This window comes from Allobosea sp., assembly GCF_051860145.1.
Taxonomy (GTDB): domain Bacteria; phylum Pseudomonadota; class Alphaproteobacteria; order Rhizobiales; family Beijerinckiaceae; genus Allobosea.
In genome coordinates this window covers 1-56,293 of sequence record NZ_JBHYEM010000013.1, presented here as the reverse complement: position 1 = coordinate 56,293, position 56,293 = coordinate 1, and the positions used below count along the sequence as shown (strand labels likewise).

Annotated in this window: 50 protein-coding genes and 1 pseudogene (1 of these 51 cut by a window edge); 37 read left to right on the top strand and 14 right to left on the bottom strand. The window is 67.4% G+C overall.

Annotation, left to right across the window (positions count from 1 at the left end):
• On the bottom strand, positions 1–804 hold the 5' portion of the coding sequence (locus tag ACTIF2_RS19465) for a 4-hydroxythreonine-4-phosphate dehydrogenase PdxA (protein WP_439498765.1). The gene continues 234 nt to the left of window position 1, outside the view; only the first 804 of its 1,038 coding nucleotides appear in the window; the start codon lies at positions 802–804; the stop codon falls past the left edge of the window.
• Between the two features lie 157 nt (positions 805–961).
• Between ACTIF2_RS19465 and ACTIF2_RS19460 the strand changes: the two genes are divergently transcribed.
• From ACTIF2_RS19460 to ACTIF2_RS19450, 3 genes are all read left to right on the top strand, one after another.
• Complete coding sequence (locus tag ACTIF2_RS19460; protein ID WP_439498764.1) at positions 962–2,380, top strand: SAF domain-containing protein; 1,419 nt, start codon at positions 962–964, stop codon at positions 2,378–2,380.
• 46 nt (positions 2,381–2,426) lie between these two features.
• On the top strand, positions 2,427–3,113 hold the full coding sequence (locus ACTIF2_RS19455) for a GntR family transcriptional regulator (protein WP_439498763.1): 687 nt from the start codon (positions 2,427–2,429) through the stop codon (positions 3,111–3,113).
• A gap of 194 nt (positions 3,114–3,307) precedes the next feature.
• On the top strand, positions 3,308–3,802 hold the full coding sequence (locus tag ACTIF2_RS19450) for a DUF4142 domain-containing protein (RefSeq protein ID WP_439498762.1): 495 nt from the start codon (positions 3,308–3,310) through the stop codon (positions 3,800–3,802).
• 119 nt (positions 3,803–3,921) lie between these two features.
• Here ACTIF2_RS19450 and ACTIF2_RS19445 read toward each other — a convergent pair whose 3' ends face one another.
• Positions 3,922–4,341: a GNAT family N-acetyltransferase gene (locus ACTIF2_RS19445; RefSeq protein ID WP_439498761.1), complete on the bottom strand. Its 420-nt coding sequence runs from the start codon at positions 4,339–4,341 to the stop codon at positions 3,922–3,924.
• A gap of 91 nt (positions 4,342–4,432) precedes the next feature.
• Here ACTIF2_RS19445 and ACTIF2_RS19440 point away from each other — a divergent pair, with 91 nt between their 5' ends.
• The 11 genes from ACTIF2_RS19440 (at position 4,433) to ACTIF2_RS19390 (ending at position 16,737) form a co-directional block, all read left to right on the top strand.
• Positions 4,433–5,374, top strand: coding sequence for a LysR family transcriptional regulator (locus ACTIF2_RS19440; protein ID WP_439498760.1), 942 nt, complete (start codon positions 4,433–4,435; stop codon positions 5,372–5,374).
• Positions 5,375–5,472: 98 nt separating this feature from the next.
• Positions 5,473–6,357 carry a shikimate dehydrogenase gene (locus ACTIF2_RS19435; RefSeq protein WP_439498759.1) on the top strand — a complete coding sequence of 295 codons (885 nt, stop codon included), beginning with the start codon at positions 5,473–5,475 and terminating at the stop codon, positions 6,355–6,357.
• A gap of 57 nt (positions 6,358–6,414) precedes the next feature.
• The gene (locus ACTIF2_RS19430; protein WP_439498758.1) at positions 6,415–7,551 is read left to right on the top strand and encodes an ABC transporter substrate-binding protein; all 1,137 of its coding nucleotides are present in this window, start codon (positions 6,415–6,417) and stop codon (positions 7,549–7,551) included.
• Positions 7,552–7,662: 111 nt separating this feature from the next.
• Positions 7,663–8,541 (top strand): branched-chain amino acid ABC transporter permease, encoded by an 879-nt coding sequence (locus ACTIF2_RS19425; RefSeq protein WP_439498757.1) that lies wholly within the window; start codon positions 7,663–7,665, stop codon positions 8,539–8,541.
• Entirely contained in the window at positions 8,538–9,557 is a 1,020-nt protein-coding gene (locus tag ACTIF2_RS19420) for a branched-chain amino acid ABC transporter permease (protein ID WP_439498756.1), read from the top strand. Before ACTIF2_RS19425 ends, ACTIF2_RS19420 begins: the two co-directional genes overlap by 4 nt.
• Positions 9,554–10,297 carry an ABC transporter ATP-binding protein gene (locus ACTIF2_RS19415; protein ID WP_439498755.1) on the top strand — a complete coding sequence of 248 codons (744 nt, stop codon included), beginning with the start codon at positions 9,554–9,556 and terminating at the stop codon, positions 10,295–10,297. Before ACTIF2_RS19420 ends, ACTIF2_RS19415 begins: the two co-directional genes overlap by 4 nt.
• A 102-nt stretch (positions 10,298–10,399) precedes the next feature.
• On the top strand, positions 10,400–11,137 hold the full coding sequence (locus ACTIF2_RS19410; RefSeq protein ID WP_439498754.1) for an ABC transporter ATP-binding protein: 738 nt from the start codon (positions 10,400–10,402) through the stop codon (positions 11,135–11,137).
• Positions 11,134–12,204, top strand: a complete 1,071-nt coding sequence (locus tag ACTIF2_RS19405) for a Gfo/Idh/MocA family protein (RefSeq protein ID WP_439498753.1) — start codon at positions 11,134–11,136, stop codon at positions 12,202–12,204. The genes ACTIF2_RS19410 and ACTIF2_RS19405 overlap by 4 nt, the downstream gene beginning before the upstream one ends.
• On the top strand, positions 12,201–14,078 hold the full coding sequence (locus tag ACTIF2_RS19400; protein ID WP_439498752.1) for a bifunctional sugar phosphate isomerase/epimerase/4-hydroxyphenylpyruvate dioxygenase family protein: 1,878 nt from the start codon (positions 12,201–12,203) through the stop codon (positions 14,076–14,078). The genes ACTIF2_RS19405 and ACTIF2_RS19400 overlap by 4 nt, the downstream gene beginning before the upstream one ends.
• A gap of 359 nt (positions 14,079–14,437) precedes the next feature.
• Positions 14,438–15,400, top strand: a complete 963-nt coding sequence (locus ACTIF2_RS19395) for a LysR family transcriptional regulator (RefSeq protein ID WP_439498751.1) — start codon at positions 14,438–14,440, stop codon at positions 15,398–15,400.
• A 212-nt stretch (positions 15,401–15,612) separates the two neighbouring features.
• Positions 15,613–16,737 carry a zinc-dependent alcohol dehydrogenase family protein gene (locus tag ACTIF2_RS19390; RefSeq protein ID WP_439498750.1) on the top strand — a complete coding sequence of 375 codons (1,125 nt, stop codon included), beginning with the start codon at positions 15,613–15,615 and terminating at the stop codon, positions 16,735–16,737.
• 83 nt (positions 16,738–16,820) lie between these two features.
• Here ACTIF2_RS19390 and ACTIF2_RS19385 read toward each other — a convergent pair whose 3' ends face one another.
• Positions 16,821–18,008 carry an MFS transporter gene (locus tag ACTIF2_RS19385; protein ID WP_439498749.1) on the bottom strand — a complete coding sequence of 396 codons (1,188 nt, stop codon included), beginning with the start codon at positions 18,006–18,008 and terminating at the stop codon, positions 16,821–16,823.
• A gap of 48 nt (positions 18,009–18,056) precedes the next feature.
• Here ACTIF2_RS19385 and ACTIF2_RS19380 point away from each other — a divergent pair, with 48 nt between their 5' ends.
• The gene (locus ACTIF2_RS19380; RefSeq protein ID WP_439498748.1) at positions 18,057–18,584 is read left to right on the top strand and encodes an Lrp/AsnC family transcriptional regulator; all 528 of its coding nucleotides are present in this window, start codon (positions 18,057–18,059) and stop codon (positions 18,582–18,584) included.
• Positions 18,585–18,758: 174 nt separating this feature from the next.
• On the opposite strand, the gene ACTIF2_RS19375 is transcribed toward ACTIF2_RS19380, so the two are convergent.
• The gene (locus ACTIF2_RS19375) at positions 18,759–20,192 is read right to left on the bottom strand and encodes an aldehyde dehydrogenase family protein (protein ID WP_439498747.1); all 1,434 of its coding nucleotides are present in this window, start codon (positions 20,190–20,192) and stop codon (positions 18,759–18,761) included.
• A 423-nt stretch (positions 20,193–20,615) separates the two neighbouring features.
• On the opposite strand from ACTIF2_RS19375, the gene ACTIF2_RS19370 reads away from it, so the two are divergent.
• The 4 genes from ACTIF2_RS19370 (at position 20,616) to ACTIF2_RS19355 (ending at position 25,931) form a co-directional block, all read left to right on the top strand.
• Complete coding sequence (locus ACTIF2_RS19370; RefSeq protein ID WP_439498746.1) at positions 20,616–21,764, top strand: CaiB/BaiF CoA transferase family protein; 1,149 nt, start codon at positions 20,616–20,618, stop codon at positions 21,762–21,764.
• 19 nt (positions 21,765–21,783) lie between these two features.
• Entirely contained in the window at positions 21,784–22,950 is a 1,167-nt protein-coding gene (locus tag ACTIF2_RS19365) for an acyl-CoA dehydrogenase family protein (RefSeq protein ID WP_439498745.1), read from the top strand.
• Position 22,951: 1 nt separating this feature from the next.
• Positions 22,952–23,803, top strand: a complete 852-nt coding sequence (locus ACTIF2_RS19360; RefSeq protein ID WP_439498744.1) for an HTD2 family dehydratase — start codon at positions 22,952–22,954, stop codon at positions 23,801–23,803.
• Between the two features lie 172 nt (positions 23,804–23,975).
• Complete coding sequence (locus ACTIF2_RS19355) at positions 23,976–25,931, top strand: bifunctional 2',3'-cyclic-nucleotide 2'-phosphodiesterase/3'-nucleotidase (protein WP_439498743.1); 1,956 nt, start codon at positions 23,976–23,978, stop codon at positions 25,929–25,931.
• 3 nt (positions 25,932–25,934) lie between these two features.
• On the opposite strand, the gene ACTIF2_RS19350 is transcribed toward ACTIF2_RS19355, so the two are convergent.
• The gene (locus tag ACTIF2_RS19350) at positions 25,935–26,918 is read right to left on the bottom strand and encodes a hypothetical protein (RefSeq protein ID WP_439498742.1); all 984 of its coding nucleotides are present in this window, start codon (positions 26,916–26,918) and stop codon (positions 25,935–25,937) included.
• Positions 26,919–27,021: 103 nt separating this feature from the next.
• Between ACTIF2_RS19350 and ACTIF2_RS19345 the strand changes: the two genes are divergently transcribed.
• On the top strand, positions 27,022–27,651 hold the full coding sequence (locus ACTIF2_RS19345; protein WP_439498741.1) for a hypothetical protein: 630 nt from the start codon (positions 27,022–27,024) through the stop codon (positions 27,649–27,651).
• Positions 27,627–27,962, top strand: coding sequence for a DUF6968 family protein (locus tag ACTIF2_RS19340; RefSeq protein ID WP_439498740.1), 336 nt, complete (start codon positions 27,627–27,629; stop codon positions 27,960–27,962). Before ACTIF2_RS19345 ends, ACTIF2_RS19340 begins: the two co-directional genes overlap by 25 nt.
• A 1-nt stretch (position 27,963) precedes the next feature.
• Here ACTIF2_RS19340 and ACTIF2_RS19335 read toward each other — a convergent pair.
• Positions 27,964–28,086, bottom strand: a pseudogene (locus tag ACTIF2_RS19335) (acyl-CoA dehydrogenase family protein); the annotation flags it as partial.
• A gap of 149 nt (positions 28,087–28,235) precedes the next feature.
• Here ACTIF2_RS19335 and ACTIF2_RS19330 point away from each other — a divergent pair.
• Complete coding sequence (locus ACTIF2_RS19330) at positions 28,236–29,090, top strand: tetratricopeptide repeat protein (protein ID WP_439498739.1); 855 nt, start codon at positions 28,236–28,238, stop codon at positions 29,088–29,090.
• A 28-nt stretch (positions 29,091–29,118) separates the two neighbouring features.
• Here ACTIF2_RS19330 and ACTIF2_RS19325 read toward each other — a convergent pair whose 3' ends face one another.
• Positions 29,119–30,795 (bottom strand): acyl-CoA dehydrogenase family protein, encoded by a 1,677-nt coding sequence (locus tag ACTIF2_RS19325; RefSeq protein ID WP_439498738.1) that lies wholly within the window; start codon positions 30,793–30,795, stop codon positions 29,119–29,121.
• A 167-nt stretch (positions 30,796–30,962) separates the two neighbouring features.
• Positions 30,963–31,847, bottom strand: a complete 885-nt coding sequence (locus tag ACTIF2_RS19320; protein ID WP_439498737.1) for a DMT family transporter — start codon at positions 31,845–31,847, stop codon at positions 30,963–30,965.
• Between the two features lie 331 nt (positions 31,848–32,178).
• Here ACTIF2_RS19320 and ACTIF2_RS19315 point away from each other — a divergent pair, with 331 nt between their 5' ends.
• Positions 32,179–33,036, top strand: a complete 858-nt coding sequence (locus tag ACTIF2_RS19315) for a YihY/virulence factor BrkB family protein (RefSeq protein ID WP_439498736.1) — start codon at positions 32,179–32,181, stop codon at positions 33,034–33,036.
• Between the two features lie 3 nt (positions 33,037–33,039).
• On the opposite strand, the gene ACTIF2_RS19310 is transcribed toward ACTIF2_RS19315, so the two are convergent.
• Complete coding sequence (locus ACTIF2_RS19310) at positions 33,040–33,717, bottom strand: HPP family protein (RefSeq protein WP_439498735.1); 678 nt, start codon at positions 33,715–33,717, stop codon at positions 33,040–33,042.
• A gap of 190 nt (positions 33,718–33,907) precedes the next feature.
• Positions 33,908–35,182, bottom strand: coding sequence for a crotonyl-CoA carboxylase/reductase (gene ccrA / locus ACTIF2_RS19305; protein WP_439498734.1), 1,275 nt, complete (start codon positions 35,180–35,182; stop codon positions 33,908–33,910).
• A gap of 223 nt (positions 35,183–35,405) precedes the next feature.
• Here ccrA and ACTIF2_RS19300 point away from each other — a divergent pair, with 223 nt between their 5' ends.
• Together ACTIF2_RS19300 and ACTIF2_RS19295 are read left to right on the top strand one after the other, a co-directional pair.
• Positions 35,406–35,714, top strand: a complete 309-nt coding sequence (locus tag ACTIF2_RS19300) for a hypothetical protein (RefSeq protein WP_439498733.1) — start codon at positions 35,406–35,408, stop codon at positions 35,712–35,714.
• Between the two features lie 41 nt (positions 35,715–35,755).
• Complete coding sequence (locus ACTIF2_RS19295) at positions 35,756–36,139, top strand: DUF4180 domain-containing protein (protein WP_439498732.1); 384 nt, start codon at positions 35,756–35,758, stop codon at positions 36,137–36,139.
• Here ACTIF2_RS19295 and ubiG read toward each other — a convergent pair.
• Positions 36,131–36,886: a bifunctional 2-polyprenyl-6-hydroxyphenol methylase/3-demethylubiquinol 3-O-methyltransferase UbiG gene (gene ubiG / locus ACTIF2_RS19290; protein WP_439498731.1), complete on the bottom strand. Its 756-nt coding sequence runs from the start codon at positions 36,884–36,886 to the stop codon at positions 36,131–36,133. The two genes, ACTIF2_RS19295 and ubiG, sit on opposite strands and share 9 nt — an antisense overlap.
• Before the next feature lie 148 nt (positions 36,887–37,034).
• Between ubiG and ACTIF2_RS19285 the strand changes: the two genes are divergently transcribed.
• The 4 genes from ACTIF2_RS19285 (at position 37,035) to ACTIF2_RS19270 (ending at position 42,545) form a co-directional block, all read left to right on the top strand.
• Positions 37,035–38,273 (top strand): aspartate kinase, encoded by a 1,239-nt coding sequence (locus ACTIF2_RS19285; protein ID WP_439498730.1) that lies wholly within the window; start codon positions 37,035–37,037, stop codon positions 38,271–38,273.
• A 317-nt stretch (positions 38,274–38,590) separates the two neighbouring features.
• Complete coding sequence (locus ACTIF2_RS19280) at positions 38,591–40,156, top strand: GMC family oxidoreductase (protein ID WP_439498849.1); 1,566 nt, start codon at positions 38,591–38,593, stop codon at positions 40,154–40,156.
• Between the two features lie 70 nt (positions 40,157–40,226).
• On the top strand, positions 40,227–41,261 hold the full coding sequence (locus ACTIF2_RS19275; protein WP_439498729.1) for a phosphotransferase family protein: 1,035 nt from the start codon (positions 40,227–40,229) through the stop codon (positions 41,259–41,261).
• Positions 41,262–41,273: 12 nt separating this feature from the next.
• On the top strand, positions 41,274–42,545 hold the full coding sequence (locus ACTIF2_RS19270; RefSeq protein WP_439498728.1) for an acyl-CoA dehydrogenase family protein: 1,272 nt from the start codon (positions 41,274–41,276) through the stop codon (positions 42,543–42,545).
• 100 nt (positions 42,546–42,645) lie between these two features.
• On the opposite strand, the gene ACTIF2_RS19265 is transcribed toward ACTIF2_RS19270, so the two are convergent.
• From ACTIF2_RS19265 to ACTIF2_RS19255, 3 genes are all read right to left on the bottom strand, one after another.
• Positions 42,646–43,308, bottom strand: a complete 663-nt coding sequence (locus ACTIF2_RS19265) for a transglutaminase-like domain-containing protein (RefSeq protein WP_439498727.1) — start codon at positions 43,306–43,308, stop codon at positions 42,646–42,648.
• Between the two features lie 11 nt (positions 43,309–43,319).
• Positions 43,320–44,105 (bottom strand): enoyl-CoA hydratase/isomerase family protein, encoded by a 786-nt coding sequence (locus ACTIF2_RS19260; RefSeq protein WP_439498726.1) that lies wholly within the window; start codon positions 44,103–44,105, stop codon positions 43,320–43,322.
• 157 nt (positions 44,106–44,262) lie between these two features.
• The gene (locus ACTIF2_RS19255) at positions 44,263–45,462 is read right to left on the bottom strand and encodes a pyridoxal-phosphate-dependent aminotransferase family protein (protein ID WP_439498725.1); all 1,200 of its coding nucleotides are present in this window, start codon (positions 45,460–45,462) and stop codon (positions 44,263–44,265) included.
• Positions 45,463–45,618: 156 nt separating this feature from the next.
• Between ACTIF2_RS19255 and ACTIF2_RS19250 the strand changes: the two genes are divergently transcribed.
• The 8 genes from ACTIF2_RS19250 to ACTIF2_RS19215 form a co-directional block, all read left to right on the top strand.
• Positions 45,619–46,353, top strand: coding sequence for a GntR family transcriptional regulator (locus ACTIF2_RS19250; protein WP_439498724.1), 735 nt, complete (start codon positions 45,619–45,621; stop codon positions 46,351–46,353).
• A gap of 307 nt (positions 46,354–46,660) precedes the next feature.
• Entirely contained in the window at positions 46,661–47,644 is a 984-nt protein-coding gene (locus tag ACTIF2_RS19245; protein WP_439498723.1) for a Bug family tripartite tricarboxylate transporter substrate binding protein, read from the top strand.
• Between the two features lie 162 nt (positions 47,645–47,806).
• Positions 47,807–48,304: a tripartite tricarboxylate transporter TctB family protein gene (locus ACTIF2_RS19240; RefSeq protein ID WP_439498722.1), complete on the top strand. Its 498-nt coding sequence runs from the start codon at positions 47,807–47,809 to the stop codon at positions 48,302–48,304.
• Between the two features lie 10 nt (positions 48,305–48,314).
• Positions 48,315–49,835 (top strand): tripartite tricarboxylate transporter permease, encoded by a 1,521-nt coding sequence (locus ACTIF2_RS19235; RefSeq protein ID WP_439498721.1) that lies wholly within the window; start codon positions 48,315–48,317, stop codon positions 49,833–49,835.
• 156 nt (positions 49,836–49,991) lie between these two features.
• Positions 49,992–52,913 carry an FAD-binding and (Fe-S)-binding domain-containing protein gene (locus ACTIF2_RS19230; protein WP_439498720.1) on the top strand — a complete coding sequence of 974 codons (2,922 nt, stop codon included), beginning with the start codon at positions 49,992–49,994 and terminating at the stop codon, positions 52,911–52,913.
• 66 nt (positions 52,914–52,979) lie between these two features.
• Complete coding sequence (locus tag ACTIF2_RS19225; protein ID WP_439498719.1) at positions 52,980–54,311, top strand: beta-propeller fold lactonase family protein; 1,332 nt, start codon at positions 52,980–52,982, stop codon at positions 54,309–54,311.
• Positions 54,312–54,527: 216 nt separating this feature from the next.
• On the top strand, positions 54,528–55,469 hold the full coding sequence (locus tag ACTIF2_RS19220) for an AEC family transporter (RefSeq protein ID WP_439498718.1): 942 nt from the start codon (positions 54,528–54,530) through the stop codon (positions 55,467–55,469).
• Positions 55,470–55,596: 127 nt separating this feature from the next.
• Positions 55,597–56,293 (top strand): oxidoreductase (locus tag ACTIF2_RS19215; protein ID WP_465248473.1); only part of this gene is annotated, 697 nt, incomplete at its 3' end.

The following is a 56,293-nucleotide window of genomic DNA, read 5'->3' as shown; positions in this document are numbered from 1 at the left end:
GTCGAAATCGCCGTTCCTGGCGCGCAGGAACACCGTGTCGGACGGGAACGGCCCCTCGACCGTGAAGCCCTTGGCCTTGGCGGTCTTCACCGCCGGCTCGATCGTATCGATCTCGTCGCGGCCGAAATTCCCGCCGTCGCCGGCATGGGGATTGATGCCCGCGACCGCGATGCGCGGCGGGTTGAAGCCGGCGGCGCGCAGATTGGCGTCGGCCAGCGTCAGCGCCCTGAGGATGCGCTCCTGCGTGATCGCGGCAGCGACCTCCGAGAGCGGGATATGCGAGGTGACGCGGGCGTTCCACAGGCCGTCGAGGATGTTGAACTCGCTCGCCGCCCCCTCGAAGCCGATCGCGTCGCGGACGAAGCGGATCTCGTCGTCATAGCCGGGATAGGCGAAGCGCATCGCCGCCTTGTTGAAGGGCGTGAAGAAGACCGCATCCGCCTTGCCTTCGGACGCAAAGCGCAGCGCGTGCCGGAAGTTGTCGGTCGCGGCCTTGCCGCCGGCCAGCGTCGCCTTGCCGCGCTCGAGCGCCGCCGGATCGTGGTTCGCCAGGTCGACGAAGACGGGCTTGGCCGAATCGGCGGGGATCTCGTCGCCTTCGCCAATGACGAGGACATCGGGATCGACCTTGCCGTCGGCGGCTCCGAGATCGAGCAGGCGCTTGTCGCCGAAGACGACATAGCGCGCCGCCGAACGGAGATCCGGCTCGACCAGGATGCGGGCCATCAATTCGGGGCTGATCCCCGAGGGATCACCCATGGCGGCCGCGATCGTTGGCAGCGATCCGTTCACGCGCGTATCCATGGCTTTGCTTCTCTCCCGCATCACAAGACTTGCCCTCCGACCTAGCACAGGCCCCATGACCTCACAAGTATGCTGTATGCAGCATAATCATCGTGCTATAGGCTAAGCCAAAGTGGCGGCCGGTGAGAGTCGCAACGCGGCACCGGGAGGAGCGGACATGAATTTCCACGCGCATTATGCCGGCATCGGCAAAGCTGTCGAAACCTGCCTGGTCGGCAGCGGCGGCTTCGGCCAGAGCTTTCTGGGCCAGGCCCGCCGCATCAGGCTGGTCAATGCGCGGATCGCCGTCGACATGAGCGCCGAAGGCGCCGCGCGCGCCATGGCCGCCGCCGGGATCGAGCCACGCGAGATCGCGCCTTGCGAGACTCCGGCCGAGGCCAAAGCCGCCTGGGCCGCCGGCCGGCATATCGCCGCCGGCAAGCTGGAGACCGTCATCGACCTGCCCTTCGACCTGCTGATCGAGGCGACGGGCAGCCCGGAAGCGGCGACGCGCCACAGCCTGGCGGCGATCGAGGCGGGACGACATGTCGCGCTGGTCTCGAAGGAGGCCGACAGCGTCGTCGGGCCCGGCCTCGCGCGCATGGCCAGGGACAAGGGGCTCGTGGTCACGCCCGTCGACGGCGACCAGCCGAGCCTGCTGGTCGCGCTCGCGACCTGGGCCGAGGTGCTCGGTCTCGAGATCATCGCCGCCGGCAAGTCGAGCGAGTACGATTTCGTGCTCGACGCCGCAACCGGCTCCGTCACCTGCAACGGCGTGACACATTCCCTCCCGGAGCTGCGCCAGCACTGGCTGCCCGGCGACCGCTCGGCCGTGGCGACCGCCGCCGAGCGCGCCCGCATCCTGGGCAGCGCCTTCCCGCTGCGCGCCGTGCCCGATCTCTGCGAGATGACGCTGGTCGCCAATGCCATCGGCCTCGGCCCGGACACGCCCGGCTTCCACGCGCCGCCGGCGCGCATCCCGGAGCTCGCCGAGCTGTTCGCGCCGCGCGAGCGAGGCGGCCTGATTTCCGGCACGCGCCGGGTCGACGTCTTCCATCATCTGCGGCTGGCCGAGGAGGCGAGCTTCGGCGGCGGCGTCTTCATCGTCGTGCGCTGCGAGGACGACACCACCTGGGACATGCTGGCCGGCAAGGGCCATGTCGTCAGCCGCGCGGCCGGCACCGCGACGCTCTACTTGCCGCGCCATCTGCTCGGCGTCGAGGCTGCGACCAGCATCCTCGACGCGGCCGGCCTCGGCCGCTCCGGCTATGGCGACGATTACCGCCCACGCTGGGACCTGGTCGCGGTGGCGCAGCGCGACCTGCCGGCCGGCACGGTGCTGACCATGGGCGGGCACCATCACAGCATCGAGGATGTCGGCGCCGAGATGCGGCCCGCAGCGGCGCTCGCCGACGACAGGCCGGCGCCGTTCTACCTGGTCGCCGACCGCAAGCTCACCCGCCCGGTCGCGGCCGGAGCGGCGATCCGCTTTGGCGACGTCGCGATCGACGAGGGCTCGACGCTGCTGCAGACGCGGCTGAAGCAGGACGCGATCTTCGCGGAAACCGTGGTGGAACGCTACGCGGCGGCGCGTTGACAGGCGATAGCCCCCATGCCGTAACGATGCAGAGCGAGGGACGGCGATGACGAACGAAGCTGACATGACCAGCGATGCGCCGGACAGCTACCCGCGCATCATGCGGCGCACCTTGCACGAGGAGGTGCTGGAGCGCCTGCGCGACATGATCATCGAGGGCCGGCTCGCGCCCGGCCAGCGCATCAACGAGGGCCAGATCGGCGCCCAGCTCGGCGTCTCGCGCACGCCCTTGCGCGAAGCGATCAAGACGCTGGCGAGCGAGGGCCTGGTCGAGATCCAGCCGGCCAAGGGCGCGGTGGTGCGCCGCTTCTCCGAGAACGACCTCGCCGAGATCCTGCAGGTGCTGAAATCGCTCGAGCAGCTCGGCGGCCGCATGGCCTGCGAGCAAGCGAGCGACGCGACGATCGAGGCGATCCATGGCCTCCACAAGGAGATGATCGCGCTCTACGAGGCCAAGAACCGGCTCGAATATTTCAAGTTCAACCAGGCGATCCACAGCGCCATCGTCGCAGCCTCCGGCAACAAGGTGCTGATGGAGATGCACGAGACCCTGCAGGCGCGGATCAAGCGGCTGCGCTTCATCGGCAACGAGGGACCGGTGAAATGGGCCGGCGCGGTGGCCGAGCACGAAGAAATGATCGTGGCGCTGCTGAAGCGCGACGCCGACGCGCTCTCGGATGTGATCGGACGCCACATCGAATCGACGCGCCTGCGGGTGCATGACGTCTTCTGACGGTCCGGAAGCACGCGCCGATCGGAACGCAAAGCAATCCGAGCGGTTCGCGCGTTCTCGATCGATAGTCTAAAAGCAGATTCACCGATCGGGTTGGTTCAACCTGATCGGGCCGGGCTCTAAAGGCGGGGGAACATCGCGAGAGGTCGCCGGTTACCGCCTGGGGGGCGATAACGCATGTCTGCGAGGTATCGATGAAATCATTCCTGTTCGCCCTGATGACGCTGGCGCTCCTCGCCTCGCCCGGTCAGGCACAGGCGCCCATGCCTCCCCACGAATTCGTCGCCAAGGCCGCGGTCTCGAACATGTTCGGCGTCGAGGCGGGGACCATGGCACTGCAGAAGAGCGCCTCGGCCGAGATCAAGAAATTCGCCCATCTCGCCGTCAACGACCGCACTACGGCCGGCACCGGGCTGCGGCAGATCCTGGCCAAGCGCACCGGCATCAGCGCGCCCGAGATCCCCGACGGCAAGCACCAGGACATCCTGCGCGAGCTCGGCACGCTGCAGGGCGCCGATTTCGACCGCGCCTATATCAAGTCGCAGCAGCAGGCCTCCGAGGAGGCGGTGGCGCTGTTCTCGGCCTATGCCGAGGCCGGCACCGACCAGGAGCTCAAGGCCTTCGCCGCCAAGACGCTGCCGGTCATGCAGGCGCAGCGCGACCTGCTGAAGGCTCTTCCCGGCAACTAGGATCTCTCTCCGTACTGCCCAGGATCGTCATTGCGAGCGCAGCGAAGCAATCCAGGAGCCTCACGCAAGCCCCTTGGATCGCTTCGCTGCGCTCGCGATGACGTCGAAGGCGGACACGCTCAGAGCTCGCAGACATACATGACGAAGCTTTCGGCCGGGCCGCAGCGGCGCTCATAGAGCGCGCGCGCCGGCAGGTTGTCAGGCTCGGTCCCGACCCAGGCCTCCTCGCAGCCGAGTTCCCGACCCCAGTCGAACATCTCGTCCAGCATGCGCCGCGCGATGCCGCGGCGCTGCAGGGCGGGCGTGACGCCGACCTCGTCGATATAGAGCTCGGTCTTCTTGTCGGGATGCCGGTGGACCACCGCCGCGACCTGGGCGACGACCTGCCCGCCGTGAAGCGCGACCAGCATCAGATGCCCGGGCGCTGCGAGATAGGCGGCGAGCCGCGCGGCATCGACCGGCTCGTCGAAGACATCCGCCGCCACCTGCGCGAAAAGCGCTTCGTCCGCCGCCCCTGCGCGCCTGATCTCGATCTCCACTCCCCCTCCGCTCCCGTTCGGCGCGGCTTGACAGCCCGGCCGGCCTCGCCTCCGCTTGTGGCAAAACAAGACCGGGAGGAAAATGCCGACCATGCTGACGCTCCGCCAGATCGAGGTGATCCGCGCCATCATGATCACCGGCACGATCGCCGGCGCGGCCAAGCTGCTCAACGTCTCGGCGCCCGGCATCAGCCGGCTGATGAAACATACCGAGCGCACCTTGCGGCTGAAGTTGTTCGAGCGCCGCCATGGCCGCTATGTCCCGACGCCGGAAGCCAACGACATTTTCGAGCAGATCAACGGCGTCTACAAGAAGGTCGACGACCTGCACTACACGCTCGCCCGCATCGAGCGCGGCGGCGATGTCGAGCTCCGGCTCGGCTCGGTGCCGAGCATCTGCCATGTCATGGTGCCGCGCGCGATCGAGCGGCTGCGGCGCAAGCATCCCGACCTGCGCATCGACATCAACATCCTGAAGATCGAGGAAGCGCTCGACTATCTGCTGCTCGGCAAGGGAGAGATCGCGGCGATGAGCTACAAGCTCGACCATCCCGGCATCGATTTCGTGCCGCTGGCGATGGGCGAGCTGCTCTGCATCGTGCCCGACGGCCACGAGCTCGCCGGCCGCCCTGCCCTGTCGGCGCGCGAGATCGTGCGGCACGAGCTGATCGGCATCGACCCGAACGATCCCTACGGGCGCGTGATGAGCGAGATCTTCGCGCGGCAGGGCCTGGCCTATGACATGCGGATCAAGGCGCGCTTCGGCACGACCGTCTGCTCGCTGGTGCGGGCCGGGCTCGGCATCGCGGTGATCGACCAGTTCACCGTCGCGCATGGCTCGATGCAGGGCATCACCGCGATCCCGATCGAAGAGCCGACCCAGTTCCAGACCTATGTCGCGATCAAGAACGACAAGGCCCCGTCGCTCTATGCCGAGACCTTTGTCGCGCTGCTGCGCGAGGAGATGAACGCCGTCGTGACGGTGCGACAGTCAACGGCGCAGCCGAGCGCCGAGATCGTAACATCAGGTTAGGTAATCACGACGAATTGGTTATCGCGTTACTGCGGTAAATCGGTTTAAGTGGCGCTTGGCAACGCTTGCACATGACAAGCGAGCCGAAAGGGACGGATATGCCGGCAATCGCCATCGCCAACAAGACGAAGCGCGTCCTGCTCGGGCTGATCGGCTCGCCGATCGCGCATTCGGCCACGCCGGCCATGCAGGAGGCGGCAGCGAGGGCGGCCGGATTCGAGGCGCATTATCACCTCGTCGAGGTCGCCGGCGCCAGTCGTTTCGATCTCATCGCCATGCTGGAGGGCGTCCGGCGGCTGGGCTTCGCCGGCGTCAACGTCACCTTCCCCTACAAGGAAGCGGTGGTCGACCTGCTCGACGAGCTTTCCCCCGAGGCCGCGGCGATGGGCGCGGTCAACACCGTCGTCGTCGACGGCGCGCAGCTGGTCGGCCACAATACCGACGCCAGCGGTTTCGCGGCGGCCTATCGCGGCCTGAACCGACCGGTGGGCGAAGGGCCGGTGGCAATCATCGGCGCCGGCGGCGTCGGCAAGGCGATCGCCTTCGCGCTCGCCTCCTGCGGCGTCACGCGGCTGAACCTCTTCGATCTCGACCGGGCGAAATGCGAGACGCTCGCAGGCCTGCTCGAAACCCGCGCCGAGGCCATGATCGCCGACAGCGTCGAACAGGCCGTGGCCGGGGCCGCCGGCATCGTCAACGGCACCCCGCTGGGCATGCTGCCGAACCGCGACATGCCGGTGCCTGCCGGCCTCATCCGCGAAGAACAATGGATCGCCGACGCGGTCTATTATCCGCTCTGGACGCCGTTCCTCAAGGCGGCGCAGGCGGCCGGCGCGACCGTGATGACCGGGCGCGAACTCGCCATCCATCAGGCGCTCGACGCGTTCCGGCTGTTCACCGGCCTCGAGCCCTCGCAGGAGGCGATGGCGGAGAGCTTCGACAGGACCATGGCGGCGCGCGCCTCGATCGTTCGCGCTGCCTGAGAGATGGCCCGGCGGGAACCGGGCAGAGACAAGAAACCAACGAGTGGAGGAAATAGCATGAAAGCCAAATGGATCATCGCCGCCGCGCTCAGCGCGGGGCTCGCCGCGCCGGCCATGGCGCAGGACAAGGTCAAGCTCGTCGATGTCGTCGAGCTCTCGGGCGCCGGCGCGACCGCCGGCACCAACTGGAAGAACGGCATCGACCTCGCCGTCGCCGACATCAACGCCAAGGGCGGCATTCTCGGCAAGCAGATCGAGATCACCCATTACGACACGCAGACCAATCCGGGGAACACGCGTGCCGCCGTGCAGCGCGCCATCGACGAGGGCACCTATGCCGTGCTCGGCCCGGTCTTCTCCGGCCCGATCGGCGCCTCGATGCAGATCGCCCAGCGTGCCGAGATCGCCCAGATCATGGGCGGCGAGGCGGCCGGCCTGACCAAGCAGGGCAACGAGTACCTGTTCCGGACCTCGCTGAGCCAGAGCGCGGCGATGCCGAAGATCGCGAAATATCTCAAGGACACGGTCAAGGCCGGCTCGGTCGCCGTGGTTTGGGTCAATAACGATTTCGGCAAGGGCGGGCGCGACGCCATCATCCCCGAGCTGGAGAAGGCCGGCATCAAGGTCGCGGCCGATGTCGCGACCGAGCAGGGCCAGGCCGATTTCGCCGCCGACGCGATCAAGATCAAGAACTCGAACGCCGATGCCGTCTTCGTCTATCTGAACGAGGAGGAGAGCGCACGCTTCCTGCGCGCCGCCAAGCAACAGGGCATCACCAAGCCGATGGTCGGCGAGACCACCCTGCTCGGCGCCAAGGTGATCGAGCTCGCGGGCGATGCCGCCAACGGCGTCAAGGGCCATGTCGGGCTCTCGATCGACGCCCCGATCCCGGCCTTCCAGGAGTTCGGCAAGAAGTTCCAGGCGAAGTACAACTATGCCTCCGACCATAACGGCCTGAAGGGCTACATGGCCGTCTATATGGTGAAGTGGGCGACCGAGAAGCAGAAGAAATTCGACAAGAAGGGCGTCGCCGACACCTTGCGCGGTGCGACGATCAAGCCTTCCGAAGAGCCGGGCATCCTGATCGAGACCACGATCGAGAAGAACGGCGACCTCGACCGCGAGAGCTTCCTCGCCGAGGTCAAGGACGGCAAGCAGGTGATCACGGCAACGCTGCCGAAGATCAACCCGTAACGCGCACGTCATTCTCGGGCGGCGCAGCGCGCCGACCCGAGAATCTCGTCGTCCAGAGATGGTCGGGTCAAGCCCGACCATGACGCTCAACGAACCGAGCGAGAAAACGCCATGGCCGAACTCATCGCCTATCTCATTGCCGGGGTCGCCACGGGCGCGATCTACGCGCTCGCCGCGATCGGCTTCACGCTGGTCTGGCAGACCTCGCAGACGATCAATTTCGCCCAGGGCGAGTTCGTCATGCTGCCGGCCGTCATGGTGCTGCTGGCGATCAAGCTGTTCGGCGCGCCGATCTGGCTCGGCGCGCTGATCGGCATCGCCGCCTTCATCCTGATCTTCGGCGCCGGCTTCAAGCTCATGGTGGTCGATCCGATGATCCGGCACGGAGTGCTGCCGCTCGCCATCGCCACGATGGCGCTGTCGATCATCATGAAGGAAGGCGCCAAGGACGGCTTCTCGGCCGAGGCGCAGAACTTCCCCTCCTTTGTGCCGACGCAGACGATCTCGGTCTTCGGCGCCTCGATCTCGATGCAGCATCTGGCGATCATCGTCGTCGCCTTCGCGGTGATCGGCCTGCTGCAATGGTTCGTCGGCGGCACCCGCCTCGGCCGCCAGATGCAGGCGACGGCGCAGAACCCGACGGTGGCGCGCATCCTCGGCATCCCGGTCGAGCGTATGGTGCTGCTGACCTTCGTGATCAACGCGGCGCTCGCCGTCGTCGCCTCGGTGCTGATCTCGCCGATCTATCTGGCGAAGTTCTCGAATGGCGAGGTGATCGGCCTCTTCGCCTTCATCGCGGCCATCGTCGGCGGCTTCAACCAGGTGCGCGGCGCACTGGTCGGCGGCCTCGTCGTCGGCATCGTCGACAGCCTGGCTGCGGCCTATGTCTCGACCTCCTATCGCCTCGCCGTGCCGCTGATCCTGCTCGTCGTCATCATCCTGCTCAAGCCGGAAGGGTTGATGGGCCGCAAAGAGGAGCGCCGCGTATGACCGCGCCAGCCAGCCATAGCGCAGCGAGCGAGCGCCAGCATCGCCTCGCCCTGCCCGCCTCCGCCGACGGCACGCTGATCACGCTCATCCTCGGCGCCGTCATCCTCTGGTTCGCGCCCTCCGGCATGGGGCGCTACGGCACCTATGTGCTCTCGCTCTGGCTGGTGATGAGCATCGCCGTGATGGGGCTCAACCTCACGCTCGGCTATGCCGGGCTGAAATCGCTGGCCCAGGCCGCCTTCATGGGCATCGGCGCCTATGCGACGGCGTTGCTGACCAGCAAGGTCGGGCTCAACTGGTACGCCTCCTTCGCGATCTCCGGCCTGCTGACCTTCGCCGTCGGCCTCGTGCTCGGATTCCCGGCGCTGCGGGTCAAGGCGCATTACCTCGCCTTCGTGACGCTGGCCTTCTCGACGCTGATCTGGCTGGTCCTGCGCAACGAGCAATGGCTGACCGGCGGCGTCTTCGGCCTGTCCAACATCCCGCGGCCGAGCTTTTTCGGGCTGAAGCTCGACCGGGCGCTGGCCTTCCATCGCTTCGTCGTCGTCGTCACCTTCATCCTGGCCGTCGCGCTCTGGTGGATGATCCGCTCGCCCTGGGGCCGGGCCTTCATGGCGCTGCGCGAGAACCCGATCCGGGCCGCGAGCCTCGGCGTCGACACGCGGATGTACACGCTGCTCGCCTTCGCCATCGGCTCGGCCTATGCGGGCTTTGCCGGCGCGCTCTATGCCCCGCTGGTCGAGTTCATCGACCCCTCGCCCTTCTCGCTGTCGCAGAGCTTCTTCCTGCTCTTGATGGTGGTGGCGGGCGGGGCCGGCTATCTGCTCGGCCCCTTCATCGGCGCGCTGCTCGGCGTCGTGCTCCCGGAATGGCTGCGCGTCGTCGGCTCGCTCTACCTGATCATCTTCGCCGCGATCGTCATGCTGCTGCTGATCGCCTGCCCGCAGGGCGTCAGCGGGCTGATCGAGCGGGCTTACGCGAAGCTCACCGGCAAGCAGGTGGGAGGCAACCAATGAGCCAGGTCCTGGAAGTCAGCAACATCCATAAGGCTTTCGGCGGCATCAAGGCGGTGAACGGCGTCTCGTTCTCGGTCAAGGAAGGCGAGATCCTCGGCATCATCGGGCCGAATGGCTGCGGCAAGTCGACCCTGTTCAACTGCATCCTGGGCCAGCTCGAACCGAGCGAGGGCTCGGTCAAGCTCGACGGCCGCGAGGTCACCGGCATGCGCCCTTCCGACCTCAACCGGCTCGGCGTCAGCCGCACTTTCCAGCTCCTCCAGGTCTTCCCCGAGCTCTCGGTGCGCGAGAACCTGATCCTCGCCGGCCAGGAGCACGAGGGCAGCATGCTGACCCGCTTCTTCGGGCGGCGCGACGCGGGGCTGACCGAGAAGGCCGACAGGATGATCGGCTTCTTCAAGCTCGGCCATCTCGTCGACGCCAAGGCCGGCGGGCTCTCCTACGGCCAGCAGAAGCTGCTCGATGCGGCGATGGCCTTCATGGCCGGGCCGCGCCTCGTCCTGCTCGACGAGCCGGCCGGCGGCGTCAACCTGACCATGCTCGGCGACCTCAAGGAACGCCTGCGCGCCATCAATGCCGAGCAGGGCGCGACCTTCGTGGTGATCGAGCACAACATGGATTTCGTGATGTCGCTCTGTTCGCGCGTCATCGTTCTGGCGGAAGGCAAGGTTCTTGCTGAGGGAACTCCGGCCGAGGTCCGGGCGAACCCGCAGGTGATCGAAGCTTATCTGGGGCATTGAAACACGCGTCATGCTCGGGCCCGACCCGAGCATCTCTTTCAGGAGATTCTCGGGTCTGCGCTACGCTCCGCCCGAGAATGACGTTCAGGGAGACACGATGCGATGACGCCTCATATCCTCGAACTCGACGGCGTGGTCGGCGGCTATGGCGCCATGACCATCCTGAACGGCACCACGTTCAAGGTCCGGCGGGCCGCGATCACCACCGTGATCGGCCCGAACGGCGCCGGGAAATCCACGGTGTTCAAGGCGATCTTCGGCCTGCTCAAGGTGCGCGAGGGCCATATCCGGCTGGAGGGCCGGGAGATCACCAACTGGAACCAGCGCAAGCTGCTGGAAGCCGGCATCTGCTATGTGCCGCAGGGCCGCAACATCTTCCCGGAGCTCTCGGTGCGCCACAATATCGAGCTCGGCGCGGTCGCCGCGGGCAGCAACATCACCGACATGCCGAAGCGGCTGGAGGCGGCGCTCGACCGCTTCCCGGCGCTGCGCCGCAAGGCCGACAGCCAAGCCTCGACCCTGTCCGGCGGCGAGCAGAAGCAGCTCGAAATCGTGCGCGGGCTTTTGCTCGACCCCAAGCTGGTGCTGATCGACGAGCCCTCGATCGGCCTCTCGCCGATGCTGGTGCAGGAGACCTTCGGCATCCTGCAGGACCTGCGCTCGCGCGGCGTCACCATCCTGATGGTCGAGCAGAACGCCCGCTCGGCGCTGGAGATCTCCGACGAGGGGCTGGTCCTCGAACTCGGCCAGACGCGGATGCAGGGCCCGGCGGCGGAAATCCTAGCCGACCCGCGCGTCGGCCAGCTCTTCCTCGGCGGCGCCATGACGGAGGCGGCATGAGCCCTCCCCTCCAGATCGCCCTCATCGGCGCCGGGCTGATCGGCCGCGCCCATCTTTCGCGCATCGAGGCCTCGCCGGACTGCGCCTGCGCGGCGATCTGCGACCCGGCCGAGTCGGCGCAGGCGCTCGCCGCCGAGCGCGGCCTGCGCTGGTTCCCTTCGCAGCGCGAGATGCTGGCGGCGATGCGGCCCGACGGTGCCATCATCGCGACGCCGAACGCCCTGCATGTGCAAGGCGCCGTCGATTGCCTGGAATCCGGCGTGCCGGTGCTGGTCGAGAAGCCGCTGGCCGAGAGCCTGGCGGCGGCGCAAAAGCTGGTCGATGTCGAGGCGCGCACGGGAGTGCCGGTCCTCGTCGGCCATCACCGCCGCCACAACCCGATCGTCAAGACGGCACGCGAGATCGTCGCCAGCGGCGAGATCGGCCGGCTGGTCGCGGTCAACGCGCTCTTCCTGATCCGCAAGCCCGACGATTATTTCGACGTGGCCTGGCGGCGCGAGCCCGGCGGCGGCCCGGTGCTGATCAACCTGATCCACGACATCGACAATCTCCGCTTCATCTGCGGCGAGATCGAGAGCGTGCAGGCGATGACCTCGAATGCGACGCGCGGCCTCCCCGTCGAGGACAGCGCGGTGCTGATCTTCCGCTTCGCCAATGGCGCGCTCGGCACTGCGACCGTCTCGGACGCGACGCCCGCACCCTGGAACTGGGAACTCAGCTCCGGGGAGAACAAGGCCTTTCCGCAACGCGACGCGCCTTGCTGCCTGATCGCCGGCAGCGAGGGCTCGCTGGCACTGCCGGAGCTCGGGCTCTGGCGCTACGAGGGCAAGGCGGGCTGGCGCGAGCCGCTCGTGCTTGAAAGCCGCGCCGTCGAGCCGGTCGAGCCGCTGGCCGAACAGCTCCGCCATTTCTGTGCGGTCATTCGCGGGACCGAAACGCCGCTGACGAGCGCAGCCGATGCCGCGCGCACACTCGCCGTCGTCGAGGCGGTGGCGGAAGCCGCCAGGACGGGCGCGGCCGTTGCGCTCACAGCCGATTCCATCCCATCCGGGGCGCGCGCCGCATGAATCCGACCTCGATCGCCACCGTCTGCCTGAGCGGCGACCTCGCCGAGAAGCTGCAGGCGATCGCCGCCGCCGGCTTCGACGCGGTCGAGGTTTTCGAGAACGATTTCGTCACCTTCGACGGCAGCCCGCGCGATGTCGGGCGAATGATCGCCGATCTCGGCCTGAGCATCGCCGCCTTCCAGCCCTTCCGCGATTTCGAGGGGCTGCCGGAGCCGCTGCGCGCCCGCGCCTTCGCCCGGGCCGAGCGCAAATTCGCGATCATGAACGAGCTCGGCGCCGAGCTGATGCTGATCTGCTCGAATGTCTCGCCGCAGGCGCTCGGCGGCATCGACCGCGCCGCCGCCGACCTGCGCGAGCTGGGCGGACTGGCCGAGAAGCACGGCGTCAGGGTTGGGTTCGAGGCGCTGGCCTGGGGCCGCCATGTCAACGACTACCGCGACGCCTGGGAGATCGTGCGCCGCGCCGACCATCCCCGCATCGGCCTGATCCTCGATTCCTTCCACACATTGGCGCGGCGCTCGCCGCTGGAGCCGATCGCGGCGATCCCGGGCGACCGCATCTTCCTCGTGCAGCTCGCCGATGCGCCGAGGCTCGACATGGATGTGCTGAGCTGGAGCCGGCATTTCCGCTGCTTTCCGGGCCAGGGCGACCTGCCCGTCGCCGATTTCGTCAAGGCGATCGAGGCGACGGGCTATGCCGGACCGCTCTCACTCGAGGTCTTCAACGACCAGTTCCGCGCCGGCTCGGCGAGGCGGCTGGCGAGCGACGGCGTGCGCTCGCTGATCCAGCTCGCCGACCAGGCCGAGCCGAACCTGCCGCCGCGCGCCGAGTGCATCGGCGTCGAGTTCATCGAGTTCGCGCTGGACGAGGATACGGCGCATGATCTGGCGCAGCTCTTCGCGGCGCTCGGCTTCCGCCAGACCGGCACGCATCTCAGCAAATCGGTGACGCGCTGGAGCCAGGGCGCGATCAATCTCGTGCTCAACACCGAGAAGGACGGCTTCGCGCAGTCGCACGCGATCATGCATGGTCCCGGCGTCTGCGCGATCGGGCTCAGGGTGGGAGATGTCGCCCAGACCATGGCGCGGGCCAAGGCGCTGAAGATCGCGGCGTTCGAGCAGCCGATCGCACCGGGCGAGATGCATATCCCGGCCATTCGCGGCGTCGGCGGCTCGCTGATCTATTTCACGCAAGCCGAGGGCGAGCTCGGCCATGTCTGGGAAAAGGAATTCGTCGCGGCCTCGGGGGACGGAACGGCGCCCGCCGCCCTCCTCCAGAGCGTCGACCATATCTCGCAGTCGATGGACTATGAGGAGATGCTGTCCTGGCTGCTGTTCTACACCTCGCTCTTCGCCCTGGAGCGGATCCCGCAGCTCGCCATCGCCGACCCGGCCGGGCTCGTCGAGAGCCGGCCGATCGTCAGCCAGGACGGGGCGGTGCGCTTCGTGCTCAACGGCTCGCAGGCGACCCGCACCCTGTCCTCGCGCTTCGTCTCCGAGCATTTCGGCTCGGGCGTGCAGCATATCGCCTTCTCGGCGCCCGACATCTTCGCAGCGGTGACGGCGATGCGGCAGGCCGGCCTGTCTTTCCTCGACATCCCCGAGAACTACTATGACGATCTCGAGGCCCGGCACGGGCTGGAGCCCGATTTCGTCGACCGGCTGCGCGAGCACCACATCCTCTATGACCGCGACGGCGAGGCCGAGTTCCTGCAGGTCTACAGCCATGTCTTCGCCCAGCGCTTCTTCTTCGAGATCGTCGAGCGGCGCGGCGGCTATTCCGGGTTCGGAGCGGTCAATGCGCCGATGCGCCTCGCCGCGCAGGCGCGCGAGGCACGGCCAGTGACCGTGCCGCGGCCACTGCGGGAGGACTAGGATCTACCGCCAATTCGCAGGAACGCGTGTCATCCCGGACAAGCGGCGAAGCCGCGCTGATCCGGGATCCATGCCGGAGCCTCGAACGGCAAAGCACCGCACGAGGATGCACCTGCCCCTGCGGGAGAGCCAATAAGGCTTCGCTCTGGCGCGCGTAGGCGGAAGCTGGAGGGCGTGGCGCGTCGCCGCCCGCAGGATCTGATTCAAGCTCGGCCGCCAAGCTGCTGACGCCATTGCGATTCCGGCCAGCGAGCGGACATGCTTCCCCGAGCCCCTCGCACTCGGCGCGTCTGGCCTTGGGCGCGCGCGGAGGCTACCAAGGTCGACGGCCTTTGGCCGGAGGGGGAAACGAAACACCGATGGATTTGCGCCAGCTCCGCTATTTCACGGCGATCGTCGAACAGGGCTCCTTCTCGAAGGCGGCGACCAAGCTGCGCGTGGCCCAGCCGGCGCTGAGCCAGCACCTGCGCCATATGGAGGACGAGCTCGGCGTGGCGCTGCTGCATCGCGGCACGCGCGGCGTGATCCCGACCGAGGCCGGCGAACGCCTGCTCGAGCGGGCCCGCGCCATCCTGGCCGAGTTCGCCGAGCTCAGGGACACCGTGCGCGGCGATGCGGCAGCGCCCGGCGGCGAGGTCCGCATCGGCCTGCCGGGCACGGTGAGCGAGCAGTTCAGCGTGCCGCTGATCGAGGCGGCGCGCGAGCGCTACCCGGCCGTGCGCATCCGCATCGCCGAGGCGATGAGCGGCTTCGTGCTCGACTGGCTGCGCCGGGGCGAGGTCGATCTCGCGGTGATCTACTCGACCTCCGACCCCAAGGGCCTCGGCATCCACCATGTCCTGACCGAGGAGCTCTGCCTGTTCGGGCTGCCCTCGCTGACTGCGGTGACGATCCCCGATGGCGGCGTGATCAGCCTGGCCGAGGCGGCGACGCTCGACCTGATCCTGCCGGGACAGGGCCACGGGCTGCGCGACCAGATCGACGAGGCGGCCGCGGGAGTGCGCGCTCCGATCAGCCCGGCGATCGAGATCGAATCCTACACGCAGATCAAGCGGCTGGCCGAGCGCGGCCTCGGCTACGGCATCCTGCCGCGCATGGCGGTCAGCGCGCAGGCGAAGGCCGGCGTCTTCGCGACCTGGCGGATCGAGGAGCCGACGCTGCATCGCAAGGTTTATCTCGCCTATTCGACCGAGCGGCCGATGCCGGCGGCCGTGCGCGCCATCGGCCAGCTCTCCTGGGACATCCTGCGCGGCCTCGTCATCGACGAGACCTGGACCGCGACACTCGGCGAGGACGGCCATCGCCCGGACTTATACGGCTGATCGCGTTTTCGCCTTTGACAGGAATCCCATGGCAGCCGACCTTCGCATCGGGCATCAGCTTTAGCCCTCATCCTGAGGAGCGCTCGTAGAGCGCGTCTCGAAGGATGCTCCAGTGCTCTCTGGACCATCCTTCGAGACGCCGCTGACGCGGCTCCTCAGGATGAGGGCTTAGGTAGACATCAGCGAAGAACAATCGTGACCGAGGAAACGCCGTGAAGATCCGCGCCGCCGTCCTGAATGCCAGCCCCGTCGCCGCACCCTATGCGCAGACGAAGCCGCTCGCCATCGAGGAGGTCGAGCTCGCCCCGCCCGGCCCGGGCGAGGTGCTGGTCAGGGTCCGCGCCGCGGGCCTGTGCCACTCCGACCTGTCCGTGATCGACGGCAACCGGCCGCGCCCGGTGCCGATGGTGCTCGGCCATGAGGCCGCGGGCGAGGTGGTCGAGCCCGGCCCCGGCGTGCAGGACCTCAAGAAGGGCGATCGCGTCATCATGGTCTTCGTGCCCTCCTGCGGGCATTGCGCACCGTGCAGCGAGGGGCGCCCTGCCCTCTGCGAGCCCGGCAACGCCGCCAATGGCGTCGGTGAGTTGCTCGGCGGCGGGCGGCGGCTCTCGGCGAACGGCAAGGCCGTGAACCACCATGTCGGCGTCTCGGCCTTTGCCGAGCATGCGGTGATCTCGCGCCACTCGCTGGTCAAGATCGAGGCCGACATCCCGCACGAGATCGCGGCGCTGTTCGGCTGCGCGGTGCTGACCGGCGTCGGCGCGGCGGTGAACACGGCCAAGGTGCGGGCCGGCGAGACCGTGGCTGTGGTCGGACTCGGCGGCGTGGGCTTGAGCGCCCTGCTCGGCGCGGCCGCCTGCGGCGCCTCGCGGGTCATCGCGGTCGATCTGTCGGAGGACAAGCTCAGGATCGCCCGCGATCTCGGCGCGACCGATACGTTCAATGCCGGCGACGCGAATGTCGTCGAGGCGATCCGCGCCGCGACCAAGGGCGGCGTCGACCACGGGCTGGAGATGGCGGGCTCGGTCAAGGCGCTCGACCTCGCCTACCAGATCACCCGGCGCGGCGGCACGACCACCACCGCCGGCCTCGCCAACCCTGCCCATACGCTGTCGCTGGCCCCGGTCCGGCTCGTCGGCGAGGAGCGGACGCTGAAGGGCTCCTATGTCGGAAGTTGCATTCCCGTCCGCGACATTCCGCGCTTCATCGATCTCTACCTTCGCGGCAAGCTGCCGGTCGACAAGCTACTGACCAGCACCAGCGGCCTCGACGAGATCAACGAAGGGTTCGATGCGCTGGCCGAAGGGCGGACGATCCGGCACGTGATCATGATGTGAGTATGGGATGCTCCTCCGTCATTGCGAGAAGCGATAGCGACGAAGCAATCCAGGAGCTTGCGTGAGCCCCTGGATTGCTTCGCTTACGCTCGCAATGACGCCGTCGCCGGCCGAGGCGCCAGCGCGGCGGCGAGAGCCGCCGCCAGCGTCAGGGCGGCCGCCAGCAAGGCCAGCGTCGCGAAATCCGAGCGGGCATAGAGCGGTCCGAAGCCGGTCGTTCCAATGAAGAGCGCCAGATAGGTCACGCCGCTATTGAGACCCATGATCGCGCCGCGGCGAGCCGGATCGAGCGCCGCGAGCCGGACGATCAGCGCGTTCAGCGCCGCATGGTTGGCCATGCCCCAGCCGAAGACGACGGCCAGCAGCGCGGCATAGGAGGCAGCGGCCGCAGCCATCAGCAGGTAGACGCCGCAGACCGCCATGAAGAAGGCCGGCAGCAGCCGGGCCGGGCCGAGCCGGTCGATCCAGCGGTCGAGGACAACCGTCGCGCCGAAGCCGAGACCGTAGCACAGCGCCAGCAGGCCGCCGGCGCTTACCGGCAGGCCGAGCGCGCGGTGCAGGTGATCGCCGACATAGGCGTAGACGCCATAGAACGCAGCCATGAAGGCGGCGCAGGCGCAAAGCAGCAGCGCGATCCCCGGCACGCGCAGCGCCGAAAGCGGCGATTGCGCCCTCCCCGCCGATGCTGCGCCGCCCGCCGTCAGCGCCGTGGTGCCGGCAACGGCGGCAAGGCCGGCGAAGACAACGATGGCATAGACCATACGCCAGCCGAGCAGGTCGGCGATCACGGCCGAGAGGGAGACGCCCGCGACCATGCTGAGCGTCCAGCCGAAGAGCACGACGCCCAAAGTATCGCTCTCGCGGCCGGCCGGCGATGCGAGGGCGGCGAGCGTGTAGATCGCGGGCAGCGCAAGGCCGGCCGCGAGGCCCGCCAGGAGCTGCGCGGCGATGAAGGCCGACAGGACCGGCGCCATGGCGCTCGCCCCGAGTGCGGCGATGAAGACGAGCAGAGCCAGGCGCAGGACGCGGCCCGGCCCGAACCGGTCGATCAGCCCGGCGAGCAACAGGGCGCTCGCCGCCGTCCCGATGCCGAAGGCCGCCGAGGCCGACATCACCGCCGGCACGTCGCAGCCGAAGCTCTCCGCCACGCGCGGCGCGATCGGCCCCAGCGCCAGCGAGTTGGCGCCGATCAGGCCGACGCACAGGCACAGAGCATAGGCAGCCGCGGGGATCCGGCTCGGGGCGGAGGCGATTTGATCTATATTCGTCATTATCCCATAATGAGCGAATGACATTCAGGTTCAATCGAGGATCATCGAATGCTTGAAAAAACAGATGGGGTTCGGCGCGGACGCGGCCCGGAGCGGGAGCTCGATGCCATGGACCGAAAGCTGTTAGGCGTTCTCGTCGAGGATGCGACCACGAGCTATGCGGAGCTCGGGGAGCGCGTCGGCCTTTCGCCGCCGGCGGCGCATGAGCGGGTGAAGCGGCTGCGGCGCTCCGGCGCGATCCGGCGGATCGCCGCGCTGATCGAGCCGGAGGCCACCGGCAAGACGCTGCTCGCCTTCGTCCATGTCGACACCACCGGCTGGGGCAAGACCGCGGCTCTGATGGCGATCGAAGCCCATCCCGAGGTCGAGGAGATCCATTCCGTCGCGGGCGACACCTGCATGCTGCTGAAGGTCAGGACGCAGAGCACGCATGCGCTCGAAGGCCTGCTCGCCCGGCTCTACGACACGCCCGGGGTGAAGGCGACGCGCAGCTATGTCGTGCTGTCGACCTATCTCGAGCGCCCGGTCCAGCCAGGCGTCACCGCAGAGTGGCCGGCGCGCGTGAAGGACGGCTGAGGGCGAAGGCTGCCCACGCGTCATTCTCGGGCGGAGCCCTCGGGTCCGGCCTTTGGCCGGCCCAAGAATAAACTTCGCGCAGGCCCGAGAATCTCAGGCCGGACGAGGCTCTCTTTCTGAGGAGCCCCTCCTTCACGAGATGCTCGGGTCAAGCCCGAGCATGACGCGTCGCGCTCACCCGTGCTTGTGCACGATGGTCTTGGTGACGGCGAATTCCTCCAGCGCGACAAAGCCCTTCTCGCGGCCATGGCCGCTCTTGCCGGTGCCGCCAAAGGGCAGTTCGATGCCGCCGCCGGCGCCGTAGCCGTTGATGAAGACCTGTCCCGAGCGCACGCCCTTGGCGACGCGCTGCTGGCGCCCGCCATTGCCGGTCCAGATTCCGGCGACGAGGCCGTAAGGCGTGGAATTGGCGAGGCTGATGGCATCGCTCTCATCCTCGAAGGGGAAGGCCGAGAGCACTGGCCCGAACACCTCCTCCTGCTCCAGCCGGTTGCCGCGCGGCACCGGGCCGAACAGCGTCGGCGTCACGTAGAACCCGCCATTGGGCACGCCCTGCGCGATCTGGCCCTCGGCGAGGACCGGGATGCCCTGCTCGCGCGCCTGGTCGACGAAGCTCTGCACCCGGCCGCGCTGCTTGGCGTTGATCACCGGGCCGCAATCGAGGTCCATCTCCGGCGTGCCGGCGCGCAGCTTCGAGAACTGTTTGGCGACCGCGCCGACGAACTCGTCATAGACATTCTTCTGGACGAGCACGCGGCTGCCGGCCGAGCAGGTCTGCCCGGTATTCTGCACGATCGCCTTGCAGACGATCGGCACAGCCGCGTCGAAATCGGCGTCGTCAAAGACGATCTGGGGCGACTTGCCGCCGAGCTCCAACGTGCAGGCGATCAAGTTCTCAGCGCAGGCCTTCTGCACCATCTTGCCGACCTCGGGCGAGCCGGTGAAGGACATGAAGCCGATGCCGGGATGGGCCGAGAGTGCGGCGCCCGCCTCATGGCCGCGGCCGGTGACGATGTTGATCGCGCCATCGGGGAAGCCGACCTCGGCCGCGAGCACGGCGAGGCGGAGCGCGGTCTGGCAGGCCTCCTCGGCCGGCTTCAGCACCACCGCGTTGCCCATGGCGAGTGCGGCCGTCAGCGAGCGGCCGAACATCTGCGCCGGATAGTTCCAGGGCAGGATATGGCCGGTGACGCCGTGCGGTTCGTGGACGACGCTGACGCTGTAGCCGTTCATGAAGGGAATGACATGGCCGTGGACCTTGTCGGCGGCCCCGCCATAGAACTCGAAATAGCGCGCCGTCGCGTCGATGTCGGCCTTCGCCTGCGCCATGGGCTTGCCGGTGTCCTGCGCCTCGATCTGCGCCAACTCGTCGAAATGGTCCTGCACCTTGAGCGCGAGCTTCGAGATCAGCCGGCCACGCTCGGCCGCCGTCAGCCTGCCCCAGGCGCCCTCATAGGCGGCGCGCGCAGTCTTGACCGCGTCGTCGACATCCTCGGCCGTGCCGCAGGCGATGCGGGTGAACTCCTCGCCGGTCGCCGGCGCGAGCACCGCCATGGTTTCGCCCGTGCGGCCAGCGACATGGCGGCCATTGATGAAGTGTTGAGTCATGCTGGTCTCCGATTGGATAGCTTACCGTCTGGCGAAAAGCGCGCGTCATCCCGGCCGTACCAAAGCGGAGCGCCGGGATGACGCCTTTGCTCCCTGTATCAATGCAGACCCGCAGCTTCCAGCGAACTCGCCGTCAGGCCGCCGGCATATCGAATTTCTATAGTCCGCCGATGCAGCCAGCCGGCAAGGCTGCGCTATGGCGGCCATCGCAAAAGACTATTTGACTTGGCGGCGCAGGAGTTGCCCGTCTGTCGCGAATGGGGCCAATCCGAGCCCTCATCCTGAGAAGCGATCGCAGATCGCGTCTCGAAGGATGTTCCAGTGCGTGCTGGAGCATCCTTCGAGACACCGCTCAAGCGGCTCCTCGGGATGAGGGCTGAGTTTGGGCCAGTCTGTCAGCAACGAAGATCCCGGCCACATTTGATGACGAATGCTCTCGAAGGAATCCTGGTCGTGGCGCTGGAACAGGCCGTGGCCGTGCCGGTCGCGACCTGCCGGCTGGCTGATGCCGGGGCGCGCGTCATCAAGCTGGAGCGCGCCGAGGGCGATTTCTCGCGCGGCTATGACGACTACGCCAACGGCCTGTCCTCCTATTTCGTCTGGATCAACCGCGGCAAGGAATCCTGCCGGGTCGACCTGAAGCAGCCCGGCGACCTCGCCATGGTCGAGGCGATGCTGGCCAGGGCCGATGTCTTCATCCAGAACCTCGCGCCGGGCGCGACCGGGCGCCTCGGCATCGGCAGCGCTACGCTGCGCGAGCGCCATCCGCGCCTGATCACCTGCGACGTCTCCGGCTATGCGCCGGGCACGCCGCATTACACCCGCAAGGCCTATGACCTGCTGATCCAGGCCGAGGCCGGCCTCTCCTCGATCACCGGCAACGAGAGCTCCGGCCCGACGCGGATCGGCGTATCGATCGCCGACATCGCCACCGGCAACGCCGCCTATGCCGCGATCCTGGAGGCCCTGCTCCGGCGCGCCAGCACCGGCAAGGGCTCGGCGATCGCGCTCTCGCTGTTCGACACCATCGCCGACCTGATGAACGTGCCGTATCTGACGCGGCGCTATGGCGGCATCGAGCCGCCGCGGCTCGGCCTCGCCCATCCCTCGATCGCGCCCTATGGCGTGTTCGAGCTCGCCGACGGCAATCTGCTGCTCGCCGTCCAGAGCGAGCGCGAATGGCAGGTCTTGGCGCGCGAGGTGTTGCAGGACGAGGCGCTCGCCGATGATCCGCGCTTCGCCAGCAACGTGCTGCGCGTGCGCGAGCGTTCGGCGCTCGACGCCGCGATCCAGACCATCCTGATCGCGCGCCATTTCGCCGACGTCACCGCCGCGCTCGACAAGGCAGCCATCGCTTATGGCACCGTCTCCAGCGTGGGCGACCTGATCACCCACCAGGCCGCGACGACGCTCTCAGTCGAGACGCCCGCCGGCCCGATCGAGGTGCTGGCGCCGCCGGCGATCGTCGACGGCGAACGGGCGTTGATGCGGCGCGTGCCGACACTGGGCGAGCATGAAGCGGCGCTGCGGGCCGAGTTCGCGCCGAAGGCCGCCTCCGCGCGCTCGGCCTGAGCGAGACGAGCGCAGCGACATGGCGAACCCGATGCACGACACTCCCCACACCGAGATCCGCGACGCCGTCGCAAGGCTGTGCGCGGATTTCCCAGGCGAATACTGGCGCAAGCTCGACCGCGAGATGGCCTATCCGGCCGAGTTCGTCTCGGCCCTGACCGAGAGCGGCTTCCTCTCGGCGCTGATCCCGGAAGAGTTCGGCGGGGCCGGCCTGCCGCTCTCGGCCGCCGCCGCGATCATGGAGGAGATCCAGCGCCAGGGCTGCAATGGCGGCGCCTGCCACGCGCAGATGTATGTGATGGGCACGGTGCTGCGGCACGGCTCGCAGGAGCAGAAGCAACGCTACCTGCCGAAGATCGCCTCGGGCGAGCTCAGGCTGCAGGCCTTCGGCGTCACCGAGCCGACCAGCGGCACCGACACCACGGCGCTGCGCACGACCGCCCGGCGCGAGGGCGAGCATTACGTCGTCAACGGCCAGAAGATCTGGACGAGCCGGGCCGCGCAATCCGACCTGATGCTCCTGCTGGCGCGGACCACGCCGCGCGAGCAGGTCGCCAAGCGCACGGACGGACTCTCGGTCTTCATCCTCGACATGCGCGAGGCGCTCGATGCCGGGCTCAGCATCCGGCCGATCCGGACGATGATGAACCACGCCACCACCGAGGTCTTCTTCGACAATGTCAGGGTGCCTGCGCAGAACCTGGTCGGCGAGGAGGGCAAGGGCTTTCGCTACATCCTCTCGGGCATGAATGCCGAGCGCATCCTGATCGCGGCCGAATGCGTCGGCGATGCGAAATGGTTCATCGAGAAGGCGTCGAGCTATGCCAAGGAGCGGAAGGTCTTCGGCCGGCCGATCGGCCAGAACCAGGGCATCCAGTTCCCGATCGCGCGGGCCTACGCCAATATGCGCGCCGCCGAGTTGATGGTGCGCGAGGCGATCCGACTCTACGAGGCGGGCGAGAACCCGGGTGCGGAAGCCAACATGGCGAAGCTGCTGGCAGCCGACGCCTCCTTCGAGGCGGCCAATGCCTGCATCCAGACGCATGGCGGCTTCGGCTTCGCCGAGGAATACGACATCGAGCGAAAATTCCGCGAGACGCGGCTCTACCAGGTCGCGCCGATCTCGACCAACCTGATCCTGTCCTATCTCGCCGAGCATGTGCTCGGCATGCCGAGATCGTATTGAAATGAGCACGGATATCGAGCGCCTCAAATCCTGGATCGGCCGCTCGCAGGAAGCCTCCGACCTGATCACGCCGCGCCTGGTGCAATCCTTCGAGGCGACCTTCGCGCCGCATCTGGCGCCCCATGCCGAGGGCGAGGCGCCGCTCGCTCTGCACTGGTGCCTCGCGCCGCCGATCGCGCCGATGGCCGCGATCGGGGCGGACGGGCATGCCGCCAAGGGCGAATTCCTGCCGCCGGTCGCGCTGCCGCGCCGGATGTGGGCGGGCGGGCGGATCGAGACCGTCGCGCCGCTGCGCACCGGAGACCATGTCACGCGCCGCTCGAAAATCGGCGACATCGCCTGGAAGCAGGGCCGTAGCGGCCCGCTCTGCTTCGTCGCGGTCGAGCACGAGCTGGTCACGGAGCGTGGCGTCGCACTGCGCGAGCGCCATGACATCGTCTATCGCGAGGCGGCGACGCCGGGCACAGCCCCACCCGCTGCCCCGCCGGCGGAAGCGCCGCGCCCCGCCGACCTGACCTGGGAGGTCGGCAGCTCGCCGGTCTTCCTGTTCCGCTATTCGGCGATCACCTTCAACAGCCACCGCATCCATTACGACGAGCCCTATGTCACGGCCGAGGAAGGCTATGCCGGTCTCGTCGTACATGGGCCGATCCAGGCGACGCTGATGCTCAACATCATCGCGACGCTCTCGGGCGGCGGGCCGATCCGGCTGGATTATCGCGGCATCGCGCCGCTGATCGCCGGCGCCCCCTTCCTGGTGAAGGCGAAGCGGCTGCCGGACGGCGCCATCGCCACCTGGACGGAAGGGGCGGACGGGCGCGTGCGGATGGAGGGCGTGAGCCGCTCCGCCTGAGCCGTCATTGCGAGGAGCAAAGCGACGAAGCAATCCAGGGGCCGGCCAGCGAGCCCTCCTGGATTGCTTCGCTTACGCTCGCAATGACGGAAGGCGCCGTCATCTTCCCCCGTGTCACGGTCGTGCCGCAGTGCTAGCCTTCTGTCGCGGCTGACGAGAGCAGGAGCAGGCCATGGCACGCGAAACCCGTTTCAACCGCCGTGAGACCCTGAAGGCCGGCGCCGTCATCGCGGCAAGCACGGCCCTGCCCGCGGGGCTCGCTGCGCAGGCCCCCGCCAAGCTGAAGCTACGCGTGCTGGAGACGACGGATCTCCACGTCAATGTCGTGCCCTATGACTATTTCCGCGATGCCGCCGACGACACGGTCGGTCTCGCCAAGACCGCGAGCCTGATCAGGGCGGCGCAGGCCGAAGCGAAGAACAGCCTGCTCTTCGACAATGGCGACTTCCTGCAGGGCTCGTCGCTCGGCGATTTCATCGCCTACAAGAAGGGGCTGAAGCCCGGCGAGACGCACCCGATGCTCGCCGCCATGAACGCCCTGCCCTATGCCTGCGGCACGCTCGGCAATCACGAGTTCAATTACGGGCTGGAATTCCTCGAGAACGGACTGGCCAGGGCCGAGTTCCCGCTGGTCTGCGCCAATGTCGCGAAGGTCGAGGGCACGCCGCTGATCGACCCCTGGATCGTGCTCGACCAGAGTTTCGAGGACGAGGCCGGGCAAAAGCATGTCCTCAAGATCGGCGTGATCGGCTTCGTGCCGCCGCAGATCATGCAATGGGACAAAGCCAATCTCGACGGCAGGCTCGCGGCGACCGACATCGTCGAGGCCGCCCGCAAGCATCTGCCGGACCTGCTGAAGGCCGCGCCCGACCTCATCGTCGCGCTCTGCCATTCCGGCATCGCGGGCGGGGCGCGCAAGGGCATGGAGGAGAACGCCGCCCTGCATCTGGCGAAGCTCGACGGCATCGACGTCATCCTGACCGGCCATCAGCATCTCGTCTTCCCCGGCGGCAAGGCTTTTGACGGCATCGAGGGCGTCGACAACAAGGCGGGCTCGCTCCACGGCAAGCCGGCCTGCCAGCCCGGTTTCTGGGGCTCGCATCTCGGCATCGTCGATCTCGACCTCGAGCGGCGCGACGGGCGCTGGCGGATCGCGGAATTCAAGGTCGAGCCGCGGCCGATCTACGAGCGCGGCGCCGACCGCAAGATCGTGCCCAAGGCCAGTGCCGAGCCCGCCGTACTCGCCACGGTGAAGGCCGACCACGAGGCGACGCTGGTCTATATGCGCGAGCCGGTCGGCGCCACCGCCTCGCCGATCAACAGCTATTTCGCGCTGGTGGCCGACGACCCGTCCGTGCAGATCGTGGCCGAAGCGCAGACCGCCTATGTGAAGGGGCTGATGGCGCAGACGCAGTGGAAGGCGCTGCCGGTGCTCTCGGCCGCCGCGCCGTTCAAGTCTGGCGGGCGCGCCGGCCCGGGCTTCTATACCGACATCCCGGCCGGGCCGATCGCGATCAAGAACGTCGCCGACATCTATCTCTATCCCAACACCGTGCAGGTTGTGAAAGTCAGCGGCGCGCAGCTGCGCGAATGGCTCGAGCGTTCGGCCGGCATCTTCAACCGCATCGATCCGGCCAGGACCGAGGAGCAGCCGCTGATCGATCCCGGTTTCCCGGCCTTCAATTTCGACGTGATCGACGGCGTGACCTACAGGATCGATGTCACGCAAGCCTCGCGCTATGACGGCAATGGCGCGCTCAAGGCGCCCGACGCGCATCGCATCGTCGACCTCGCCTTCGGCGGCAGGCCGATCGACGAGCAGGCCGAGTTCATCGTCGCCACCAACAATTACCGTGCCTCGGGCGGCGGCAATTTCCCCGGCACCAAGACGACCGTGGTGCTGGAGGCGCCAGACCTCAACCGCGACGTGATCGTGCGCTACATCATCGCGAAGAAGACGATCGAGCCCAAGGCCGACGGCAATTGGGCGCTGGCGCCGCTGCCCGACAGCGTGAACGTCACCTTTACGACCTCGCCGGCGGCAGCCGGCAAGCTGCCGGAAGGGCTGAAGGCCGAGGCCGCCGGCGATGCCGGCGAGGGGTTTGCGAAGTATCGGTTGAGGGGGTAGTCGCTATCGTGCCTCGGCAGGATTCGCGCTCTGCTCCGAATCCATTTTCAAAAATCCAGACAAAGATGACACGGGCTGCGCGGGTCCGACATCGATGACGACGCCAGTCTGCACCGGCTGCATCTGGATGTTCAGCGCCATGCTCAGGGAAAGGGGTTCAAAAGTCACGGCGGGTCGGGCTGTACCCTCCTTCTCCAACTGCTCGCTCTTCTCGTGAGCATCGGCGCATTCACGGTCGAGCGCTCGGAGCCGGGCGATTTCACTCTTAAAGCGAGCGAGTTGGCGCATAGCTTTTTTGAATGTGCCGCGCAGCTCAGGCCGCAAATATGTCAGCGCCGTCACACGATCATCAAAGCCGTCTTTCAGCGCGACAAAAAGAGCCGTCGCCATGACGCGGTCGTTCACAGGCAGATAGCCGCCACCGCGCCACCAGCTCCATGCGCCATCACTAATACGTTCGGCGCTGGTGTTGGATAGAAACACGCCGAAACCGAGGAACGCAGTGCAGAGGTCGATCAAGAACTCATATTCGTCCTCGCCCACTGGCAATTCGGAGCTAGGCGGAACGAGCACATGCGCCAACTCGTGCACGAGAGTCGAAATCAGGTTCTCATGGTCTTTGAGTAGATCGGCATCATAGGAGATTTCGAATACGCCCGTCGGGAGCATGCGACATGTGCCGAGCGGCTCGGGCTTATCATGGAGCAATGCGACGCGATCGTTGACGATCGATCCGCGCCGCGGCGGCTGCTGGACTAGATCAATCGCGCAATCTACTCGGGCATAGCTCCTGATCTGGTCAAACATGCGCTGCGCCAGCGCATGACCACGCTCCCCATCAGCTACGAAATGCCCGCGACCAGGAACCACCAGGGTCGAATCGGGCATCGTATGGCCATCGACCAGATTGCGGATGAACCACTCGAAAACACCGAGTTGCCAGGCAACGGTTTCATCATCGACAATTCGAGCCGGGAAAGGCCACATCGGATGGTCTCTCTAGCGATTCCATGAAAAAAATCACGCGCAGCGCATGACTAATTGATCATGATCGGCCCCAATACCAAAACGGAATTCTGCTGAGGGAAACATGCAAGTTTGCGATTCTACATACCGTGATGAAGTGGTGGAGGGCTGCCGAGATGCGCTTGTTGCCAATGGCTTTACTCGGTATCGCAAGCGAGACGTGGACTACCCTTTTCTCGATGGTTTTCATTGCTGGGTCGGACTTGCTTCGGAAATGCAGCCAGACTGCATCAAGATCTACCCTCAGGTCGGCGTTCACGCTGTCAATATCGAGAAACTGTGGAGTCGACTAACTACAGGCAAGTACGCGATCAATTACAATCGAGCGCAATGCACCTATGGCGGCCCTTTGAGCGGTCTGACCGATGGAACTGCGGTTACCACCTTCTCGCGCGGTTGCTCGATATCGCAGCAGGCCGAGCGACTTGCGACGCTCTACCTGGAGTTTGGCGTTCCCTACGCGCGATCTCTAGCGGGATACGAAGCGCTATTGCCAGAACTCAAAACCCGAATCCCCATACTCGGAGGCTATCCACAACGCGTCGCCGCCTGCCTCTATTTGATGGGACGTAAAGAAGAATCGTTAGAGTTCGCTGATCATCTTCGTAGCCTACAGATACCTCAGCTTGACGATTTTGCTCTTTCGTTCGTGAATATGGTCAAAGAAGAATGGCCGTGCTCGAAAGGCTGCTGACCTACGCTTCCTCAGAGGGAGATGCCCAGGTCCGCATCGTGGTCGAATCTCCGCAAAAGGGCGAGGTCGATTGGAGTTGCGCCTACAAGATCGACTGGCCCGGCGAGGCTCGGCTGGGATTTGGCTATGGCATCGACTCGACCCAGGCGATGCTCCTGGCTCTCCGGGCCATCGGTACCGATCTTTACACGAGCGATTATCACCGCTCAGGTCGTCTCCGCTGGGAGAAACCCGGCCGCGGCTACGGCTTTCCCGTCCCCAGGACGATCCGCGACCTGCTGATCGGCGAGGACGCAGTCGAGTTCGGCTGACTCACCCCTCCACCAGCCGCCGCGCGATCACCTGCGCTTGGATCTCCGCCGCGCCCTCGAAGATGTTCAGGATGCGGGCGTCGCAAAGCACGGGGCTGATCGGGTATTCGAGCGCAAAACCGTTGACGGCACCGAAGGGGCCAGTTGGACCATGCGAGGAGGGGCGCTAGCGTACGCCAAAGAGGAGCGACAATGCGTCTGCCCCGAGCAGCGCTGAAGGGTGGACTCGACTTTCGAGCGGAATGGGCCGGCGACCATGAAACGAGAGATGTTATGCCGCAATCGCTGTCATTGCTGATCCTTCTCGCGCTCACGCTTGTCCTGAACGCCAAACGGTGGGCCCAGGCAGCCAGCGACGGCAACTGGGGCACTGCGGTTGGCGAGCTCCTGGGGGCCGTCCTGATTTTCTATCTCATCGGCGCCGCGATCTTCGGCGTCCTGCGGGCGCTGCGACGCCAGCCCGGCGCCCGTTTTTCCGAAAGCCGCGCCAATTTCGCGGCTCTGCTCATCGTCGGAATCATGCTTGTCGGCCAGTCCGGCCTCGGCGCGCAGACAGTGGCGCCTTCCAGCGATGACGCGCTCTGCCACAAATCCACCGGGCAAGCTGCGATCGACGCCTGCACGCGGCTGATCGATTCGAAGCGCTTCAGCGGTCATGATCTCGCGGTGCTGTTGAACGATCGCGGCCTGCTCTTCTACCGAAGCGACAATCCGCAACGCGCGGTCGCCGACTATGATGCGGCCCTGGCCGCCAATCCCGGACTCGGCACGGCCTGGTACAATCGCGGCCTGGCCCAGTCCGAACTCGGCGAGCTCGACGACGCGATCGAGAATTTCGGGCGCGCGGGCAAGCTTGTTCCTGATCGCGCCGCCATTTGGCAAAGTCGGGGCTTCGTCTACTTCATGAAGGACGAATACGCGCGGGCCATCGAAGATCTCGACCGCGCGATCTCGCTCGATCCGAAAATGGCCACGGCCTGGGCCTATCGGGGCGCGGCCCATGCGCAGAACGGCAACCTGAAGCAAGGCGCTGCCGACGTCGCTCAGGCCATTCGGCTCGAGCCCGGCAACGCGCTCTATGCGAGCCTCGCCAAGGAAATCGGGGGCAAATTACGACAGCAGCCGTGATGGCGCGGGCAGAAGGCCGAAGCCGCCTTCATCCCTCCACCAGCCTTCGCGCGATCACCTGCGCCTGGATCTCCGCCGCGCCCTCGAAGATGTTCAGGATGCGGGCGTCGCAGAGCACGCGGCTGATCGGGTATTCGAGCGCAAAACCGTTGCCGCCGTGGATCTGCAGCGCGTTGTCGGCCGCCGCCCAGGCGACGCGGGCACCCAGGAGCTTGGCCATGCCGGCCTCGAGGTCGCAGCGGCGCTCGGCGTCTTTTTCGCGCGCGGCGAAATAGGTGAGCTGGCGGGCGATCAGGATCTCGGCCGCCATCATCGCGAGCTTGTCGGCGACACGCGGGAAGGCGATCAGCTTCTTGCCGAACTGGGTTCTTTCCTGCGCGTAACGCAATCCCAGATCGAAGGCCGATTGCGCCACGCCGATGGCGCGCGCCGCGGTCTGGATGCGGGCCGCCTCGAAAGTCTGCATGAGCTGCTTGAAGCCCTGGCCCTCGACGCCGCCGAGCAGGTTTTCCGCCTTGACCTCGAAACCGTCGAAGGCGAGCTCGTATTCCTTCATGCCGCGATAGCCGAGCACCTCGATCTCGCCGCCGGTCAGCCCCTCGACCGGGAACGGCTCTTCGTCCGTGCCGCGCGGCTTCTCGGCGATCAGCATGGATAGGCCGCGATAGCCCGGCGCCTCGGGATCGGTGCGCACGAGCAGCGTCATGATGTCGGCGCGGACGGGATGGGTGATCCAGGTCTTGTTGCCATGGACCTTGAAGACGTCTCCCTCGCGCACGGCCTTGGTGCGCAGCGAGGCGAGGTCGGAGCCGGTATTGGGCTCGGTGAAGACCGCCGTCGGCAGCGTCTCGCCCGAGGCGATCTTCGGCAGCCAATGCGCCTTCTGCTCGGGCGTGCCGCCACAGAGGATCAGCTCGGCCGCGATCTCGGAGCGGGTGCCGAGAGAGCCGACGCCGATATAGCCGCGCGAGAGCTCCTCGGAGACGACGCACATCGAGACCTTCGACAGGCCCATGCCGCCGAACTCCTCGGGGATGGTCAGGCCGAAGACGCCGAGCTCGGCCATCTTCTCGACGACGGGCATCGGGATGTAGTCGTTGGCAAGGTGCCATTCATGCGCGTGCGGCGTCACCTCCGCGGCGCAGAAGCGGCGCATCTCGGTGCGGATCGCTTCGAGGGTCTCGTCGAGGCCGGGATCACCGACGCTGCCCTGCCCATCGCTCTGGCTGAAGAGCGCGACGAGGCGGGCGCGGTTCTCCGGCGTGTTGCCCTCAGTGATCAGCGCCTGGGCCGCCTCGCCCTGCGCGGCAGCGACCGCCTTGGCCGAAAGGCCGAGCGCGGGCAGCCGGACGATCTCGCCCTGGCTCATCGGGATGCCGCCGAAGATCTGGGCGGCGTATTCGCCGGCGCCGACGCGCAGCGCGCCATCCTCGATCGCGCCGTAACGATCCTCGGCCTGGAGGCGCTCGCCATAGGCCTTCATCTCGCGCAGCGCCATGACATAGGTCGCGAGCCAGGACAGGCCATGGGCGGCGTGCTGCTCGGCCTCGAGCTTCGCGGTGGAGATCTTGCCGTCGACCAGCACCTTCTGGCGCACCGCGGCGACGGCCTGCTCCAGCAGCGTCTCGAAACCCGGCAGGGCGGCGCCGATCAGCGCGACGGCGGTCTGGGGCATCTGCGGGCTGCGGGCGGCGTTGGCGCTCATGGCTTCTCTCCCTTTTGTTGCGACGCAGCATAAGGGAGAATGCGCGGATTACGAAAGCCGTCTTTCGGAGGAGAAGCGTCATTGCGAGGAGGCGCAGCCGACGAAGCAATCCAGGAGGGCTCGCGCTGCCGCCCCTGGATTGCGTCGCTACGCTCGCAATGACGATCTCATTTGCGACTGGCGAGCACGACGCCGAGGACCGCGACCGCCATGCCGACCAGCTGAAGCGGGCTCAGCGTCTCGCCGAACAGGATCCAGGCCTCGACCGCCACCGCCGGCGGCACCAAGAACAGGAAGGTCGCGGTGCGCGAGACCTCGCCGCGGCGGATCAGCCAGAGATAGAGCCCGATGCCGCCGAGCGAGAGCGCCAGCACCGACCAGGCCAGAACCAGGACCATGGTCAGGTTCCACTCGATCCGCATCGGCTCGAGCGCATAGGCGAAGGGCAGCGTCACGGTGAAGGCGGCGAGATATTGCCAGGTCGTGACGGTGCGCAGGTCGCCCGAGACGATGCGCGCCTTCTGGTAGAAGGAGCCGAGCGTCACCGCGAGCATGGCGATGATGTTGATCGCGATCGGCAGGAGGATGCCGGCGAGCGCGACGGGGTCGACGCCGACGAGCTTCGGCTCGAGCACCAGTGCGATGCCGACGAAGCCGCACAGGATGCCGGCCCAGCGCACCGGCGAGATGCGCTCCCCGACCAGAACGGGCGAGAACAGCGCGGTCAGCACCGGCTGCAGGCCGGCGATCAGGCCCGAGATGCCGGCCGGAAGGCCATGGCGCACGGCCCACCAGACGCCGCCGAGATAGATCGCGTGCAGCAGGATGCCGGTGACGATGGCATCGGCGATGGCGCGCCGGCCCTTGGGCCAGGGCGCACCGACGGCGAAGGCGAGCGCGGCGAGAAGCAGCCCGGCGCAGGCATAGCGCATGACGAGGAAGGTCAGCGGATCGGCATAGCGCGCCGAATAGCCGGCCACGACCCAGCCGCTCGACCAGAGCAGGGTGAAGAGCAGCGGCATGAGCCGCAGGAACAGGGCTGAATCGAGCATGGAACCGGCTTTCTATCCGCCTGATAGGCCGGTTGATGGCAGTTGTCGCCGCCCGCCGACGCCGTGAGGGCATGTGCGGGGGAAGGTGGCTCGGCGAAGCCGAGACGGATGAGGGGTTGCGCCGACCTTTCCGCGTCATGGTCGGGCTTGTCCCGACCATCCACGTCTTTGCCCCGCATCAGCGTTCAAGGCGTGGATGCTCGCCACAGGGGCGAGCATGACGGAGATGTCGCGCGACCCCTCATCCGGCGCTGCGCGCCACCTTCTCCCACAAGGGGAGAAGGGACGGCCGGGCTTGCCCTCGCTCGGGCCGGCACCGCACAATCGGTCCATGTCGCTGCTTCGCATCCCCGCCCTCGCCTTCGAGCGCTTCGTCGCCCATGATTCCTGGGCTATCGCCAGCCACATCGCGCTCTCGGTGCTGATGTCGCTGTTTCCGTTCCTGATCGTGGTGACGGCGCTCGGCGGCGTGTTCGGCACGCAGCAGGCCGCCGACGAGGCGACGGCGCTGCTGCTGGAGGCCTGGCCCCGCGAGATCGCCGTGCCGATCGCGCGCGAGGTGCGCTCGGTGCTGACCGCGGTGCGCGGCGACGTGCTGACCTTCGGCGCGATCCTGGCGCTGTATTTCGCCTCCTCCGGCGTCGAGGCGCTGCGGATCGGGCTAAACCGCGCCTATGAGGCCTATGAATGGCGGGCCTGGTGGCATACGCGGCTGGAATCGATTCTCTACGTCGTCGGCGGCGCGGTCTTCATGCTCGCCTTCGCCTTCCTTGTCGTCCTCGGTCCGCTGATCCTGCGCTGGCTGATCGGTTTCGCGCCGGCGCTGGCGCCGCTGGCGATCCTGCTCGGCTTCCTGCGGGTGGTGGGCGCGACCGTGCTGATCGTGCTGGCGCTCATCGTCGCGCACCGGCTGCTGCCGGCGCGCGCGCCGCATGTCGAGGCGCTCTGGCCGGGCATCCTGGTCACCCTCGCCTTCTGGCTCATCGGCGGGCTCGGTTTCGGCTGGTATCTCGACTCCTTCGCCGGCGCCTATGTCACGACCTATGCCGGGCTCGCGACCGCGATGATCGCGCTGGTCTTCCTCTACTGGCTGGCCGCAATCTTCCTCTATGGCGCCGAACTCAACGCCGCCTTCGCCATCGCGCGAGCGCCGAAAGCCGAGCCGGGCGAGGCGATCGCGTCGCTTTGAGCCCTAAGACGCACGCGCCTGGCGGCGCGCGGCATTGGCCTCCGCATATTGCAGCAACCGGTCGAGGTCGTCGCGAGCGATATCGAAGGTCTCTCCCATCTGCGCCAGCGCCTCGTCGACATCCGCCGGACTGAATGCCGCCACCGGGGCCTTGGTGACCTCGTTCGGCGCGCTCGACGCGATCCGATGCGGATAGGATCGGCGCGACAGGCCATGGAACGCGATCCCGAGCGCGACCAGCGCCAGCGAATCCAGACCGACCGGCACCAGGGGAAACAGATAGCCCCATTTGACGACAGCGGAGCCGCCGAGCGCAGCGGTCAGGGCGACGGCGCCGCCAGGTGGATGGAGCGAGCGGGTCAGCGACATGACGGCGATGGCGAGCGCGACCGCGAGCGCCGCGGCAAGGGCGGGATTCGGGATCGCCCAGGCGACGGCAAGCCCGATGCAGGCCGAGATGACATTGCCGCCGATGACGGGCCAGGGCTGCGCCAGCGGGCTCGCCGGAACCGCGAAGATCAGCACCGCGGACGCGCCGATCGGCGCGATCACCAGCGGCGAGGAGGTCGGGAAGGCGAAGCCGCTCGCCGCGGTCAGCGCGATCGCGATGAAGGCGCCGGCACAGGCGATCAGGCGCTCCGAAATCGTCGCGCCGGCCAGGATGGGTCTGAACAGTTTCACAGCACCCGTGCCTGCGGGATCGATCGGAGCGCTGCTTATAATATCGGCATTCCGCACAATTCAACGGCAAATAATATAATTCACAAAATCAGCCGTTAAATGAAAATTCCTCCCCAAAACCGAGCGCCGGCCGAGAAGCTTTCACCCTTTGCGCAGCGGCCGATCTCTCGCGAGAGCGGCCCACGCAGACTCAGCCGCCCAGCGCTTCCGCCACGTCCTCGAAATTCCGCAGGCCGGTGCGCGGGGCGTAGACCAGCACCGCCATGTTGCCGGGCGCATGCTCGTTCTTCCACATCTTGTGGTGGGCGAGCGGGATCTTGTCCCAGGGAAAGACCTCGGACATGCAGGGGTCGATGCGGCGGTCGAGCACGAACTGGTTGGCGGCGCTCGCCTGCTTGAGATGGGCGAAATGCGAGCCCTGCACGCGCTTCTGCCGCATCCAGACATAGCGGGCATCGAAGGTGATGTTGAAGCCCGAGGTGCCGGCGCAGAACACGATCATGCCGCCGCGCTTGGCGACCAGGCAGGAGACCGGGAAGGTCGCCTCGCCCGGATGCTCGAAGACGATGTCGACATCCTTCTTGCCGGTGATGTCCCAGATCGCCTTGCCGAACTTGCGGGCTTCCTTGGTCCATTCGGCATATTCCGGCGAATTGACCGTCGGCATCTGGCCCCAGCAGCTGAAATCCTTGCGGTTGATCACGCCCTTGGCGCCGAGCCCCAGCACGTAATCGCGCTTGCTCTCGTCGGAGATCACGCCGATCGCGTTGGCGCCGGAGGCGGCGCAAAGCTGCACGCCGAAGACGCCGAGGCCGCCGGAGGCGCCCCAGATCAGCACGTTGTCGCCTGGCTTGATCGCATGCGGGGCGTGGCCGAAGAGCATGCGGTAGGCGGTCGCCAGCGTCAGCGTATAGCAGGCCGATTCCTCCCAGGAGAGATGCTTCGGCTTCAGCATCAATTGCCGCGACTGCACCCGGCAGAACTGGGCGAAGGAACCGTCCGGCGTCTCGTAGCCCCAGATGCGCTGGGAGGAGGAGAACATCGGGTCGCCGCCATTGCATTCCTCGTCGTCGCCATCGTCCTGGTTGCAATGGACGATGACCTCGTCGCCGACCTTCCAGCGCTTCACCTTGGAGCCGACGGCCCAGACGATGCCGGAGCAATCCGAGCCGGCGATGTGGAGCGAGCCCTTGTGGACGTCGAAGGGCGAGATCGGCTGGCCGAGGCCGGCCCAGATGCCGTTATAGTTGACGCCGCCGGCCATCACGAGGAGCAGCACCTCCTCCTCGCCGATCGCCCAGGTCGGCACCACCTCGACCTGAAAGCTCTCCTGCGGCGGGCCGTGCCGCTCGCGCCGGATCGTCCAGGCATACATGGTGGCCGGGACATGACCGAGCGGGGGAAGCTCATTCAGTTCGTAGAGGTCCTTGAGCGGACTTTGCCGGGCGGGCTGCGGCTTGGTCATGGTCGTCTCCCTATAATCCGTCATGAGCGTCCGACGGCTTTGAGGTGATCATGCAGCGCAATGCTGCGGTGCGCCATCCCCCTAAGGAATTATACCGCACCGCAAAAAACAACCCCGCCGCGCATTGGTTCCTACCTGCCACAGCGATCGATCGGCCTTCGCGTCGATCGGAGGACGCCGCGAGCCGTGCTATTGTCGCGACCGATTCTGGAGCGAACGCCCGATGCGCAACCTGATGATCATGCTCGGCCTTCCGGACATGCCGACGGCGGAATTCATCGTTTTTATCGGCCTGGTCGCGGGCAGCGCGCTCCTGCTCGGCTGGATCGCCGACGCGATCCTGCGCGATGCCGGCTTCGGCGTGATCCCGAACGCCTTCATCCTGCTCGGCGGCGCCATTCTCGGCGCGCTGGCCTGGCAGCGGCTGGGCTATGTCCTGCGCGCCGACCGCAACATGGTGATGGCGATCGTCGGGGCGGCATCCGGCATCGCCGCGCTGCTCGCCGGCGGCGTGATGAAGCGCTTCGTCTGAAGCGGCTTGCCTCCGCGCCGCCGAGTTCGGACATTGCGCGCATGGACATGATCAGGACGATTCACGGCACGACGGTGCTGATCTGCAGCGAAGACGGCCCGCGGCTCGAGAGCGAGCGCGATATCGGCACCTTCCTCGGCGCGGCCTGGGACGGGGACGCCGCGCTGGTCGCTATCCCGGTCGCGCGGCTCAGCCCCGATTTCTTCCAGCTGAGCACGCGGCTCGCCGGCGAGGTCGCGCAGAAATTCGTCAACTACCGGATGCAGCTCGCGATCATCGGCGACATCTCGGCCCGCTGCACCGAGAGCAAGGCGCTGCGCGACTTCGTCTACGAGGCCAATCGCGGCCGGGCGCTGTGGTTCGTCGACGATCTCGATGTGTTGCAGCGGCGGCTGGAATCGGCAGCGCCCGCGCCTTCAGGCTGAGCGGCACGCGGCCAGCATGTAGTTCACGTCCATGTCGCGCGACGGCGACCAGCGGTCCGCGAGCGGGTTATAGGCGACGCCGGTGCTTTCGCCGAGCACGAGACCGTTGCGCTCGATCGCCGCGCCGAGCTCGTCGGGCGTGACGAATTTCTCCCAGTCATGCGTGCCGCGCGGCAGCCAGCGCAGGATGTACTCGGCGCCGACGATGGCGAGCGCATAGGATTTCAGCGTGCGGTTGAGCGTCGCCGTCACCAGGAGCCCGCCGGGCTTCACCGCCGCGCAGCAGGCCGCAACGAAGGCCTCGACATCGGCGACATGCTCGACCACCTCCATGGCGAGGACGATATCGAAGCTGCGCCCCTCCGCGACCAGCGCCTCGATGGTCTCCTCGCGATAATCGATGGCGAGCCCTGTCTTCTCGGCATGGGCGCGCGCGACCGCGATATTGCCCGCCGCCGGGTCGAGCCCGGTCACCCCGGCGCCCAGCCGCGCCAAAGGCTCCGAGAGCACGCCGCCGCCGCAGCCGATATCGACCAGGCTCAGCCCCTCCAGCGAGCGCAGGGATTTCGGGTCGCGCCCGAAGCGCTCGCAGGCGAGGTCGCGAATGAAGCCGAGCCGGACGGGATTGAACTTGTGCAGCACCGCCATGGGCCCTTTCGGGTCCCACCAGGTCCGCGCCATGGCGTCGAAGCGCGCGACCTCGGCGGGATCGACGGTCGAACCCTGGCGTGCCGCTGCTGCTGACATGGCTTGATTCCCCGTTTGCGCCGGCCGGCCCGCGGCCGCATTGACACGGGCCGCACCGCCCGTCATCTACACCCGCCCCGCGCCCGGCGCGAGGGTGACGTTTCGTCCCGGCATTCGACGGGGCGCCCGCAGAGAGCCTTTGGACGCTATGGCCCGTCTGGTGATGAAATTCGGCGGCACTTCCGTCGCCACTGTCGAGCGGATCAAGAACGCGGCCCGCCACGTCAAACGCGAGTTCGACGCCGGCAACGAGGTCGCGGTCGTGGTATCGGCCATGTCGGGCAAAACCAACGAGCTCGTCGCCTGGGCCAAGGAAGCGGCGCCGCTGCACGATCCGGCGGAATACGACGTCGTCGTCGCCTCGGGCGAGCAGGTCACCTCCGGGCTGATGGCGATCGTGCTGCAGGAGATGGGGCTGCCGGCGCGTTCCTGGCAGGGCTGGCAGATCCCGCTCTACGGCTCGGACGCGCATGGCGCGGCCCGGATCGAGGGCGTCGACGGCGCCGGCATCGTCGCCGGCTTCGACCGCAATCGCGAGATCGCGGTCTGCTCCGGCTTCCAGGGCATCAACCCGCGCAGCCACCGCATCGTCACGCTCGGCCGCGGCGGCTCGGACACCAGCGCGGTGGCGCTCGCGGCGGGCCTCAAGGCCGATCGCTGCGACATCTACACCGATGTCGACGGCGTCTACACCACCGACCCGCGCGTCGTGCCCAAGGCCAAGCGCATGGACAAGGTCTCCTTCGAGGAGATGCTGGAAATGGCCTCGCTCGGCTCGAAGGTGCTGCAGGTGCGCTCGGTCGAGATCGCCATGGTCCAGCGCGTGCCGACCTATGTGCGCTCCTCCTTCGACGACCCAGACAACCCCAATCCAGGCACCCTCATCTGCGACGAGGACGACATCGTGGAACAGCAGATCGTCACCGGCATCGCGTTCTCGCGCGACGAAGCCCAGATCACGCTCCGGCGCGTCGCCGACAAGCCCGGCGTCGCCGCGGCGATCTTCGGCCCGCTCGCCGACGCCAATATCAATGTCGACATGATCATCCAGGTCGTCTCCGACGACCAGGCGACGACCGACATCACCTTCACCGTGCCGACGGCCGATTACGAGCGCGCCAAGACGCTGCTCGAATCGAAGCACGACACGATCGCCTACCAGGACATCCAGGGCGCGACCGACGTCGTGAAGATCTCGGCCATCGGCGTCGGCATGAGGAGCCATGCCGGCGTCGCGGCGCGCGCCTTCCGGGCGCTCGCCGAGAAGGGCATCAACATCCGCGCCATCACCACCTCCGAGATCAAGTTCTCGGTGCTGATCGACGCCGCCTATACCGAGCTCGCGGTGAGGACGCTGCACTCGCTTTACGGGCTCGACGCGGCGTAGTTCGACGGGCCGCAGCAGGCCAATCGTCATTGCTTCGCTTTGCAATGACGGCGTGATCCGGCTGGAGAGCAACGCAGGCCGGCCAGCCGCGGCCGCGCGGAGTCGCACTCCCTGCCGCGTTGACCGGCGCACCGCCTCGCGACAAGGTTGGCCATGTCCGCCGGCCCCGTCTCCGCCTCCCCCGACCTTGCTCCCAGCCGCCTCGACGCCTTTGCGTGTTCCGCCCTGCCCGGCGGGGCCGCAGGCGCGATGCCGGAGCTGATCGGCAGACGAGCCGCGCTCGCCCGGCGAACCCCATGCAGATGCAACGAGATCCGATGATCGAGACCGAGTACCACACCATCATCGTCGGTGCAGGTTCAGCCGGCGCGGTGCTCGCGGCACGGCTGAGCGAGGATCCGGGCCATCGTGTCCTGCTGCTGGAAGCCGGCCGCGATTTCCGTTCGGACGAGACGCCCGAGCATATCCGCATCCCCAACCCGATGCGGGCGATCGCTGACGATGACTACCGCTGGCCGCAGTTGATGGCGCGCCGCACCGAGCGGCAGGAACCGAAGCTGCTCTGGCGCGGCCGGGCGGTCGGAGGCTCCTCGACCATCAACGGCCAGATCGCCATTCGCGGCGTCCCGGGCGATTTCGAGCGCTGGGCAGCGATGGGCTGCACCGGTTGGGGCTGGGACGATGTCCTGCCCTTCTTCAACAGGCTCGAGACCGACGTGAATTTCGGCGAGGCGTCCTGGCACGGCGACAGCGGGCCTATCCCCGTCTATCGCGCGCCGCTGGCCGATTGGGGCCGTGTCGACCGCGCCTTGAAGGAGGCCGCCGAGGCGCTGGGCTATGGCTGGTGCGAGGACCACAATGCGCCCGAGGGCACAGGCGCCTCGCCCTACGCCATCAACAGCCGCGCCGGCGTCCGCGTCTCGACCAATGACGGCTATCTGGAGCCGGCGCGAGGACGCGCCAACCTGACGATCATCGGCAACGCGCTGGTCTCGCGCCTGCGCTTCGAAGGCAACCGGCCCCACGCCGCTGGGGTCGATGTGCGCGCCGGAGGCGAGAGCTTTTCGCCGCGCGCCTCCCGGGGGGTCGTCCTGTGCGCCGGCGCGATCCATTCGCCCGCCATCCTGCAGCGCTCCGGCATCGGGCCGGCGTCGCTGCTCGCCTCGCTCGGCATCCCCGTCGTGTCCGAGCTGCCGGTCGGCGAGAATCTGCTCGACCATCCGATCATCCCGCTGTTCCTGCGCCTCCGCGAAACCGCGATGGTCGACACGCCGATGCACCGCCACACCAATTGCTGCCTGCGCTACGCCTCGGGGCTCGGCGGCGCCGGCGAGAACGACATGATCGTGATCGCGGGCAATCTCGCCTCTTTCGGCGGCGGCGATTTCACGCTGGGGCGCCTCGCCGTCTCGATCTATCAGGCCTTCAGCCAAGGCAGCGTGCGCATCTCGACGGTCGATCCGGGTGTCGATCCGCAGGTGCATGAGCGCATGCTCTCCGACGCGCGCGACCTCGTGCGCATGCGCGATGGCGTGCGCCGGCTCGAGGCGCTGGCGGCAACCGAAGCTGTGAAGGCGGTCGCCTCGCGAGTCGAATACGGGCTGACTGGCCGCTCGATCGAACAGCCTTTCGATGCCGCCGAGCTCGACGACTGGCTCTTCGACGAGTGCTCCGACGCCCAGCACGCCAGCGGCACCTGCCGGATGGGCGCAGCGGACGACCCGCGCAGCGTCGTCGACCCTCAGTGCCGGGTGATCGGCTGCACGGGCCTGCGCGTGATCGACGCCTCGATCATGCCGGAAGTCGTGCGCGCCAACACGCATCTGACCACGGTGATGATCGCCGAGAAGATGGCTGCGGAGATGGCGGCCGCCAGGACGTGAAAACGGCCGTGAAAACCAGGCCGCGAGACCGCTCGTTGACCTCTGCTCCCGGCCTCACGATGATGCCGGCATGACCGCCGGCCCCGCCTCCCCCGAATTCGATTCCGCCCGGCTCGATGCCTTCCTGCGCTCCGCCCTGCCCGACCGGGTCGCTGGCGCGATGACGCTGGAGCGGATCAGCGGCGGACAGTCGAACCCGACCTTCTTCCTCTCCTATCCCGAGGCCGGCACGCGGCTCGTGCTGCGCAAGAAGCCGCCGGGGCCGCTGCTGCCTTCGGCGCATGCGGTCGACCGCGAATACCGCATCCTGAAGGCGCTCGCCGGCTCGGCCGTGCCGGTGCCCCCGGTCCTGCTGTTCCATGGGCAGGACGACGTCGTCGGCACGCCCTTCTACCTGATGGAGCGGCTCGACGGACGCGTCTTCCACGATGCGGCCCTGCCGGGGGTGACGCCGGGCGAGCGGCGGCAGATGTATTTCGCCATGGCCGAGACGCTGGCCGCGCTGCACCGCTTCGACTGGCAGGGCGCGGGCCTCGCCGATTTCGGCAAGCCGGGAAACTATTATGCCCGCCAGCTCGCGCGCTGGGGCCGGCAATGGCGCGAGACCAAAACGCGCGACATCCCCGAAATCGATCGGCTGATCGACTGGCTCACCGCGCATCTCGACGAGAGCAGCGAGACCACCATCGTCCATGGCGATTTCCGGATGGGCAACCTGATGTTCGCCCCCGACGCGCCGCGGGTGATCGCGGTTCTCGACTGGGAGCTGTCCACGCTCGGCCACCCGCTCTCGGACGTCGCCTTCTCCTGCCTGCCCTGGCATTCCGGCCCCGCGATGTACCAGGGCATCATGGGGCTCGACCGGGTGGCGCTCGGCATTCCGTCCCAGGGTGAATATCTGGCCCGGTATTGCAAGGTGGCCGGGCGCGAGACCGGGCCGGGGAGCTTCCACCTCGCCTTCTCGCTGTTCCGCTTCGCCGTCATCCTCGACGGGATCGCGGCGCGTGCGAAGGCCGGCAACGCGGCCGCAGACAACGCCATCGCCGTCGGCGAGATGGCCGAGAGCTTTGCGCGGCAGGCCGCGATCATCATCGAGAAGAGCTGAGCGGGGATCGCCATGGATTTCGCCTATTCCGACAAGGTCGAGGAACTGCGCGTCCGGCTGCAGGACTTCATGGATGCGCATGTCCAGCCGGCGGACGCGCAGTGGAAGCACGAGGTCGAGGCGGGGCGCTATCCGATGGCGCTGATCGACGGGCTCAAAGCGCGGGCCAAGGCGCAGGGCCTGTGGAACCTGTTCCTGCCGGCGCTGAAGCCGGACGAGCCGGGCACGCGGCTGAGCAATCTCGACTACGCGCCGCTCGCCGAGATCATGGGCCGGCTCTACTGGTCGTCCGAGCTGTTCAACTGCAACGCCCCCGACACCGGCAACATGGAAATCCTGCACATGTTCGCGACGCCGGAGCAGCGCGAGCGCTGGCTGGTGCCGCTGATGAAAGGCGAGATCCGCTCCTGCGTCGGCATCACCGAGCCGGGCGTCGCCTCCTCCGACCCGACCAATCTGCAGACCACGATCACGCGCGACGGCGGCGACTACGTCATCAATGGCCGCAAATGGTGGACGACCGGCGCGCTGCACCCGAACGTGAAGTTCTGCATCGTGATGGGGCTGTCGGACTTGGCGCCCGATGCCGATCCGCACAAGCGCCACTCGATGGTGATCGTGCCGATGGACACACCCGGCCTCACCGTGATGCGCAACCTGCCGCTGCTCAACCATCTCTCGCCCGAAGGCCATACCGAGACCGATTTCGACAATGTCCGGGTGCCGGCCGCCAATATCCTCGGCGAGGAAGGGGCTGGCTTCGCGCTGGCGCAAGCGCGGCTCGGGCCCGGCCGCATCCACCATTGCATGCGCACGATCGGCCAATGCGAGGTCGCGCTGGAGCTGATGGTCGAGCGCGCCCTGCAGCGAAAAGCCTTCGGCCGCAACCTCGCCGACTATGCCAATGTCCAGGACTGGATCGCCGAAGGCCGGATGGAGATCGACCAGGCGCGGCTGCTTTGCCTGCGCGCCGCCTGGATGATGGACAAGCACGGCAACAAGGCGGCGCGCACCGAGGTCTCGGCGATCAAGGTCGTCGCGACCCGGCTGCAGACCAGGATCGCCGACCGGGCGATGCAGGTCTTTGGCGCGGCGGGCCTCTCGAACGACACCCCTCTCGCCTTCATCTATAGCTGGGGCCGGGCGCTGCGTTTCATCGACGGGCCCGACGAGGTGCATCTGCGCACCGTCGCGCGCGCCGAGATCAAGAAGCGCCAGGCGAGCAACCGCAGCACCATGGACGAACAGGGCGTGCATAGGCCGCACCGGCGCGACACCGCCTGAGCCGTCGTCCTGTCTTCAGATCACGATGCGGGTCATCCCGGACGCAGCGAAGCGCAGTTCCGGGATGACGGGTTTCGGTTTCGTCGGAGCAGAACACGCTCTATCCCGCCTCTTTCTCCATGCTGCCGCGCAGGCCGCCGGGGATGCAGAGTTTCGGGTAGAGCCGCGACATCTCGCGGACCAGGAATTTCGCCGGCACGTCGAAGAAGGCGCCGTGGTCGGCGACATAGTCCATGAAGGCGCGGCCCTGGCCGTCGAAGGCCTGCAGCAATGCGTCGCCCCGGCCGTCGAAGGGCAGCGCCGCGACGCCGAGCCTGTCGCAAAGGCTGGTGTTGAAGGTCGGCGAGGCCTTCAGCCAGCGCCCGTCCAGAAACAGCTCCGTATAGCCGTGATAGGCGAAGACATTGGTGCCGACCGTCTCCAGCAGGCGCGGTGTGGCGAGGTGGTTCTTCACGTCGGCGAGGCCGACCCGCGCCGGAATGCCCACCGCCCGGCAATAGGCCGCATAGAGCGCAGCCTTGCCGACACAATAGCCGGTGCCCTCCGCGAGCACGGCGCTGGCGCGATAGGTCTCGGGCTTCAGGTAATCGCGATAGGGATCGTAGCGGATGCCGTCGCGCACCGCCTCGTAGAGAATGGAAGCCCTTTCGGCCGGATCGCCGACGCCGGAGGTCAGCAGGCGCGCCTCGGTGATCACCGTCGGGTGATCGCTGTCGACGAACTCGGCCGGGCTGGTGAAGAGAACGCGGTGGGAATCCTGCATCGAATTGACCTCTAGCGTCCGGTGAACGTCGCCGGACGCTTCTTGAGAAAGGCCGAGACGCCCTCCCTGAAATCCTCCGTCCGGGTCGAGCCGTGGAAAGCGTCGCGCTCGGCCTCGAGCTGCTCGGCCAGCGTGTTGCCGCCGGAGGCGCCGAGCAGGGCCTTGATGCGGCCATAGGCCTGGGTCGGCCCTGCGGCGAGGCGGCGCGCCAGTTGCTGCGCCTCATCCGCGACCGCATCAGCCGGAACGACGCGGTTGACGAGGCCGAGCCGCAGCGCCTCGGCGGCATCGATCGTCTCGGCGAGGAGCGCCAGTTCCTTGGCCTTCCGCAGGCCGACGAGGCGCGGCAGATGCCAGGTGCCCGAGCCGTCCGGCGTCGCGCCGATGCGGGCATAGGCCAGGGTGAACTTGGCGTTCTCGGCGGCGACGGCGAGGTCGCAGGCGAGCGCCAGGCTGAAGCCCGCTCCGGCCACCGCGCCATGTAGGCAGGCGACGCTCGGCTGCTTCAATGCGTCGAGCCGGCGCAGCCCGGCATGAAGCGGCTGGATGATCGCCTCGATCGCGGCTCCGGGATCGCCGCCGCGGGTGAATTGCGAGACATCGCCGCCGGCGCAAAAGCCCCTGCCCTCGCCCCTGATCAGGATGGCGCGGACATCGTCGCGCGCCGCGATCTCCTCGATCCGGGCCAGAAAGCTCTCGGCCATCGCCGCGTCGAAGGCATTCAGCACCTCGGGACGATTGAGGGTGAGCAGCGCGACGCCGGCTTCGACGGTGAGCAGGACGGAAGGGGCGGGCATCGGCGGGCTCCGGAGCAGTAGAGGCGCGCCGGTTCTAGCATGCGACGCCAAGAGCGTCCTTTGCGTCATTGCGAGCGCAGCGAAGCAATCCAGGGGCCTCACGCACTCCCCATAGATTGCTTCGTCGCTACGCTCCTCGCAATGACGCGAGCGGGTTCTACGCCACCGCCGCCTTCGGCGTATTGGCCTCGGCGCGCTCTTCGAGAGCCGCCATCGCCGCCTGGACGCCGCCGCTGCGATGCGGGACGCCCGCCGCCGCCAGCCCCATCTCGACGCCCGAGAGCGCGCCGATCAGGGTCAGTTCGTTGCACTCGCCGAGATGGCCGATGCGGAAGACCTTGCCCGCCACCTTGCCGAGGCCGGAGCCGAGCGAGATGTTGAACTTCTCCAGCGTCACCTTGCGATAATGGTCGGCGTCGTGGCTCGGCGGCATCAGCACCGCCGTCAGCACCGGCGAATATTCGGCCGGATTCTCGCAGAGCACCTCGAGCCCCCACGCCTTGACGGCTGTGCGGGTCGCCGCGGCAAGGCGCTGGTGACGGGCGAAGACATTATCCAGCCCCTCCTCCTGCAGCATCGCCACCGCCTCTTTCAGGCCATAGAGCAGGTTCGTCGCCGGCGTGTAGGGGAAGAAGCCGCCGGCATTGATCTTCACCATCTCCTGCCAGTCCCAGTAGGAACGCGGCATCCTGTTGGCCTTCGAGGCGGCCATCGCCTTCTCGGAGATGGCGTTGAAGCTCAGGCCGGGCGGCAGCATCAGCCCCTTCTGCGAGCCCGAGACGGTGACGTCGACCTGCCACTCGTCATGCCGGTAATCGACCGAGGCGAGCGACGAGATGGTGTCGACCATGAACAGCGCCGGATGGCCGGCCTTGTCGATCGCCTTGCGGATCTCGGCAATCCGGCTGGTCGAGCCGGTCGAGGTCTCGTTATGGACGACCATCACGGCCTTGATCTTGTGGCCGCGATCTTCCGCGAGCCTGGCCTCGATCGCGGCCGGGTCGGCGCCGCGACGCCAGTCGCCCGGAATGAACTCGACCTCGATGCCGAAGCGGGCGGCGATCTGGCGCCAGAGCGTGGCGAAATGCCCGGTCTCGGCCATCAGCACGGTGTCGCCGGGCGAGAGCGTGTTGACGATCGCCGCCTCCCAGGCGCCGGTGCCGGAAGAGGGATAGATCACCACCGGCTGGGCGGTCTTGAACACCGCCTTGGCACCGTCGAGCACTTCGCGCCCGAGCTTCGCGAACTCGGCGCTGCGATGGTCGATGACCGGCATGTCCATGGCGCGCAGGATGCGGTCCGGCACCGGGCTCGGCCCCGGAATCTGCAAGAAATGGCGGCCCTGTTGCGATGCCATCGCGGTTTCTCCTGCTGGCGGCGACAGGCTTGCGTCACGTCGCTCGAATGCTGTCGGCATTTTGCATTCATTTTTGTCTTTGGCAACATCATAGCCGCGTGCAATAATTCCTATTCCATTCTCGACAGGCGCACGCCATTCAAGTAGCCAAAAACCATGACAAGTACGGTTCTGGACAGGCCGGATAGCGAGAATTCGGGAGCGGCGGCGGCACGCCGAAGCGAGCCCGCCTCGCTGCATGACGAGCTGCTCGCGGCGCTGCGCGACTATATCGTCGAGGGCAATCTGGCCGATGGCGCGCGCGTGCCCGAGCGGCTGCTCTGCGAGCGTTTCGGGATTTCGCGCACCCCGCTGCGCGAGGCGCTCAAGGTGCTGGCGGCCGAGGGGCTGATCGACCTCCTGCCCAATCGCGGGGCGCGGGTGCGCGAGCTCAGTACCGAGGACCTGCGCGAGCTGTTCGACGTCATGGGCGGGCTCGAGGCCCTGGCCGGCCGCCTCGCCTGCGAGCGCATCACGGATGCCGAATTCGCCGAGATCGAGCGGGTCCATCACGAGATGTATCGTCACTACCTGCGCCGCGACATGCATGGCTATTTCCAGTGCAACCAGGAGATCCACCGCATGATCGTCGCGGCCGCCGGCAACGCGACGCTCAGCACGGCCTATGCCAGCTTCGCCGGCCGGATCCGCCGCGTGCGCTACTCGGCCAATCTCGACAAGGAGCGCGACCGCTGGGGCGAGGCGATGCGCGAGCACGAGGCGATCCTCGACGCATTGCGGCGCCGCGCCGGCAACGAGCTCAGCGACATCATGTTCCAGCACCTGCGCAACAAGCGCAAAGCCGCGCAGCATCTCGGCGCGCAGGCCGCGGACGAGGAAAGCTCGGCCTGAAGCCCCCTCCTTCCCTTCTCCCCTTGCGGGAGAAGGTGGCGCGCAGCGCCGGATGAGGGGTCGCGCCACCTTATCCGCTGGCCTTCGTGCATAGTCTGACAATGGAGACCGCGCGCGACCCCTCATCCGTCTCGGCTTCGCCGATCCACCTTCTCCCGCAAGGGGAGAAGGGAAGAGCTGCGCTGCATCGCAGCAATTCCGCCTTCAATCCATGTAGTTTCATTTTTCGGATTGAATGCAAAATTTTTTGGTTTTAGGCTTGCCCTGACGGCGCCGACAGAGCGCGATACAGGGAGGCTCGACCATCATGAAGCAGCATTGGCTCGCCGCATGCGCGGCTCTCGTCACCGGCGCGTCGCCGGCCCTGGCCTGGGAGCCGACCAAGGCGATCGAGATCGTCGTGCCCTTCTCCGCAGGCGGCGCCTCGGACCAGATGGCGCGGACGATGCAGGGCATCATCCAGAAGTACAACCTGACCTCGCAGCCGATCATCGTCGTCAACAAGGCGGCGGCCGGCGGTGCCGAGGGCATGCTCGACATCCAGAAATCCTCCGGCGACGCGCATAAGCTGATCACCACCTCGAGCGGCGTCTTCATGACGCCGATGGCGACGAAGCTGCCGCTGAACTGGAAGGACTACACGCCCGTCGCGATGATGGCGCAGGATTCCTTCGTGCTCTGGGTCAACGCCAAGGCGCCGTACCAGAATGCCGGCGACTTCATGACAGCGGCCAAGGCGGCGAACCCGCCGCTCAAGGTCGGCGGCACCTCCTCGAAGCGCGAGGACAACCTGATCGTCTTCGCGATGGAGAAGGCCGGCGGCACCAAGTTCGCCTTCATCCCGCACACCAGCGGCGGCCAGACCTCGACCCAGCTCTCGGGCAACCATATCGACGCCAGCACCAACAACCCGGCCGAGGATGTCGCCAACTGGCGCGGCGGCGCGACCCGGCCGCTCTGCGTCTTCTCCGAGCAGAAGATGAGCTACACGGAGAAGGTCGCGGACGGGAAATCCTGGGCTGACATCCCGACCTGCGCCTCGCAGGGGCTCGATGTCAGCTACCAGATGCTGCGCGGCATGTTCATGCCCGGCAAGGTCACCAAGGATCAGCAGGCCTTCTACGTCGCCATGTTCAAGAAGGTCTCCGAGACGCCGGAGTGGAAGGACTATCTCGCGCGCAGCGCGCTGGTGCCCGACTACCGCGACGGCGACGCCTTCGTGAAGTTCCTCACCGAGGACGAGCAGAAGCACGCCAAGCTGATGGGCGACGCCGGCTTCATGGCGAAGTGAAGAGCTGAACGTGCGCCGCTTCGCTGTGCCCGGCCACGCCGTCATCCCGGCCGGAGCGCAGCGGAGCGCCGGGATCCATCATAGAGCTCCGGAGCCTTGCGATGGATCCCGGAGCTGCGCCGCTTCGCGGCTTGTCCGGGATGACGCCGAGGGAGACCGATAATGTCGAACCCGACCGAAGCAGAAACGCCGCGCGGCCTCTCCCGCCGCCCCGTCGAGCTGGCGACCGCGCTCGTCCTGATCGGGCTCGCCTTCGTCGTGCTCTATGATTCCTATGGCCGCGGCGCCGGCTGGGACAACGGCCCGCAGAACGGCTTCTTCCCGGCCCGCGTCGGCTGGCTCTTCCTCGCCGCCTCGGCCTTCATCCTGTTCCAGTCCTTCCGCTCCGAGAACAGCGTCTTCGTCACCTGGGAGCAGCTCGGCCAGGTCATGCGCGTGCTCGGGCCGCTGGTGCTGTTCGTGGCGCTGATCCAGCCGCTCGGGCTCTATGTCGCCTCGGCGATCTTCATTCTCGTCTTCATGGCGGTGGTCGCCACCTCGCGCTGGTGGTGCATCCTGCTCACGGCGGTCCTGGTGCCGATCGTCTGTTTCTGGATCTTCGAGATGCAGTTCCGCGTGCCCCTGCCAAAGGGCCCGCTCGAAGCCGCGCTCGGCTACTGAGGTTTGGCGGATGGACGATTTCTCCTCGCTGCTCGCCGGCTTCCAGGTCGCGCTGTCCTGGCACAATATCGGTTTCATGGTGATCGGCGTGGTGCTCGGCATCATCGTCGGCGTCCTGCCGGGCCTGGGTGGTCCCAACGGCGTCGCGATCCTGCTGCCGCTGACCTTCGGCATGGACCCGACCTCGGCGATCATCCTGCTCTCCTCGATCTACTGGGGCGCGCTGTTCGGCGGCGCCATCACCTCGATCCTGTTCAACATTCCGGGCGAGGCCTGGTCGGTGGCGACGACCTTCGACGGCTATCCGATGGCGGTGCAGGGCAAGGCGGCCGAAGCGCTGACCGCGGCCTTCACCGGCTCCTTCATCGGGGCGCTGTCGGGCGTCGTGCTGATCACCTTCGTGGCGCCGCTCGTCGCCGAGTTCGCGCTCAAATTCGGGCCGGCGGAGTTCTTCGCGGTCTTCCTGCTGACCTTCTGCTCCTTCATCGGCATGGGCCGCGAGAACCGCACAAAAATCCTGGCATCGCTCTGCATCGGCTTCCTGCTCGCCGCGGTCGGGCTCGATTCGATCTCGGGCGACCTGCGCATGACCTTCGGCTCGACAGAGCTGATGCGCGGCTTCGACTTCCTGATCGTGGTCATCGGCCTGTTCGGCGTCAGCGAGATCCTGCTCACCGTCGAGGAAGGGCTGGTCTTCAAGGGCAAGCAGGCGCGGATCGACCTGATGGTCGTGCTGCGGACCTGGGCCGGGCTGCCGCGCTACTGGCTGACGCTCGCCCGCTCGGCCGTGGTCGGGATGTGGCTCGGCGTGACGCCGGGCGGCGCGATCGCCGCGTCCTTCATGGGCTATGGCCTCGCCAAGCGCTTCTCGAAGCGCGGCGCCAATTTCGGCAAGGGCGAGATCGAGGGCGTGCTGGCGCCCGAGACCGCGGCGCATGCGGCCGGCACCAGCGCGCTCCTGCCGATGCTCTCGCTCGGCATCCCGGGCTCGGCCACAGCCGCGGTCCTGCTCGGCGGCCTGCTGGTCTGGGGGCTGCAGCCCGGACCGATGCTCTTCGTCGAGCAGAAGGATTTCGTCTGGGGGCTGATCGCCTCGATGTATCTCGGCAATCTCGCCGGCTTGATCATCGTGCTCGCGACGGTGCCGCTCTTCGCGGCGATCATGCGCATCCCCTTCTCCTATGTCGCGCCGGTCATCCTGATCGTCTGCGCGATCGGCGCCTACACGATCTCGAACTCGATCTTCGACATCTGGCTGATGCTGATCTTCGGCGTCATCGGCTATGTCTTCAAGAAGCTCGACTATCCGCTGGCGCCGCTGGTGCTGGCGCTGGTGCTGGGCGACCGGGCGGAGGATGCCTTCCGCCAGGCGCTGCTCGGCTCGGGCGGCAGCCTCAACGTCTTCTTCGCCAACGGCCTCGTCACGACGCTGGTCGCGCTCGCGATGATCCTGCTGTTCTGGGGGCCGGTCTCGGACCTGATCGGGTTCGCGCGGGGTCGCGGGCGGGCCGAGGCGAGGCCCGCGGAGTAAGATGCCAACCCAACCACCACGCCGTCATCCCGGACAAGCGGCGAAGCCGCGCAGCTCCGGGATCCATCGTAGAGCGCAACGCCTTACGATGGATCCCGGCGCTCCGCTTCGCTACGGCCGGGATGACGGCTCAAGTTTGGACTGGCTCGTAAAACAATGACCCATGCCGCCCCCCTGAGCAGACAGGGCTCGCGCAATCTCGGTCTCGAACGGCGCCTGATGCAGGCGCTCAAGGGCGAGGTGCGCTTCGACGCCTTCACGCGCGGGCGCTACGCCACCGACGCCTCGATCTACCAGATCATCCCGCAGGGCGTCGCCTTCCCGAAGAGCGAGGCCGACATCGCCGCGGCGCTCACGATCGCGGCCGAGCACGGCGTACCGGTGATCGCGCGCGGCGGCGGCACCTCGCAGAACGGCCAGCCGATCGGCGACGCGCTGATCCTCGACATGAGCCGGCATTTCAACGCGATCCGCGACTACGATCCGGCGGCACGCACGGTCTCGGTGGCTCCCGGCATCGTGCTGGAGCAGCTCAATGCGCATGTGAAGAAGGATGGGCTGTTCTTCCCCGTAGAGCCCTCGACCGCGAGCCGCTGCACCATCGGCGGCATGGCCGGCAACAACTCGTCGGGCGCGCGCTCGCTGCGCTACGGCAAGATGGTCGACAACGTGCTGGCGCTCCGCGCCCAGTTCCATGACGGCGAGGCTTTTGCGCTCGGCGACATGCCGGTCGGCGACAATGAATCGATCCGTGCGCGGGACCTGATGACGCGCATGCTGGCGCTGGCCGGTCGCCATCGCGACGAGATCGAGCGCATCTTCCCCAAGGTGCAGCGCCGGGTCGGCGGCTACAATCTCGACGAGCTTCTGCCCGCGCAGCCCAATCTCTCGCATCTCCTGGTCGGCTCGGAAGGCACGCTCGCGATCACCACGCAGGCGACGCTCAAGCTTTCGACCTTGCCGACGCATCGCGTCATGGGCGTCTGCCATTTCCCGAGCTTTCGCGCCGCGATGGAGACGACGCAGCATATCGTGGCGCTGGGTCCGGTCGCGGTCGAGCTCGTCGACAACAATGTGCTGGTGCTCGGCGCCGACATCCCGCTCTTCGTGCGAACGCTCGCCGACATCACCAAGGGCCAGCCGAATTGCCTGCTTCTGGTCGAGTTCGCCGGCGACGATCTCGACGCGCTGAAGCGCGACCTGAAGCGGCTCGACCAGTGCATGGCCGATCACGGCTTCCCGGACGCCGTCGTCGAGGTCGTCGAGCCGGCCCGCCAGAAGCCGGTCTGGGAGGTGCGCGAGGCCTGCCTCAACATCATGATGTCGATGAAGGGCGACGGAAAGCCGGTCTCCTTCATCGAGGATTGCGCCGTCCCGCTCGACCGCCTCGCCGATTATACCGACGCGGTGACCGAGCTTTTCGCGCAGCATGGCACGCGCGGCACATGGTATGCGCATGCCTCGGTCGGCTGCCTGCATGTCCGCCCGATCCTGAACATGAAGGACGAGGCCGGGGTGAAGGCGATGCGCGGCATCGCGGAAGCCGCCTGCGATCTCGTCCGCCAGTTCAAGGGCTCCTATTCCGGCGAGCATGGCGACGGCATCTCGCGCTCGGAATTCGTCGAGCCGATGTTCGGCGGCCCGCTGACGCGCGCCTTCGAGGAGGTGAAGGACGGGTTCGATCCGGAGAACCGGCTCAACCCCGGCAAGATCGTGCGCCCCTTGCGGATGGACGACCGCTCGCTGATGCGCTTCCCGCCGGGCTATGCGACGCCGATCCCGGCCGAGACCGCGCTCGACTGGTCGGACTGGGGCGGGCTCGGCGGCGCGGTCGAGATGTGCAACAACAACGGCACCTGCCGAAAAATGTCCGGCGGCACGATGTGCCCGTCCTATCGCGCCACCAGGGACGAGCAGCATGTGACGCGCGGGCGGGCGAACAGCCTGCGCCTCGCCATTTCCGGCCAGCTCGGCCCGGACGCCTTCACCTCGCCGGAGATGAAGGAGACGCTCGATCTCTGCGTCTCCTGCAAGGGCTGCAAGCGCGACTGCCCGACCGGCGTCGACATGGCGCGGATGAAGATCGAGTTCCTGCACCACTATCACGCCAAGCACGGGCTGCCGCTGAAGGATCGGCTGATCGCCTTCCTGCCGCGCTATGCGCCCTGGGCGGCCCGGCTCGCGCCGGTGATGAACCTGCGCGACCGCATTCCTGTCCTGGCGAAACTGTCGGAGCGCCTACTCGGCTTCAGCGCGCGGCGCTCGCTGCCGGTCTGGCGCAGGCCCTGGGCGCAAACGGGCAAGGCCGCGACCGCAGCCGATGTGCAAGGCGACGGGCGCGACATCGTGCTCTTCGGCGACACCTTCAACCGCTATTACGAGCGCGAGAACCTGGAAGCCGCCGAGCGCGTGCTTCAGGCCGGCGGCTACCGAATCCACAAGGTCGAGCCGCAGGATGGCGGCCGGCCGCTCTGCTGCGGCCGCACCTTCCTCTCGGCCGGCCTCGTCGATGAGGCGCGCAAGGAAGCACGGCGCACGCTCGAGACGCTCTCCCCCTTCATCACCAGGGGCGCCCGCATCGTCGGGCTCGAACCCTCCTGCCTGCTGACCTTCCGCGACGAATTCGGCGCGATCCTGCCGAAAGATGAGGCCGAGCCCGCCGCCAAGGCCGCCTTCCTGCTGGAAGAGCTGCTCGCCGCCGACATCAAGGCGGGCACCACGACCTTGCCGCTGAAGGACCAGGCCGGGCGCGTCGCGCATCTGCACGGCCATTGCCACCAGAAGGCTTTCGCGGCGATGGGCGCGGTCGAGGCGACCTTGCGTGCGGTGCCGGGGCTCGACGTGAAACCGATCGAATCGAGCTGCTGCGGCATGTCCGGCGCCTTCGGCTATGGCGCCGGGACCATGGACGTCTCGCTCGCCATGGCCGAGCTCTCGCTCTTGCCGGCGGTGCGCAAGGCGGGCCCGGACGACCTCGTCGTCGCCGACGGCACGAGCTGCCGCCACCAGATCCATGACGGCGCCGGGCGCGAGGCGCTGCATGTCGCGCGCGTGCTCGACATGGCGCTCGAGCGCTGAGCGGGAGAACGCGCGAAACGCCAAATCACAGGCCCGGGCCACGGGCTAGCCGAAGGAGGACGGACCATGCGACGGACGATGCTTCTGACTGGCGCGGCGCTCTTTGCCGCCGGAGGAACCGGAGAGGCGATGGCGAAGGACTATTTCCTCGCGAGCGGGCGCTGGGACAATGTCGTGCTGGTGATCGACCTCGAAAAGGCGATCGATCCCGCCAATGACGGCACGCCGAAAGCCGTGATCAACCGGCTGCGGGTGACGCCCGACATCGAGGTCGACGGCAAGACCGTGGCCTCCAGCGGCCAGCCGATCATCGTCACCATCGCGCCGGACTATAAGCGCGCCTATGTGGTCAACCATTCCGGCAAGTCGAAGCCGGCCGACGCCGCCGCCTTCCAGCACGGCCATCCCGGCTCGGTCACCATCGTCGACCTGGGCAGGGCGCTCGATCCCAAGGCCGACGGCACGCTGTCGGCCGTCGCCGGCTATATCGATTCCGAAGGGTTTGGCGCGACCGGCTTCGCGATCTCGCCCGACGGCAAGCATGCGGCGCTCGCCCATGCCGAGCAGAAGGGCGACGAGGATGGCGGCCGCCACATCAACATCGTCGACCTCGCCACCGGCAAGGTGATCCACAAGGTCGAGCAGGCCTATGGCAAGCCCGGCTTCCCCTGCCCGCCCGATCCGGTGCCGCATGCCGCGCCCGATCCGAAATTCGGCTGCTTCCCCGACACCAATGGCGTGACGATCAGCCCGCTCGGCGGCGGCACGATCTTCACCGCCAATGGCGGCACCGACGACATCTCGGTGATCGACCTGAAGAAGGCGGTCACTGGTGCGCCCGATGCCGAGCGCGCCCGGATCCCGGTCCAGGCCGGCGGCTTCGGCATCTCGACCAGCCCCGACGGCAAGCTGGTGGCCCACGCCTCGCGCGAAAATGCCCGCGACGGCAAGGAGGCCAATACGATCTCGATCGTCGATGTCGAAAAGGCGCTCTCCGATCCGAGCAAGGCCGAGGTCGCGCGCGTGCTCGTCGGCACCGACGACAAAAGCGTGGCGACGCGGCCCTTCGTCGCCGCCTTCCTGCCGGACGGCAAGCGCATCCTCTCCACCCATTTCCGCTCGAACAATATCGACATTGTCGATGTCGAGAAGGCGATCGCCGGCCAGCCGGCGACGATCAAGCGCATCGAGCTGAAGACGCCGGGCGGCGAGCCCTCCCGGCCGCGCGGCGTCGCGATCACGCCGGACGGGAAATACGCCGCGATCACCGGCGCGCCGAAGGGCAAGTCGAATTCCAGCGTGGTCTGGATCATCGACCTCGCCAGCTACGAGGTGAGGGGCCGCGTCACCGAGATCGGCAACGAAAGCTACATGATCGGCGCCTTCCAGGCGAACTGACCTGCATTCGCGGCGGAGGTCTGTGCGCCGGGCGGCGTGGCCAGTGCAACACCGGGAAGGCTAGGGTGCCGACAACCGCGCGTCATCCCGGGCAAGCGAAGCGCAGACCCGGGATCCATGCCGGAGCGCCCGTCAGTGGTGTTCTGGCATGGATCCCGGGTCTCCTTTCAGTCGCCCGGGATGACACGCAACGTCTCGAATCGTCAGCGTCATCCCATGCTTCAGTTCCTTGCGACCAGCACGCCGTTCTTCGCGGTGATCGCGCTCGGCGCGCTGGTCTCCGGCCGCTCGCTGTTCGGTCCCGAGGCGGTCAGGGTGCTCAACACCTTCGCCTTCATGATCGCGACGCCGGCGATGGTGCTCAGGGTGATGTCGCGCCAGCCGATCGCGGAGCTCTGGAACACCACCTTCTTCCTCGCGCTCGCCGCCATCGGCGTGGCGATCATGGCCGTCGGCATCCTCATCGGCACGCGCCTGCGCGCCCTGCCTTTCCCGAACGCCGTCTCGCGCGGGCAAAGCCTGGTCGGCGGCAATTTCGCCTTTCTCGGCATCCCGCTGATGCTCGCCTTCCTCGGCGAGCGCGCGGCCGCCCCGATCGCCATCGGCCTGATCTGCGACACCGCCCTGATCATTCCGCTCGCGATCGGCCTGATCGAGGCCGGGCGCGGCAAGGGCTCGGCCCTCGGCATCGCCGGGCGGCTGCTGCGCGGCACGATCCTCAACCCCTTCATGCTGTCGATCGCCGCCGGCATCGCGCTCTCGGTCAGCGGCGTCGCGATCCCGGAGCCGGTCGACCGCTTCCTGAGCTTCCTCGGCAATGCCGCGGCGCCGGTCGGGGTCTTCGCGCTCGGCCTGGCGGCGCGGCAATGGAGCGGCGGCGGCGAGCGGCTCCCGGTGCTGCAGATCGCGCCACTGGTGCTGGGCAAGCTCGTGCTGCACCCGCTGATCACCTGGGCGGTGCTGGCGCTGGTGCTGCGGCTCGACCCGTTCTGGGTCACGGCCGGCGTGCTCTATGCGGCGCTGCCGATCGCCGCCAATGTCTTCGTCATTTCCGAGCGTTTCGAGACCGACAGCCGGCCGATCGCGGCCGCGATCGTGGCCTCGACGGCGCTCGCCGCGCTGACCTTCCCCTTCGCGCTCTGGCTGATCTCGGGCTGAGCGAGGCATGCAGGCGGCCGGACGAGGGGCCGGCCTGCGCCAGGCCTCATAGCCAGGCAGGCATGCCGGCGTCTAGAAACGCAGCCGAAGCCGCCCGTGCGGCATGACGCCATTGCCGGAGCCCTCGATGACCAGCCAGCTCTTCAGCCCCTACAAGCTCGGCGGGCTCGATCTCGCCAACCGCATCGTCATCGCCCCGATGTGCCAGTATTCGGCGCAGGACGGCCGCGCCACCGACTGGCACACCATCCATCTCGGCCATCTCGCCTTCTCGGGCGCGGCGCTGCTCTTCATCGAGGCGACGGCGGTGTCGCCCGAGGGCCGTATCAGCCCGCAGGATCTCGGCCTGTGGTCGGGCGAGACCGAGGCCGCGCTGGCGAAGACGCTCGCCGCCGTGCGCGCCCATTCCGACATGAAGATCGGCATCCAGCTCGGCCATGCCGGGCGCAAGGCTTCGGTCGCTGCGCCCTGGCAGGGCAGCGGCCAGGTCGGGCTCGACGAGGGCGGCTGGCAGACGCTCGCCCCCTCCGCCCTGCCCTTCGGCAATCACAAGCGGGCTCCGACCGCGCTCGACGCGGCCGGCCTCGCGAAACTGCGCGCGGATTTCGTCGCCTCGGCCGAACGCGCGGTGCGGCTCGGCCTGGAGGCGATCGAGCTCCACGCGGCGCATGGCTATCTGCTGCACCAGTTCCTCTCGCCGCTCTCCAACCGTCGCGAGGACGCCTATGGCGGCTCGCTGGAGAACCGGATGCGGCTGCCGCTCGAGATCCTTGAAGCGGTGCGCGCGGTGGTGCCGGCCGGGCTCCCGGTCGGCTTCCGCGTCT

Excerpts from the sequence above, each read along its gene's own strand:
- ACTIF2_RS19230 (WP_439498720.1), top strand. The coding sequence starts at position 49,992 with ATGACCCATGCCGCCCCCCTGAGCAGACAGGGCTCGCGCAATCTCGGT.
- ubiG (WP_439498731.1), bottom strand. The coding sequence starts at position 36,886 with ATGTCAGCAGCAGCGGCACGCCAGGGTTCGACCGTCGATCCCGCCGAG.
- ACTIF2_RS19370 (WP_439498746.1), top strand. The coding sequence starts at position 20,616 with ATGACGAATGCTCTCGAAGGAATCCTGGTCGTGGCGCTGGAACAGGCC.
- ACTIF2_RS19340 (WP_439498740.1), top strand. The coding sequence starts at position 27,627 with ATGGCCGTGCTCGAAAGGCTGCTGACCTACGCTTCCTCAGAGGGAGAT.
- ACTIF2_RS19330 (WP_439498739.1), top strand. The coding sequence starts at position 28,236 with ATGCCGCAATCGCTGTCATTGCTGATCCTTCTCGCGCTCACGCTTGTC.
- ACTIF2_RS19460 (WP_439498764.1), top strand. The coding sequence starts at position 962 with ATGAATTTCCACGCGCATTATGCCGGCATCGGCAAAGCTGTCGAAACC.
- ACTIF2_RS19275 (WP_439498729.1), top strand. The coding sequence starts at position 40,227 with ATGACCGCCGGCCCCGCCTCCCCCGAATTCGATTCCGCCCGGCTCGAT.
- ccrA (WP_439498734.1), bottom strand. The coding sequence starts at position 35,182 with ATGACCAAGCCGCAGCCCGCCCGGCAAAGTCCGCTCAAGGACCTCTAC.
- ACTIF2_RS19220 (WP_439498718.1), top strand. The coding sequence starts at position 54,528 with ATGCTTCAGTTCCTTGCGACCAGCACGCCGTTCTTCGCGGTGATCGCG.
- ACTIF2_RS19315 (WP_439498736.1), top strand. The coding sequence starts at position 32,179 with ATGTCGCTGCTTCGCATCCCCGCCCTCGCCTTCGAGCGCTTCGTCGCC.
- ACTIF2_RS19265 (WP_439498727.1), bottom strand. The coding sequence starts at position 43,308 with ATGCAGGATTCCCACCGCGTTCTCTTCACCAGCCCGGCCGAGTTCGTC.
- ACTIF2_RS19260 (WP_439498726.1), bottom strand. The coding sequence starts at position 44,105 with ATGCCCGCCCCTTCCGTCCTGCTCACCGTCGAAGCCGGCGTCGCGCTG.
- ACTIF2_RS19225 (WP_439498719.1), top strand. The coding sequence starts at position 52,980 with ATGCGACGGACGATGCTTCTGACTGGCGCGGCGCTCTTTGCCGCCGGA.
- ACTIF2_RS19250 (WP_439498724.1), top strand. The coding sequence starts at position 45,619 with ATGACAAGTACGGTTCTGGACAGGCCGGATAGCGAGAATTCGGGAGCG.
- ACTIF2_RS19455 (WP_439498763.1), top strand. The coding sequence starts at position 2,427 with ATGACGAACGAAGCTGACATGACCAGCGATGCGCCGGACAGCTACCCG.
- ACTIF2_RS19385 (WP_439498749.1), bottom strand. The coding sequence starts at position 18,008 with ATGACGAATATAGATCAAATCGCCTCCGCCCCGAGCCGGATCCCCGCG.
- ACTIF2_RS19405 (WP_439498753.1), top strand. The coding sequence starts at position 11,134 with ATGAGCCCTCCCCTCCAGATCGCCCTCATCGGCGCCGGGCTGATCGGC.
- ACTIF2_RS19410 (WP_439498754.1), top strand. The coding sequence starts at position 10,400 with ATGACGCCTCATATCCTCGAACTCGACGGCGTGGTCGGCGGCTATGGC.
- ACTIF2_RS19345 (WP_439498741.1), top strand. The coding sequence starts at position 27,022 with ATGCAAGTTTGCGATTCTACATACCGTGATGAAGTGGTGGAGGGCTGC.
- ACTIF2_RS19325 (WP_439498738.1), bottom strand. The coding sequence starts at position 30,795 with ATGAGCGCCAACGCCGCCCGCAGCCCGCAGATGCCCCAGACCGCCGTC.
- ACTIF2_RS19450 (WP_439498762.1), top strand. The coding sequence starts at position 3,308 with ATGAAATCATTCCTGTTCGCCCTGATGACGCTGGCGCTCCTCGCCTCG.
- ACTIF2_RS19380 (WP_439498748.1), top strand. The coding sequence starts at position 18,057 with ATGCTTGAAAAAACAGATGGGGTTCGGCGCGGACGCGGCCCGGAGCGG.
- ACTIF2_RS19430 (WP_439498758.1), top strand. The coding sequence starts at position 6,415 with ATGAAAGCCAAATGGATCATCGCCGCCGCGCTCAGCGCGGGGCTCGCC.
- ACTIF2_RS19245 (WP_439498723.1), top strand. The coding sequence starts at position 46,661 with ATGAAGCAGCATTGGCTCGCCGCATGCGCGGCTCTCGTCACCGGCGCG.
- ACTIF2_RS19350 (WP_439498742.1), bottom strand. The coding sequence starts at position 26,918 with ATGTGGCCTTTCCCGGCTCGAATTGTCGATGATGAAACCGTTGCCTGG.
- ACTIF2_RS19440 (WP_439498760.1), top strand. The coding sequence starts at position 4,433 with ATGCTGACGCTCCGCCAGATCGAGGTGATCCGCGCCATCATGATCACC.
- ACTIF2_RS19295 (WP_439498732.1), top strand. The coding sequence starts at position 35,756 with ATGGACATGATCAGGACGATTCACGGCACGACGGTGCTGATCTGCAGC.
- ACTIF2_RS19375 (WP_439498747.1), bottom strand. The coding sequence starts at position 20,192 with ATGACTCAACACTTCATCAATGGCCGCCATGTCGCTGGCCGCACGGGC.
- ACTIF2_RS19240 (WP_439498722.1), top strand. The coding sequence starts at position 47,807 with ATGTCGAACCCGACCGAAGCAGAAACGCCGCGCGGCCTCTCCCGCCGC.
- ACTIF2_RS19395 (WP_439498751.1), top strand. The coding sequence starts at position 14,438 with ATGGATTTGCGCCAGCTCCGCTATTTCACGGCGATCGTCGAACAGGGC.
- ACTIF2_RS19425 (WP_439498757.1), top strand. The coding sequence starts at position 7,663 with ATGGCCGAACTCATCGCCTATCTCATTGCCGGGGTCGCCACGGGCGCG.
- ACTIF2_RS19270 (WP_439498728.1), top strand. The coding sequence starts at position 41,274 with ATGGATTTCGCCTATTCCGACAAGGTCGAGGAACTGCGCGTCCGGCTG.
- ACTIF2_RS19355 (WP_439498743.1), top strand. The coding sequence starts at position 23,976 with ATGGCACGCGAAACCCGTTTCAACCGCCGTGAGACCCTGAAGGCCGGC.
- ACTIF2_RS19300 (WP_439498733.1), top strand. The coding sequence starts at position 35,406 with ATGCGCAACCTGATGATCATGCTCGGCCTTCCGGACATGCCGACGGCG.
- ACTIF2_RS19285 (WP_439498730.1), top strand. The coding sequence starts at position 37,035 with ATGGCCCGTCTGGTGATGAAATTCGGCGGCACTTCCGTCGCCACTGTC.
- ACTIF2_RS19400 (WP_439498752.1), top strand. The coding sequence starts at position 12,201 with ATGAATCCGACCTCGATCGCCACCGTCTGCCTGAGCGGCGACCTCGCC.
- ACTIF2_RS19435 (WP_439498759.1), top strand. The coding sequence starts at position 5,473 with ATGCCGGCAATCGCCATCGCCAACAAGACGAAGCGCGTCCTGCTCGGG.
- ACTIF2_RS19415 (WP_439498755.1), top strand. The coding sequence starts at position 9,554 with ATGAGCCAGGTCCTGGAAGTCAGCAACATCCATAAGGCTTTCGGCGGC.
- ACTIF2_RS19255 (WP_439498725.1), bottom strand. The coding sequence starts at position 45,462 with ATGGCATCGCAACAGGGCCGCCATTTCTTGCAGATTCCGGGGCCGAGC.
- ACTIF2_RS19365 (WP_439498745.1), top strand. The coding sequence starts at position 21,784 with ATGGCGAACCCGATGCACGACACTCCCCACACCGAGATCCGCGACGCC.
- ACTIF2_RS19235 (WP_439498721.1), top strand. The coding sequence starts at position 48,315 with ATGGACGATTTCTCCTCGCTGCTCGCCGGCTTCCAGGTCGCGCTGTCC.
- ACTIF2_RS19360 (WP_439498744.1), top strand. The coding sequence starts at position 22,952 with ATGAGCACGGATATCGAGCGCCTCAAATCCTGGATCGGCCGCTCGCAG.
- ACTIF2_RS19420 (WP_439498756.1), top strand. The coding sequence starts at position 8,538 with ATGACCGCGCCAGCCAGCCATAGCGCAGCGAGCGAGCGCCAGCATCGC.
- ACTIF2_RS19280 (WP_439498849.1), top strand. The coding sequence starts at position 38,591 with ATGATCGAGACCGAGTACCACACCATCATCGTCGGTGCAGGTTCAGCC.
- ACTIF2_RS19320 (WP_439498737.1), bottom strand. The coding sequence starts at position 31,847 with ATGCTCGATTCAGCCCTGTTCCTGCGGCTCATGCCGCTGCTCTTCACC.